The sequence below is a fragment of the Bacteroidia bacterium genome (assembly GCA_037045145.1).
Taxonomy (GTDB): Bacteria; Bacteroidota; Bacteroidia; order AKYH767-A; family OLB10; genus OLB10.
Window position 1 is genome coordinate 1 of sequence record JBAOIA010000010.1, and the last position, 57,671, is coordinate 57,671.

Annotated in this window: 53 protein-coding genes (1 of these 53 running past the window's edge); 24 read left to right on the plus strand and 29 right to left on the minus strand. The window is 37.6% G+C overall.

The features are described from left to right. Positions 1 to 669: 669 nt before the first annotated feature. From V9G42_00615 to aspS, 19 genes are all read right to left on the minus strand, one after another. Positions 670 to 2,046: an NADH-quinone oxidoreductase subunit N gene (locus V9G42_00615; GenBank protein MEI2757912.1), complete on the minus strand. Its 1,377-nt coding sequence runs from the start codon at positions 2,044 to 2,046 to the stop codon at positions 670 to 672. A 25-nt stretch (positions 2,047 to 2,071) separates the two neighbouring features. Further along, positions 2,072 to 3,529: an NADH-quinone oxidoreductase subunit M gene (locus V9G42_00620; GenBank protein ID MEI2757913.1), complete on the minus strand. Its 1,458-nt coding sequence runs from the start codon at positions 3,527 to 3,529 to the stop codon at positions 2,072 to 2,074. Continuing rightward, the gene (gene nuoL, locus V9G42_00625; protein ID MEI2757914.1) at positions 3,530 to 5,431 is read right to left on the minus strand and encodes an NADH-quinone oxidoreductase subunit L; all 1,902 of its coding nucleotides are present in this window, start codon (positions 5,429 to 5,431) and stop codon (positions 3,530 to 3,532) included. 3 nt (positions 5,432 to 5,434) lie between these two features. Further along, positions 5,435 to 5,743 carry an NADH-quinone oxidoreductase subunit NuoK gene (nuoK, locus tag V9G42_00630; protein MEI2757915.1) on the minus strand — a complete coding sequence of 103 codons (309 nt, stop codon included), beginning with the start codon at positions 5,741 to 5,743 and terminating at the stop codon, positions 5,435 to 5,437. Position 5,744: 1 nt separating this feature from the next. After that, positions 5,745 to 6,242, minus strand: a complete 498-nt coding sequence (locus tag V9G42_00635) for an NADH-quinone oxidoreductase subunit J (GenBank protein MEI2757916.1) — start codon at positions 6,240 to 6,242, stop codon at positions 5,745 to 5,747. Positions 6,243 to 6,305: 63 nt separating this feature from the next. After that, positions 6,306 to 6,569 (minus strand): hypothetical protein, encoded by a 264-nt coding sequence (locus V9G42_00640; GenBank protein MEI2757917.1) that lies wholly within the window; start codon positions 6,567 to 6,569, stop codon positions 6,306 to 6,308. A 56-nt stretch (positions 6,570 to 6,625) separates the two neighbouring features. Beyond that, positions 6,626 to 7,171: an NADH-quinone oxidoreductase subunit I gene (locus V9G42_00645; GenBank protein MEI2757918.1), complete on the minus strand. Its 546-nt coding sequence runs from the start codon at positions 7,169 to 7,171 to the stop codon at positions 6,626 to 6,628. 25 nt (positions 7,172 to 7,196) lie between these two features. Then, entirely contained in the window at positions 7,197 to 7,415 is a 219-nt protein-coding gene (locus tag V9G42_00650; GenBank protein ID MEI2757919.1) for a hypothetical protein, read from the minus strand. Continuing rightward, the gene (locus tag V9G42_00655) at positions 7,412 to 7,981 is read right to left on the minus strand and encodes an AAA family ATPase (protein MEI2757920.1); all 570 of its coding nucleotides are present in this window, start codon (positions 7,979 to 7,981) and stop codon (positions 7,412 to 7,414) included. The genes V9G42_00650 and V9G42_00655 overlap by 4 nt, the downstream gene beginning before the upstream one ends. Before the next feature lie 16 nt (positions 7,982 to 7,997). After that, positions 7,998 to 9,038 carry an NADH-quinone oxidoreductase subunit NuoH gene (nuoH, locus tag V9G42_00660; GenBank protein ID MEI2757921.1) on the minus strand — a complete coding sequence of 347 codons (1,041 nt, stop codon included), beginning with the start codon at positions 9,036 to 9,038 and terminating at the stop codon, positions 7,998 to 8,000. A gap of 9 nt (positions 9,039 to 9,047) precedes the next feature. Beyond that, positions 9,048 to 10,022 (minus strand): 2Fe-2S iron-sulfur cluster-binding protein, encoded by a 975-nt coding sequence (locus tag V9G42_00665; protein MEI2757922.1) that lies wholly within the window; start codon positions 10,020 to 10,022, stop codon positions 9,048 to 9,050. Beyond that, entirely contained in the window at positions 10,022 to 11,359 is a 1,338-nt protein-coding gene (gene nuoF / locus V9G42_00670; GenBank protein MEI2757923.1) for an NADH-quinone oxidoreductase subunit NuoF, read from the minus strand. The genes V9G42_00665 and nuoF overlap by 1 nt, the downstream gene beginning before the upstream one ends. Positions 11,360 to 11,369: 10 nt before the next feature. Next, on the minus strand, positions 11,370 to 11,912 hold the full coding sequence (gene nuoE, locus V9G42_00675; protein MEI2757924.1) for an NADH-quinone oxidoreductase subunit NuoE: 543 nt from the start codon (positions 11,910 to 11,912) through the stop codon (positions 11,370 to 11,372). Between the two features lie 13 nt (positions 11,913 to 11,925). Continuing rightward, complete coding sequence (locus V9G42_00680) at positions 11,926 to 13,134, minus strand: NADH-quinone oxidoreductase subunit D (protein MEI2757925.1); 1,209 nt, start codon at positions 13,132 to 13,134, stop codon at positions 11,926 to 11,928. A gap of 15 nt (positions 13,135 to 13,149) precedes the next feature. Then, positions 13,150 to 13,647 carry an NADH-quinone oxidoreductase subunit C gene (locus V9G42_00685; GenBank protein MEI2757926.1) on the minus strand — a complete coding sequence of 166 codons (498 nt, stop codon included), beginning with the start codon at positions 13,645 to 13,647 and terminating at the stop codon, positions 13,150 to 13,152. An 18-nt stretch (positions 13,648 to 13,665) separates the two neighbouring features. Beyond that, positions 13,666 to 14,226: an NADH-quinone oxidoreductase subunit B gene (locus V9G42_00690; GenBank protein ID MEI2757927.1), complete on the minus strand. Its 561-nt coding sequence runs from the start codon at positions 14,224 to 14,226 to the stop codon at positions 13,666 to 13,668. A 10-nt stretch (positions 14,227 to 14,236) separates the two neighbouring features. Next, the gene (ndhC, locus tag V9G42_00695) at positions 14,237 to 14,608 is read right to left on the minus strand and encodes an NADH-quinone oxidoreductase subunit A (protein ID MEI2757928.1); all 372 of its coding nucleotides are present in this window, start codon (positions 14,606 to 14,608) and stop codon (positions 14,237 to 14,239) included. Positions 14,609 to 14,742: 134 nt separating this feature from the next. Beyond that, complete coding sequence (locus V9G42_00700) at positions 14,743 to 19,323, minus strand: T9SS type A sorting domain-containing protein (GenBank protein ID MEI2757929.1); 4,581 nt, start codon at positions 19,321 to 19,323, stop codon at positions 14,743 to 14,745. A gap of 243 nt (positions 19,324 to 19,566) precedes the next feature. After that, entirely contained in the window at positions 19,567 to 21,321 is a 1,755-nt protein-coding gene (gene aspS, locus V9G42_00705; protein MEI2757930.1) for an aspartate--tRNA ligase, read from the minus strand. Between the two features lie 225 nt (positions 21,322 to 21,546). On the opposite strand from aspS, the gene V9G42_00710 reads away from it, so the two are divergent. From V9G42_00710 to V9G42_00730, 5 genes are all read left to right on the plus strand, one after another. Next, positions 21,547 to 21,855: an HU family DNA-binding protein gene (locus tag V9G42_00710; protein MEI2757931.1), complete on the plus strand. Its 309-nt coding sequence runs from the start codon at positions 21,547 to 21,549 to the stop codon at positions 21,853 to 21,855. 8 nt (positions 21,856 to 21,863) lie between these two features. Then, on the plus strand, positions 21,864 to 22,679 hold the full coding sequence (locus V9G42_00715; GenBank protein ID MEI2757932.1) for a tetratricopeptide repeat protein: 816 nt from the start codon (positions 21,864 to 21,866) through the stop codon (positions 22,677 to 22,679). Between the two features lie 255 nt (positions 22,680 to 22,934). After that, entirely contained in the window at positions 22,935 to 24,488 is a 1,554-nt protein-coding gene (locus V9G42_00720) for an Rne/Rng family ribonuclease (protein MEI2757933.1), read from the plus strand. A 99-nt stretch (positions 24,489 to 24,587) separates the two neighbouring features. Further along, positions 24,588 to 26,333, plus strand: a complete 1,746-nt coding sequence (locus V9G42_00725; GenBank protein MEI2757934.1) for a DUF885 domain-containing protein — start codon at positions 24,588 to 24,590, stop codon at positions 26,331 to 26,333. 1 nt (position 26,334) lies between these two features. Continuing rightward, positions 26,335 to 28,353 carry an LTA synthase family protein gene (locus V9G42_00730; GenBank protein MEI2757935.1) on the plus strand — a complete coding sequence of 673 codons (2,019 nt, stop codon included), beginning with the start codon at positions 26,335 to 26,337 and terminating at the stop codon, positions 28,351 to 28,353. Between the two features lie 14 nt (positions 28,354 to 28,367). Here V9G42_00730 and V9G42_00735 read toward each other — a convergent pair whose 3' ends face one another. Then, complete coding sequence (locus V9G42_00735; protein ID MEI2757936.1) at positions 28,368 to 28,604, minus strand: hypothetical protein; 237 nt, start codon at positions 28,602 to 28,604, stop codon at positions 28,368 to 28,370. 76 nt (positions 28,605 to 28,680) lie between these two features. Here V9G42_00735 and V9G42_00740 point away from each other — a divergent pair, with 76 nt between their 5' ends. The 3 genes from V9G42_00740 (at position 28,681) to V9G42_00750 (ending at position 32,478) form a co-directional block, all read left to right on the plus strand. Continuing rightward, positions 28,681 to 29,820, plus strand: coding sequence for a cystathionine gamma-synthase (locus V9G42_00740; protein ID MEI2757937.1), 1,140 nt, complete (start codon positions 28,681 to 28,683; stop codon positions 29,818 to 29,820). An 85-nt stretch (positions 29,821 to 29,905) separates the two neighbouring features. Continuing rightward, complete coding sequence (locus tag V9G42_00745) at positions 29,906 to 31,999, plus strand: M43 family zinc metalloprotease (protein MEI2757938.1); 2,094 nt, start codon at positions 29,906 to 29,908, stop codon at positions 31,997 to 31,999. Positions 32,000 to 32,070: 71 nt separating this feature from the next. Next, complete coding sequence (locus V9G42_00750; GenBank protein MEI2757939.1) at positions 32,071 to 32,478, plus strand: SRPBCC domain-containing protein; 408 nt, start codon at positions 32,071 to 32,073, stop codon at positions 32,476 to 32,478. Between the two features lie 277 nt (positions 32,479 to 32,755). On the opposite strand, the gene V9G42_00755 is transcribed toward V9G42_00750, so the two are convergent. The 6 genes from V9G42_00755 to V9G42_00780 all read right to left on the minus strand — a co-directional run bounded on the left by V9G42_00755 (position 32,756) and on the right by V9G42_00780 (position 36,889). Beyond that, complete coding sequence (locus V9G42_00755) at positions 32,756 to 33,406, minus strand: hypothetical protein (protein ID MEI2757940.1); 651 nt, start codon at positions 33,404 to 33,406, stop codon at positions 32,756 to 32,758. Positions 33,407 to 33,605: 199 nt separating this feature from the next. Further along, a complete protein-coding gene (locus V9G42_00760; GenBank protein ID MEI2757941.1) occupies positions 33,606 to 34,376 on the minus strand; it encodes an ion channel in 771 nt (256 codons plus the stop codon). Then, the gene (locus V9G42_00765) at positions 34,292 to 34,615 is read right to left on the minus strand and encodes a hypothetical protein (GenBank protein MEI2757942.1); all 324 of its coding nucleotides are present in this window, start codon (positions 34,613 to 34,615) and stop codon (positions 34,292 to 34,294) included. The genes V9G42_00760 and V9G42_00765 overlap by 85 nt, the downstream gene beginning before the upstream one ends. 103 nt (positions 34,616 to 34,718) lie before the next feature. Beyond that, a complete protein-coding gene (locus tag V9G42_00770; GenBank protein ID MEI2757943.1) occupies positions 34,719 to 35,069 on the minus strand; it encodes a DoxX family protein in 351 nt (116 codons plus the stop codon). Between the two features lie 44 nt (positions 35,070 to 35,113). After that, positions 35,114 to 35,485, minus strand: a complete 372-nt coding sequence (locus V9G42_00775; protein MEI2757944.1) for a helix-turn-helix domain-containing protein — start codon at positions 35,483 to 35,485, stop codon at positions 35,114 to 35,116. Positions 35,486 to 35,836: 351 nt separating this feature from the next. After that, positions 35,837 to 36,889 (minus strand): T9SS type A sorting domain-containing protein, encoded by a 1,053-nt coding sequence (locus V9G42_00780; GenBank protein ID MEI2757945.1) that lies wholly within the window; start codon positions 36,887 to 36,889, stop codon positions 35,837 to 35,839. 152 nt (positions 36,890 to 37,041) lie between these two features. On the opposite strand from V9G42_00780, the gene V9G42_00785 reads away from it, so the two are divergent. The 3 genes from V9G42_00785 to V9G42_00795 are packed head-to-tail and all read left to right on the plus strand — an operon-like array spanning position 37,042 to position 38,911. Further along, on the plus strand, positions 37,042 to 38,268 hold the full coding sequence (locus V9G42_00785; protein MEI2757946.1) for a peptidase U32 family protein: 1,227 nt from the start codon (positions 37,042 to 37,044) through the stop codon (positions 38,266 to 38,268). Further along, on the plus strand, positions 38,261 to 38,488 hold the full coding sequence (locus tag V9G42_00790) for a ferredoxin (GenBank protein ID MEI2757947.1): 228 nt from the start codon (positions 38,261 to 38,263) through the stop codon (positions 38,486 to 38,488). Before V9G42_00785 ends, V9G42_00790 begins: the two co-directional genes overlap by 8 nt. Further along, positions 38,489 to 38,911 carry a hypothetical protein gene (locus V9G42_00795; GenBank protein ID MEI2757948.1) on the plus strand — a complete coding sequence of 141 codons (423 nt, stop codon included), beginning with the start codon at positions 38,489 to 38,491 and terminating at the stop codon, positions 38,909 to 38,911. A gap of 13 nt (positions 38,912 to 38,924) precedes the next feature. Here V9G42_00795 and gcvP read toward each other — a convergent pair whose 3' ends face one another. Continuing rightward, entirely contained in the window at positions 38,925 to 41,789 is a 2,865-nt protein-coding gene (gene gcvP / locus V9G42_00800) for an aminomethyl-transferring glycine dehydrogenase (GenBank protein ID MEI2757949.1), read from the minus strand. Between the two features lie 370 nt (positions 41,790 to 42,159). On the opposite strand from gcvP, the gene V9G42_00805 reads away from it, so the two are divergent. The 9 genes from V9G42_00805 to V9G42_00845 all read left to right on the plus strand — a co-directional run bounded on the left by V9G42_00805 (position 42,160) and on the right by V9G42_00845 (position 52,512). Beyond that, the gene (locus tag V9G42_00805; GenBank protein MEI2757950.1) at positions 42,160 to 42,804 is read left to right on the plus strand and encodes a hypothetical protein; all 645 of its coding nucleotides are present in this window, start codon (positions 42,160 to 42,162) and stop codon (positions 42,802 to 42,804) included. After that, positions 42,805 to 43,614, plus strand: a complete 810-nt coding sequence (locus tag V9G42_00810) for a UbiA family prenyltransferase (protein ID MEI2757951.1) — start codon at positions 42,805 to 42,807, stop codon at positions 43,612 to 43,614. 105 nt (positions 43,615 to 43,719) lie between these two features. Then, entirely contained in the window at positions 43,720 to 45,192 is a 1,473-nt protein-coding gene (locus tag V9G42_00815) for an amino acid permease (protein ID MEI2757952.1), read from the plus strand. A gap of 21 nt (positions 45,193 to 45,213) precedes the next feature. Further along, positions 45,214 to 46,668, plus strand: coding sequence for an amino acid permease (locus V9G42_00820; GenBank protein ID MEI2757953.1), 1,455 nt, complete (start codon positions 45,214 to 45,216; stop codon positions 46,666 to 46,668). 63 nt (positions 46,669 to 46,731) lie between these two features. Beyond that, positions 46,732 to 48,600, plus strand: coding sequence for a T9SS type A sorting domain-containing protein (locus V9G42_00825; GenBank protein ID MEI2757954.1), 1,869 nt, complete (start codon positions 46,732 to 46,734; stop codon positions 48,598 to 48,600). A gap of 167 nt (positions 48,601 to 48,767) precedes the next feature. Next, positions 48,768 to 49,742 (plus strand): deoxyhypusine synthase family protein, encoded by a 975-nt coding sequence (locus tag V9G42_00830; GenBank protein ID MEI2757955.1) that lies wholly within the window; start codon positions 48,768 to 48,770, stop codon positions 49,740 to 49,742. 9 nt (positions 49,743 to 49,751) lie between these two features. Then, entirely contained in the window at positions 49,752 to 50,270 is a 519-nt protein-coding gene (locus V9G42_00835; protein ID MEI2757956.1) for an SRPBCC family protein, read from the plus strand. A 74-nt stretch (positions 50,271 to 50,344) separates the two neighbouring features. After that, entirely contained in the window at positions 50,345 to 52,012 is a 1,668-nt protein-coding gene (locus V9G42_00840; GenBank protein MEI2757957.1) for a M28 family peptidase, read from the plus strand. Between the two features lie 14 nt (positions 52,013 to 52,026). Then, positions 52,027 to 52,512 (plus strand): hypothetical protein, encoded by a 486-nt coding sequence (locus tag V9G42_00845; protein MEI2757958.1) that lies wholly within the window; start codon positions 52,027 to 52,029, stop codon positions 52,510 to 52,512. 56 nt (positions 52,513 to 52,568) lie between these two features. On the opposite strand, the gene V9G42_00850 is transcribed toward V9G42_00845, so the two are convergent. Then, complete coding sequence (locus V9G42_00850) at positions 52,569 to 52,853, minus strand: hypothetical protein (protein ID MEI2757959.1); 285 nt, start codon at positions 52,851 to 52,853, stop codon at positions 52,569 to 52,571. 57 nt (positions 52,854 to 52,910) lie between these two features. Next, entirely contained in the window at positions 52,911 to 54,176 is a 1,266-nt protein-coding gene (locus V9G42_00855) for an ABC transporter permease (GenBank protein MEI2757960.1), read from the minus strand. A gap of 119 nt (positions 54,177 to 54,295) precedes the next feature. Here V9G42_00855 and purH point away from each other — a divergent pair, with 119 nt between their 5' ends. The 4 genes from purH to V9G42_00875 all read left to right on the plus strand — a co-directional run. Further along, the gene (purH, locus tag V9G42_00860) at positions 54,296 to 55,825 is read left to right on the plus strand and encodes a bifunctional phosphoribosylaminoimidazolecarboxamide formyltransferase/IMP cyclohydrolase (protein ID MEI2757961.1); all 1,530 of its coding nucleotides are present in this window, start codon (positions 54,296 to 54,298) and stop codon (positions 55,823 to 55,825) included. 122 nt (positions 55,826 to 55,947) lie between these two features. Continuing rightward, positions 55,948 to 56,970, plus strand: coding sequence for a rod shape-determining protein (locus V9G42_00865; GenBank protein ID MEI2757962.1), 1,023 nt, complete (start codon positions 55,948 to 55,950; stop codon positions 56,968 to 56,970). Between the two features lie 355 nt (positions 56,971 to 57,325). Further along, positions 57,326 to 57,505, plus strand: a complete 180-nt coding sequence (locus tag V9G42_00870) for a hypothetical protein (protein MEI2757963.1) — start codon at positions 57,326 to 57,328, stop codon at positions 57,503 to 57,505. 20 nt (positions 57,506 to 57,525) lie between these two features. Then, positions 57,526 to 57,671 carry the beginning of a c-type cytochrome gene (locus tag V9G42_00875; protein ID MEI2757964.1) on the plus strand. Its footprint extends 784 nt past the window's final position, so the window shows 146 of its 930 coding nt (coding positions 1-146); its start codon is at positions 57,526 to 57,528; the stop codon falls past the right edge of the window.

Sequence of the window (57,671 nt, forward strand, 5' to 3'; positions counted from 1 at the left end):
ATTATGCCGAATAGAAAAAAGCCCTAATGCAAAAAAGCCCTGAGAGTAGAAAACACTTCAGGGCTTTTTGCTATTCGGTGTTCAGCGACACCGGTATTTTTTGTGTAGGAGGTTTTGTAGCTTTGGTTCTTTGTGATTTAGTGCTTTTTATAGTTACCGGTTGTAGTATTTCGCATGTTTGCGGATGATTGGGTTTGCTTAAACACACAACTTCCCCTACCCAAGATACTTAGGATTTTAGATGCTGTCATTATGTTTGTTGTTGTCATCGCATTTGTTTAACAGGTTTTTGTATCTTTTGTGGAGAGCCTTTGTTGTGCAACAGCGCTACATTTACTAACTGTACACCCTGCCGTGCTATGTTGATATAGGTTGCCTGTAATTCTAAGGTTCCAGTTTTACAAACACTACACTGCGTAATATCCACTCTCGTAGGCACGAGTGTTTTTTCCGCTCGTTGCCATTTTATTTTTATAGCTTGCAGCTATCATCATAATTCTTACCTCACCTATCATGTCGCGCCCCTTTGCGCTTCTGACAGGTCAAACTCTTTAGCATTGATGGCAACACATTAAAGCAAACTTTAGTTCTACTTAATGGTATCAAGTATAATTGGAAGAAAAAATAAATACTATTTGGTAGCTGTTGCTCTGTAAGCAAAATAAATTATCAGAGCAATCCGGAAATTAATTGTGGGGCAATACCAAGCAACAATGATAACACTGCGCAAATGCCCAACACGGCAAGGTCAGATGGTTTTTCGCAGTAGCCTGTATTTTCTGTTTCGGGATGTTGAAAGGCTGCAATGATAACTTTAAAGTAATAATAAATTCCAATAAGCGAGCTTAACACTGCAATGAGCACCAGCCACAAGAGGTTTTCTTTTAGTGCAGCTGTAAACAAGTAATATTTTCCGAAAAATCCTGCCACCGGTGGAATACCTGCCATACTGAGCATACAAATAGTCAGCATGATTGCTGATACGGGGTGTTTATAAAACAAACCTTTCACGGCTTTAATACCTTCGTTTCCGGTAACTTTATGCACAGAGTAAAGAAGATTAAAAGCACCTAATGCAGAAAGCGAATAGGCAGCCAGATAAAACAACAGTGCATTTTTTGAAGCAATGCCGGGTGCTGCCAATGCCATCAGCATATAGCCCGCATGTGCAACACTCGAATAAGCAAGCATACGTTTCAGACTTGTTTGGTAAACCGCTGTAATGTTTCCTGCCAGCATTGTGATGGCTGATAAAACAGCAAATACAGGAGTCCAAAAATCATAAATAGAGATGAAGCACGAAACAAACAATCTGTAGATTACAGCAAAGGCTGCAGTCTTTACAACAGATGCCATAAAAGCTGTCACTAATGTTGGTGCACCATCATACACATCTGGAGTCCAGAAATGAAAAGGGGCTGCAGCAATTTTAAAGGATAACCCAATCAACATCATAAGCACACCAACTTTAAAAAATGCAGGCAGTGCATCTTTGTTTTGTTGTGTATAGTTTGCAATTTCCTGAATGTTGAACGAAGATGTTGCACCATAAACCAATGTAATACCAAAAAGTAAGAAGCCTGTTGCAAACGAACCCATGATAAAATATTTCATCGCAGCTTCGTTACTCTTAATATTGGTTTTGTCACTGCCGGCCATTATATAAAGTGCAAACGAAAGTATTTCCAACCCAATAAACAATATTGACATATTGGAAAAAGAAGTCATCATTACGCCACCGGTCAGTGCAAAAACGATGAGTGCAAAATGTTCGCTCATGCTACTCTCACTGCTGAAGTAATTGCGCGACATGAGCATCCATAGCAATGTGGTAACAATCATGAGTGATGAAAAAACTACAGAAAAACTGTCAACCATTACCATCTGATTGAAATACGAACCATAATTATTCCAATCGTTTATTGAAAAACCCAATGCAACAACTAAACCGGCAATTACCAGCGTGTACATAATGCGCTTCAGTTTAAAAACTTCTGAAAGCATGGCTGCAATGCCAACTATTGAAAGTGTAACGATGGTATTCACAATTCGATTAATTTATTTTTAAACATTATCCTGCATTAATAATCATTAAAAGCGATTTTATACTTGGCGCTGCCGCATTCATCAAAAACGATGGATACACACCTAATAAAATAACCAAGAATGCTATTGTTCCTAAAACTGTTTTTTCGCTTAATGTCATTGGATGAAACTCTCCTTCATTCAGATGACGGCTTCCCAGCATGATAGCCTGATAGCTTCTGAACATATAAACAGCACCGAGTATGATGGTCAATCCACCAAATATTGCCATCCACGATTTAAACTGATAAATGCCTGTAAGCAACAGAAACTCTCCAACAAAACCATTCGTTAGCGGAAGTGCTACCGTACCCAATAATACTATCATAAACAGCACTGCAAACAGAGAATTATTATTGGCAATACCACCCATTTCATTCATGTTATGAGTTTTTAACCTGCTCATCAGCATGTCGGCAATAAAGAATAAACCAACAGCATTAATACCGTGACTGAGCATTTGAAATACGGCCCCTTCAAGAGCTTCAACTTTTAAGGTGAATAATCCGGCAGTAATTAAGCCTACGTGTGCAATGGATGCATAGGCAATCATCCGTTTAAAATCCTTTTGAACTATGGCAATACACGATGCATAAACAACACCTATGATGCCAAGCAACATTACAATAAAAGCATTATCTGCAGATGCTCCCGGAACAATAGGTAGTAACCATCTAAGCACACCATATAGACCCATTTTTAACATAATACCGGAAAGCAACATGGTGCCTTGCGTTGGTGCATCTGTATAGGTGTCCGGTTGCCAGCTGTGTAGTGGAAATACCGGAATCTTTATTGCAAAAGCTACAAAAATCAACCAGAAAACTAATGACTGTTGTTGTGATGAAAGTGTTAAATCATAAAATGCCTGTATGTCGAAAGTGTGGCTTCCCGGAGTTTGCAGATAAAGATAAATTAACCCCAACAGCATTAATAAACTTCCGCTAATGGTATAGATGAAAAATTTTAATGTGATTCGTATTCTGTCTTTGCCACCCCACAGCAGGCAGATGAAATAAATCGGTAATAGTGCAAGTTCCCAGAAAATGTAAAATAAAAATGCATCGAGCGAAATAAATACACCAATCAATGCAAATTGCATCAACTGAATGAGCGCATATAGACCTTTAGGATTGTCTATTCTTCGACCAAAAGATGATAGAATAATCAATGATGTAAGCACGTTAGTCAGCAATATCATCATTAACGAAATGCCATCAACTCCTATTTTGAAATTTATTCCTAAGTCCGGCACCCAAGCATAATTCATTACTTGTTGCATTCCACCATTTGGGTCAAATTGAATAAACAAGCACACTGAAAGTAATAGACTGATGAGCGAAAATACAAATGCCGCTTTTCCTGTTGCTTCACGCGAAGGCAGCAGCGACAATGCCATGCCGGCAAGTGGTAAAAATAAAATTATCAGTAATAAATTATTCATCTACAGCAGCATTTTAAATACAAAAATCAGAATGATTCCTATGACCATACTCACCAAATAAAATCCAACACTTCCGTTTTGTAATAATCTCAACCCGGAAGAAGTCAGGTTTGTGGCTCGTGGAATAAAATTTACGATTCCATCAATAATACTAATGTCAAATATTTTATAGAACAATTCGCCAATCGCTTCCAAGGGTCTTCTGATTACCATGTCGTACAATTCATCAACATAATATTTATTAGCCAGCACTTTTTGGAATGATTTGGTTTGACTATCTTCTTCAGGAACCATTTTATCTCTGACATACATATTATTAGTCATAACATAAATTACAGCCAAGCCGATGATGGTGCCAATAAGTAAAGTAAACTCAAATGTATGCGATAAAATAAATTCCTTTGGGGAATAAATAATTGGATTAAGGAACTGCGAAAATACGTGATGCGTTCCTAATTTTTCATTGATGTATTCAGGCATGCCAATATAACCTCCAATAACAGAGAATACAGCAAGGATAATTAATGGAATAGTCATGCTCGAAGGCGACTCATGTAAATGTTCTTTCTGATGATGTGTGCCACGAAAATCACCGTAAAAAGTTAACCAGTATAAGCGAAACATATAAGTTGCAGTTAGTACTGATGTGATGGCTAATACTGTAAACATCACTGGCGAATAGGTCCAGGTTACAGCAAGTATCTCGTCTTTAGAGAAAAATCCGCTGAACAGTGGAACACCACTGATTGCTAAAACGCCCATCAGGAAAGTAAAATGTGTAATCGGTAAATATTTTTTCAAACTTCCCATGCGTCTGATGTCCTGTTCGCCACTCATTGCATGAATAACACTACCTGCACATAAGAAAAGTAATGCTTTAAAAAATGCATGTGTTACAACATGAAACAGAGCTGTTGTGTAAGCACCCACACCTAAGGCAACAAACATATAGCCTAACTGACTTACGGTAGAGTAGGCAAGAACCTTTTTAATATCATTTTGTTTAAGACCAATTGATGCGGCCATCAATGCTGTTACCAATCCGATTACAGCCACAATTTCACCGGCAAATGGTGCAAGCGTATAAATTACATTGCTTCGTATAATCATATAAATACCGGCAGTCACCATGGTAGCAGCGTGTATCAATGCTGATACAGGTGTAGGTCCTGCCATAGCATCGGGCAGCCAGGTATAGAGTGGTATTTGTGCGCTTTTTCCTACTGCACCAATAAACAGGAATAATGCAATTGCAGTAAGGGTAACATCACCGGAAGGATAGTTGCCGGCAGCAGCAAAAACATCTTTAAATTCTAATGATGAAAAAGTTTGATACATCAGGAACAGACCGATTAAAAATCCTAAATCACCAATTCGGTTCATGATGAATGCTTTGTTTGCAGCTTTATTGTAATCGTTGTTTTTAAACCAGAAACCTATCAACAAATAAGAGCAAAGTCCAACACCTTCCCAACCTGCAAACATTACCACATAGTTGCTGCCCATAATAAGCAGCAGCATGAAAAAGATAAATAAATTCAGATATGACATGAATCTGGAGTAATCCTCATCATGTTTCATATATCCAATAGAATAAACGTGAATCAGAAATCCTACACCGGTAACAACCAAAAGCATGATTACTGAAAGACGGTCAACTAAAAATGAAATACCTAAATTCAAACTTCCAGCATTTATCCAGGAAAACATGGTACTGTAAACTTCCTTAAAAGTGCCATTGCTGATTTGTAAAAAGAGATAGCAGGAAATTAAAAAAGAAAGAAGAACAGAGCCACTTGCAATAATGCCCACAAGAGGTTGTGGCATTTTCTTATTGATTATGCCGTTAAGTAAAAAACCTATAAGCGGAACAAGTGGTATAGCAGCTATTAATAAGTCCATCATCTACCATTTAAGTTTATTTAAAACATCTATATCTGTTGATTTAACATTCCGATAAATCATAACCAGAATAGCTAACCCTATTGCAACTTCAGCTGCGGCTACGGCCATAATAAAAATCACAAACACCTGACCCGATGCATCGTTATGCTGATTGCTGAAAGCTGCCAATAGCAGATTCACAGAGTTAAGCATAAGTTCTATACACATAAAAATAATTATGGCATTGCGTCTGAACAATACTCCTGCTACACCAATACAAAAAAGTATGGCAGAGAACAGCAGGTAGTGATTTATATTAACCGGTTCCATTTTATTTAACTTCTTTTTTTCCAAGCATCACAGCACCAATTAATGCAGTGAGCAGTAATATTGAAACCATTTCAAATGGCAGCATATATTCGTTGTAAAGTACATGTCCAATGGATTCTACCAAACCAATATCAGTATGCTGATTCAGTTTGCTTGCTTGAACATCTGCATGTTTGAGCACACTAACTATTACAATCAACAACAGACCACTGGAAATGACGGCTGCAAATTTTGAAACAATATTTTTATTGGGTTCAATTTCTTTATTGAGATTAAGCATCATAATCACAAACAGAAACAAAACCATAATGGCACCGGCATATACTATTAAATGTACTGCAGCCAAAAATTGCGCATTCAGCAAAATATAATGACCGAATAATGTAAAGAAGAAGAAAATCAGATACAATACACTATAAACCGGTTTTTTGGAAAATACGGTAAACAAGGCACTCATTACCGAAAGTGCTGAAAGTATGTAAAATGCGTATTGGCTCACGTTAGTAATATAGAATGAAAAATTGGTGCGAAATTATTGTTTTAATTGATTATTTGCTAATGATTAATTTGTTTTTTCCGGGCAATGATATAAGTCAGTTACAACTACATGTACATTGTAGTTGGGGTAAAACATACTGGGAGAATCGTACTCGTATTTATCTTCTTGGAATTTATCTTCTTTAAAATCTTTTTCCTTATCGCACTGCTGCTCAGTTTTAACGGTATCACCCGGAATAATGTAGGCCGCCAGTGTAGTGTCTGTATAGGTGCACAACATAGAACGAACCAAATAACAATCCCGACATACATCTTTGTCACACGACATTAATGCAAGTGTTAAAGCGACAATAATTCCGGAAAAAAACTTTTTCAAAGAACCCATCATTCCACTTCTTTTCTATGTGCTCTTGCTCTATAACTTATATCTACACGTTCTTCAGGTGCAATACCTTCAACCAATTTGTCTTTACCATAAATAAAACTATCGCGCAAAGTGTCCGATGGTGTCATGCGATTGGTTAAAAAGATTGCTTCTTTAGGACAGGCTTCTTCGCACAATCCACAAAAAATACAACGTAGCATATTAATTTCATAAACCGCAGCATACTTTTCTTCTCTGTATAAATGCTCTTCTCCTTTTTTACGTTCAGCAGCTGTCATGGTAATTGCTTCTGCAGGACAGGCAACTGCACACAGTCCGCAGGCAGTACAGTTTTCTCTTCCCTGCTCATCGCGTTTTAAAACATGCAGACCACGCCAAACCTCACTGATTGGTTTTTGTTGCTCCGGAAAATTAATGGTTGCTTTTTTCTTGAAAAAATGTTTGATAGTAATCATCAGACCTGCTACAATAGCAGGAATGTATATCTTCTCTGCAAATGTCATTTCTTTATTGACTACTACTTTACTTCTATTGGTTAACATGATAAAATCCGAATAATTACAAATGTACTTATATTTTTTTTCTCTTTTTGAATGGTGATTTGGTAGTTATTGTACCGTCAGGTAGTTTGTAAAAGACCATATCCATAATTCCGAACACGGTTGGAATGTTTCTTTTTTGAGAATCAATCATTGCCAGTTGTACCCCTCTATTACCAATGGCGGCAAACTCCAATGCTTCTTTAAATAGGTTGGTGTTCTTGTATTTTTTAAACTTAATGCTTTTCATTTTTTTATATCTTTTATGAAAAAATCAAACAATGACTGATTTACAATATCAAATTTATTCTTTTCTCCTGCTGCTATTAGCTCAAACCCTGTTTCCGTATTATTAAACAACTTCCAATCTTCAACCATACTTTTATAAATGTTCCAGAAATTATTTTTCCCCCTTATAAATCTTCGTCTCACATCATCATCAGGAACAAAGTGCCCTCCAGTTACTACTCTGTGTTTTATTCTTTCTATACATTGTTCCGGTGCATTTAAAACGACAAAAATAATTTTTACATTATACTCTTTCTTCTTAAATTCTTTAATCAGCTTAATTAGAAACATTCCTGATAAAGTTGATTCCAGAATTATGTTTTTGTTTTTTGTTTTTAATTTTTCAATTCGTTTAAAGTATTCTTTTCCTGCAGAAATATTTCCTGCCTGGTTACCATCTTCTGATAATTCACTAGCAATTTCATCTGCATTTAAAAACTCATAATTATATTCATCTAAAAACGATTTCGAAAAGGTTGTCTTTCCGCTTCCGTTTGGTCCACCTACTATTAACAATTCTTTCGTCACCTTTCATTTTGTTTTTTTAAAAATGAAACAATCCGTTTTTCCATAACAAGAACACTCCGGTCAGCAGAACATTCAGTATAGATAATGGTATGAGCATTTTCCAACCAAGGTTCATCAACTGATCGTATCGGAAACGGGGTATTGTCCACCGAACCCACATAAAGAAAAAGATAAAGAAGAAGATTTTTATAAAATAGAATAACACACCTAACAAGGTCAAAGCATTATGTGACAAACCGAGTTCACTGATAAATGGCATGTTGAATCCGCCAAAATAAAGTGCAGAAATTACAGCAGATGAAATAAACATATTGATATACTCGGCAAACAAATAGAAACCAAGTTTCATCGAAGAATATTCTGTGTGATAGCCGCCAACCAACTCTGTTTCGCACTCGGGCAAATCAAACGGTGTTCTGTTACATTCGGCAAAAGCGCAAACAAGAAAAATCAGAAACCCTAATGGCTGATAAAATACATTCCAGTGAAAGCCTTGTTGCTGTACAACAATTTCGCGAACACTTAGTGTGCCTGTAACCATTATCAATGCTATGATTGACATTCCCATTGCAAGTTCATAACTGATCATTTGTGAAGAGGCACGAACAGACCCAAGTAAAGAGTACTTATTATTTGATGCCCATCCGCCAATCATAATACCGTAAACACCAATTGAAACCACACCGAAAATATAAAGCACACCAATGTTTACATCGGTAATGTGCATAAAGTATTCTTTTCCATTAATGATTAAAGTATCGCCCCATGGAATAACAACACCTGTCATACAAGCTGTTAACATCATCAGGCTTGGGCCTAAAACAAATAATGCTTTATCGGCATGTGATGGAATAATTTCTTCTTTCATAAACATTTTTACACCATCAGCTAATGGCTGAAGAATACCGAATGGCCCTGCACGGTTAGGACCGACTCTGTCTTGTAAAAATGCTGCCACCTTTCTTTCTGCATAGGTCGAATACATGGCTATCAGCAATGAAACCAGAAAGACAGCAATTACAAAAACTGTTTTGAATATTAATACCGAAACTTCCATTTCTAAAATTTAATTATGTGCTTTTTCTCCTAATTTTTTCTGACGCGACAAATCTTGTTTGAGTTTTTTTAATTCTTCGTAATGATTTTGTGAGATTACCGAATGACGGTCAATGTGTCGTGGCCCTTCAATAACCCAGTCACTTGTTTTTTTCTTATCGAACCTGCATTCATTACAAATAAATTCATCCACTTCTCCCCATTGATCTTTTCTTCCTGTAACACGAAGCACTTCTTCTCCCTGATACCACAAAACTACTTTGCCACTGCAGGTTGTACAATTGCGGTGTGCATCTACGGGTTTGGTAAACCAAACACGACTTTTAAATCGGAATGTTTTATCCGTCAATGCGCCAACAGGACAAACATCAATCATATTTCCGCTCCACTCATTGTCAACGGCTTGTTCAATATAGGTTGATATTTCAGAATCCCATCCTCTGTTTAAGACACCGTGTACTCTTTCCGGACAAAGTTGCTCGGCAACTTTCACACAGCGATAGCACATGATACATCGGTTCATGTGCAGTTTTATTTTATCGCCAATATCAATCATTGGGAAAGTTCTTTTTCTGTAATCAAGTCTTGAAGCTTCACTGCCATGCTCGTAGCTCAAATCCTGAAGATTACATTCGCCTGCCTGATCACAAACTGGGCAGTCGAGCGGATGGTTTATCAATAAAAATTCTACTACTCCGGCACGTGCATCTAAAATTTCAGGTGAGGTAATGTTTTGTACTTCCATACCGTCCATCACTGTTTGTCTGCACGAAGCAACAGGTTTTGGCATTGGCCGAGGATCTTTTTCAGAGCCTTTACTTACTTTAACCAAACAGGTGCGGCAATAGCCACCTGACGTTTTCAATTTGGAATAATAGCACATGGTTGGTGGCACAATATCACCACCTATTTTTCGGGCTGCTTCCAGTATGGTTGTTCCTTCAGGAACTTCGATGGTGTGACCATCTATGGTAACTTTTGGCATTATGCTTCTTGTAAATTATTTAATCTGTAATAATGTTTCACGTCTTTCATTCCGTGATTGTTGATATATGCTTCAAACTCACTTCTGAAATGTCTGATAGATGATGCAACCGGCCATGCTGCTGCATCGCCTAATGGACAAATTGTTTTTCCTTCAATATTTCCTTGAATGTTCCACAACAGATCAATGTCTTTCATTTCACCTTTGCCGTTGAGAATTTTATTTAATATTCTATACATCCATCCTGTTCCTTCACGGCATGGCGAACATTGTCCGCAACTTTCGTGATGATAGAAATGGGCAAAGGTCCATAGGTTTTTCACAACACTTGTATCTTCGTCCATCACAATAAATCCACCTGAACCAAGCATTGTACCTGTTGCAAATCCTCCATCTGCAAGACTTTCATAAGTCATCAGCCTTGGTTCACCGGCAGCAGTTTTTAATATCAGGTGTGCAGGTAATACCGGAACAGAAGAGCCCCCTGCAACTACGGCTTTCAGTTGTTTTCCGTTTTTTATTCCACCACAATAGGTATCGCTGTATATAAATTCTTCAACAGAAACACCCAATTCAATTTCATACACACCCGGTTTATTAATGTGCCCTGATGCTGATATTAATTTTGTACCAGTGCTTTTTCCAACACCGATTTTTGCATACTCTTCACCGGTTATTTTTATGATTGGTACTACTGCGGCAATGGTCTCTACGTTATTCACAACTGTTGGACATCCCCACAAACCTTTCACTGCAGGAAATGGTGGTTTAATCCTTGGATTGCCTCTTTTTCCTTCTAGTGATTCAATCAATGCTGTTTCTTCACCACAGATATAGGCTCCTGCACCACAGTGTACATGCAAGTCAAGATTAAAACCGCTTCCTAAAATATTTTTTCCAAGAAATCCTGCTTCATAAGCTTCGTCAATAGCTTTTTGGAGTATGTGAAAGACATACATCATTTCACCTCTGATATAGATGTAAGACGTGTTTGCGCCTAAGGCAAAGCTTGAAATAATCATCCCCTCAATTAAAATATGAGGTTTGTGTTCCATCAAATACCTGTCTTTAAATGTTCCGGGCTCACTTTCATCGGCATTACAAACCAAATAACGCGGCACACCTTCAGGTTTGGCAATAAAACTCCACTTCATGCCTGTAGGAAAACCTGCACCACCTCGTCCACGCAATCCTGATTTTTGTACTTCACTTACTATTTCTTCAGGCTTCATTTGTAATGCTTTGCGCAAAGCCTCATATCCGCCATTGTTGTTGTAGCCGGCCAATGACTGAATGCCCGGCTTGTCTAAGTTATCTAAAAGTAATTTACGTGACATAATTTTTCTTTCAGGGTTTTACTTTATCTTTTTCCCAGTGCGTTCTTCTGTTGCCCCGGTTCTTATGATCATTTAAAATATCATCCACTTTTTCTAAAGTCAGATTTTCGTGATAGGTTTCTCCGATTTGCATCATTGGTGCTGTACCACAACTTGCCAAACATTCAACGGTCTTTAAAGTAAACATACCATCGGCAGTTGTTTCGCCTGCTTTGATACCTAATTTTTTTTCAATGTAACGAACAACATCTTCTGCGCCCATCAGCCAGCATGGCCCTGTTCTGCAAACTTCAATCAGGCACTTACCTACAGGCTTCATGTTGAACATAGAGTAAAATGTAGCCACCTCATAGACTTCTATAGGCTGTATTTTCAACAATGATGCTACATAATCCATAACTTCAGGACTTAACCATCCGTCAAATTCTGCCTGTGCAATGTGTAGTATTGGCAGTAATGCAGATTTTTGTTTTCCTTCCGGATATCTGTTAATTATTTTCTGAACCAATGCCATTGCATCGTCCGAAAAATGTATGTTTTTATTTGTGCTCATGTTCGTCATAAATTTAAGCATCCAGTTCTCCGGCAATTACATTCATTGAACTCATCGTTAATATTGCATCACTTAGATATGCTCCTTTTATCATTTCGGGATATGCCTGATAGTAAATAAAACAAGGTCGTCTGATATGTAAACGATATGGAGTACGACCGCCATCACTGATTAGATAATATCCTAATTCACCGTTTGCGCCTTCAACACAATGATACACTTCACCTTTTGGTACAGCAGTTTCTGCCATGATTATTTTAAAGTGCCATATTAATGCTTCCATTTCATTATATACTTCGTTTTTAGGAGGTAAATAAAATTCAGGCACTTCGGCATTGAAGGAGGTTTTATCTTCTAGTTTATCTAATTTTTGCATGGCTTGTTTTATAATGCTCATGCTTTCTTTCATCTCTTGCTCGCGAACCATAAAACGATCGTAGGTGTCGCCATTAGTTCCTAAGGGAATCATAAAATCAAACTCTTCGTATGATGAGTATGGATTCATGACACGAACATCATAATCTATTCCGGCAGCTCTAAGATTGGGTCCGGTGAAAGAGTATGCTAAAGCCATTTCAGCCGAAATGGGTCCGCAGTTGATTGTGCGATCCATAAAAATACGGTTACGTATCAACAGGTCTTCAAACTCTTTTAATCCTCTTGGAAGCTCCTTCAACAGCTTTTCAATTTTCAACCAGGCAGTCTGTGAAAAATCTCTTTCTAATCCACCAATTCTTCCAATGTTTGTTGTTATTCTGGCTCCGCAAATTTCTTCGTAAATTTCATATATATGTTCACGAAACTGAAAGACATATAAGAAACCTGTCATGGCGCCACTGTCAACACCAATAACAGAGTTGCAGATAATATGATCTGCAATACGTGCAAGCTCCATGATGATGACACGTAAATATTCAACACGCTTTGGAAGTTTTATCCCTGCCAGTTTTTCTACCGTCATGTGCCATCCCATATTGTTGATAGGCGAGGAGCAATAGTTCAAACGATCGGTAATGGTTGTAACCTGTCCATAAGGTCTTCGCTCTGCGAGTTTTTCAAATGCACGATGAATATATCCGATAGTTGGTGTTGACTCAATAATTATTTCACCATCCATTTTAAGCACATTCTGAAAAATTCCATGTGTTGCAGGATGCGTTGGACCAAGATTTAGAGTAGTATATTCTCTGCCGATAAGCTCTTGTTTGATTTCTTCTTTCATTTTTAAATTGTTAGTTTATCTTCCAAACATCCTATCGTCTTTATCAAATCGTGCCTGGTCTTCAAGCGGATATTCTTTACGTAACGGCCATCCCTCCATACTGTCTTCGTTTAAAATTCTGCGAAGGTTTGGGTGACCATCAAAACGAAACCCAAAAAAATCATAAGCTTCACGCTCCATCCAGTTAGCGGCAGGAAAAATATCTGTCATTGTTGGAAAATGTGGAGGATCGTTATGGGTAAATGTTTTAATTCTGATACGGAGGTTGCGTTTAAAATCGTGCAGATGATAAATCATTCCGAATTTTTTTTCTGCAGCAGGAAGATGTAGGCCATTGCAGGAAGTCAAAAACTGAAAACCTTGCTCCTTAAAAAATACAATTACATTTTTTATCACATCGTGTGATACTTCGGCAACTGTAACATCGTAATGCTTTTCAACTAATAAAATTTTTTCTGCAAACTGTGCTGTAAGTTGCTCGCGTAATGCTTCTGGTTCAATCGTGTTAAACATCAGTACAAATATTATTCACTATTTAATTCCGTAACTTGCCATAAGCTCTGCATATTCTGGAGAGTTTCTTCTGCGTAATGATTCGTTGTGCACCAATTCCTGAATTTTCATTACACCTTCCAGAATTTGTTCAGGGCGTGGTGGGCATCCCGGCACATAAACATCAACAGGAATAATTCTGTCAATACCCTGTAAAACGCTGTAGGTGTCAAATATTCCACCGGAACTTGCACATGCGCCAACAGAAAGCACCCATTTGGGTTCGGCCATTTGTTCGTAAACCTGTCGTAATACAGGTCCCATTTTTTTTGCAATGGTTCCCATTACCATCAACATATCTGCCTGGCGCGGAGAAAAACTTAAACGCTCTGAACCAAATCTTGCCAGATCATAGTGCGATGCCATGGTAGCCATAAACTCAATACCACAACATGATGTTGCAAAAGGTAGTGGCCACAGCGAATTTTTGCGTGCCAGACCAACGGCTTTATCTAATGTGGTAGCTAAAAATCCAGGTCCTTCATAGCCTTCTAAACGTTCTACCTTTTGGTTTATATTGGTTAAATTTTTTTCGCTCATAACAATTTCTTTATTCCCATTTAAGTGCGCCTTTGCGGATTATGTAAATAAATCCAACTAGCAACAGTGATAGAAAGAGTAACATTTCAAGAAAGCCTACCATTCCTAATTTTAAAAAACTTACTGCCCACGGGTACATAAAAATCACCTCTATGTCAAACAACACAAATAAAATAGCTATTAAGAAATATTTGATGGAGAATGGCAAGCGTGCATTGTCTTTCGATTCAATACCACATTCAAATGTGTCGAGTTTGATTTCTGATTTTCTTTTTGGACCCAACAAATGAGTAACAAAGATGGTGGTGAGTACAAATCCCATTGCTACAATAAACATGATGGCAATTGGCAGATAATCTACGGGTGTGCTTAAAAGTACCATAAAAATATTTATTCTTTGGCAAAATTAACCTTTATATGACACAATAGCAAAGCAACAGGTTTTGTTTTGTAATGCTGTATAAATCAATAAGGAGGCTTTTGGCCTCCTTATTGATTTGTGTGTAATCTTAAAAACTAGTTGTTTTCAAAAAGCAACCTTGTGAAAATTTGACTGTTAATGGTCATCTTTACTGTATAAACACCTGCAGAAAAACCATATTGCTTAGCGTTGAAAGGATACTGGTATGTACCGGGTTCCTGAACTCCTTTATGTAGTGTGGTTACCTTCTGTCCGAGTTTATTAAAAACTTCAAGAGTTACTTCAGAGGTCTGATCTAATTGATACACTACATTAGTCTGTTCTGTATAAGGATTAGGACTAACATTAAAAGATAAATTGTTATCGCTAATTGATGCAGCAACTTTCTTACTGATATCAAACATGCCATCAAAATCAATTTGTTTCAGACGATAGAAATAGTTGATTCCTTTTGAAACATTAATATCAGTATATTGATACATATTCATCAAGTTAGTAGTACCATGACCATTTACCCAGCCGATTACTTCAAACAATTGTCCATCAGTACTTCGTTGCACTTCATAACCTTTGTTATTCTTCTCGCTGGCAGTTGACCACTCTACTTTAATAGTGTTTTGTACACCTTTAGCTGTAAGCGCAAGATATTCTACCGGTAAAGGCGAAGGAGCCTGTGCAGTACCAAACATGAGGGGAGTTGTTAGGGAAGCCGGCTTTATTACGTTCCATTGCATGTTTGTTCTTGAAACAGGACCGGGAAGTGCTGTCCCGCTGATACAAGCATTTGCCGGAAATGGATTTAATAACCAATCTGCAGCAGTTGCAGGATTGCCTAATTTGTTAAACATTACAGTTTGCCCGGTTACATTATTACTATACCCATTTTCTGTTAGTGACACATCTAAAATGCCTCCAGTTCCTGCAGCAGCGGTTCCTGTGATAATTCTCCATAAACCATTGTTCAAGGCTGTAGCTCCTGCAGAATGGTATTTAACAGTGCACTCATCTGTAGCGCTGCCTGTAAAAGCAGTATTGGAGGCAGGCACTGTATTGTCAAAACCAACAAGGAAATATAAAGGGTTGGGTGCTAACGCTGTTTTTACATCAAGGTTAATGTTGGAATATTTAGCTATTGTACCCACAGGTAAATCATAGATACCAACAGCACCTGTTGTTGCCTTTTTAAGTGTATAAATTACTGGAGAAGTTCCGGTTCCTGAAATATAGCTGGTATTATTCATACCTGTAATTGTTCCTGGCAATGGATTTAGCATTTCCACATAGCCTTTATTATTGGTGGGGACACCGGCATTATTGATGGAACCATTGACTACAATTTTACCTGAACCAAAAGTTAATGTTCCGGTTGCGTTTAAAGTCATGTGACCAAAAGCTGTTCCTCCATGGGGCTGAACGGTAATAGTTGATGGAGTAGATTGGTTAACAAAAACACTACCGAGGTTATTTCTGTTCATATAATCTTGATTGGCTGCCCCTGTAAACTCTAATACAGAACCACCTCCTGTAACAAATGCTGCTGTACCACCGGCATCCTGATATACAAGAAAATTGCCTCCAACTTTTACATATTTTCCATTGCCACCAGGTTGTGTTAAGAAATTTGTCAACCGGTTAGTAGCTGATGTGCCGGAATTATATCCAACTTTTAAATTACCAAGTACATCAAAATCCTGATTTGCCAGAACCTGATTAGCCATAGATGCTTTAAAAATATCCAGATGGTAGAAAGCATTCGTACCGGTCAGGTTACCATCAATATTCTGATTACCTGTATAAGTGCCTGTTGCCGGACCATCAAAAATCACTCTTGAGCCTGGCTGAGCAACGAAATTTCCATTGTTTTTATAGTCTTTACATATTTCTAGCACCCCTGTTCCGGCTATTGTTAAAGTAGCTCCCGGATTAATAGTTAAATTACGACAATTAACAGTTCCTGTAATTATAGGAGGGTTGACATATAATGCAGGAATTAATGCATCCGTTTCACCTGTTGCACCGCTACAACTTGGTATGGCACATCCGCCCCAGTTGTTTGGATCTGTCCATGATGTGCTTACCGTTCCTGACCAAATTATTGTTCCTCCATTAGAAACACTGGAGGATATTACTGTTCCCGGACTTGGTGAAGTATAAGTAAAGTTTAATGAAAATCCAGCAGTACTGTTACTATAATTACTTACAAAAATGTAATAGGTTTCACCTGCTGCAACCGGAATGCCTGTTTCATAAGCACCATTAAACCCAGGGTAAATAGCTGGTGAATTACCAACGTTATAACATCCGGTGACACCTAATGCACTATAATTACATCTTACTAAACCTTGTGTTTGAGTTCCTGAATTAGCAATAGATGCACAAGTCGCTAATGTTCCACTACCTGCAGTTTTCCAAACAGCAAAATCATAGTCAGTTGCAGTAGAGCCGTTAAAATCATTTGGTACAATATCGAAATTTAGTGTACCTGCGGCTATGATATTAACCTGATACCAGGCACCACCTCTATCACCGGAAAGCAAGCAATTACCGCTACCGCCAACAAAGTCACATAAAGAACCATATCCCTGATAACCCGGGTTTGGAACAGAAATAGTTGATCCACAAACAATATTTGGTGATGAGCAATCGGCACCGGGCGTTGGCGGATAATTATTACCACAACCGGCACCGCCATCCATAATAAACAATGTAAATGTTCCAACATCACCATTTTTACCGTCAACAGCTATGTAATAATCAAATCCCGGTACTAATCCGGATTGTGATATTTCTGAGTTAAGATAATTAGAAACACCGCAACCTGCACGATTGTCATTACAATTTACATAGGTTAGTGTATTTCCTGATCCACAAGGAACAATCCCCGTTAAAGGATGTCTTGTATATAGTGCAATTTGTGTATCATATAATGAGCCTCTTTCAGTACGGATTTTTACGCATCCACTGCTTGGTGCTCTAAAACGATACCAAACAGTGTTGATTTGGCTGGCACCGCCCGTGTTAGTCCAACATCCGGGTGCACTTGGCTCATCTGTATTACTTCCACATATATTACTTCCGGGAAGATATAAACCTGCAGGAGATAATGGAGGAATAAATGTTGCTGTGCAAGGTGCATCATTTACAGGGCCGCTTGTTGATGTAATGCTGATATTATCCACTGCTGCAGGAGGTTGTGTTCCAACAGAGCCATCATTTCTCCAGCTAAACACCAATCGGAATTGCCTTCCTGTCAATGCATTGAGTGAGGCTGTAAAAGTAGTATAACTTGATTGTCCGTTTATTGGTCCTGCAATTCGAACTGGGTTAGCTAAGTTTGGTAATACGCCACCAACTACACCACCGGGGATTCCTACACCGGCAGTAGGAACATAAGCTACAGGCACTGCAAATACATCTAACCAATCATAACCATTTTCTCCGGCACAGCGGTAAGAAAATGCCAAGTTGATACAAGCACCACCACCAGTGAGGTCAATAATGGTGTTGCTCATGGCATGGACAGTAGAACTATTAGTTACAGTATAAGTATTGGTAGCTCCACCATTATTCGAAACATACATACCTCTGTTGCCACCGGCACTGGTTCCATTACCTATATGCCATTGGTTGGTAAGTCCTCCGTTATACATCGTCCAGTTTACACATCCTTCAAAATCTTCAAAGTAAGGTGGGACACCGCTGACTACAGGGTTTGTTCCTGTGGTAAATGAATAACGAAATAAGTTACATCCTGCAGTATTTGCACCAAAAGAGTTTACCGGAATGATGTACCAGTAATATGTAGTATTGGCTAATAATCCGGTTAGATTGTATGAGCCGGCAGAAGTAGTTCCCTGCATGGTATAAGGTCCGCCAAAAGCCGTTGCTGTCCATACCTGATAGCTTGTGGCACCATTGCATCCAAGAGAATGATTCCATGTTAATGCAACATTACAAGGTGAAAGTCCGGTTGCTCCATTTGATGGTGCTGTATAAGTTACACAAGAAGGCAAAGCTGTTGGCGCCTGACGAGTAAGTAATACATCATCAATGGCTGCCGGAGGTTGTGTTCCAAGCGAGCCATTTGAAGAAAATACAAAAGCCAAAGTATAATTTACACCACTACCGGCAAATTTCGGATCGAGGTTGATTGTTTCAGCATTCCAAACGTTAGAGCCATTATACCAAATAGAACCTACCTGATATTGCGACTGTATATCGTTGGTGGTGATGGGTCCGGCTTTAGGAATAAAATAAACTTTAAAGTTATCTAAGTCACTGTTGCTTACATCATTTTCGCCCATACACTTCCACTGAAAACTCAAAGTGATACATGATTGGCCTACCGGTATATTAACTGGTAAAGTACGAGCCAAAATTAAAGTATCAACATTTGCTAATGTGTAGTTATATGGTGGTACTCCGGCAGCCGGATTTGATGATACATAGGCAGCTTGCGTACCTGATGTTGCACCTGCAGCGGTACTGATAACCCAATCATCATTTACAGTAGGGCTGATATTGTTAGTGGCTGCCCAGCTATTTCCGGCCCAACCGCCAGCTAAATCAAAGTTGCCACCGTTGGCAGCACCAATCATAGTGGTGACTTGCGAAAAGGCAAAACTTGTTATACAGAGGCAACATGCAAGTAGAAAGGAGCGTAGAATACATTTCATGTTAATTGGTTTTTGTAGATAAAAATCATTAAGATTTATTTATTATTTTATTGAAGCCTTCAAATTTACAATATAGATTTCAAATTCGTATTTTTTCTAAAAAAAATTATAGCAAAAATTTTACCAGAAATCTTACTTTTTTCCGGTAGAGCCCAATTTTCGGATTTTAGAGGTGTAAAAATTCGAAAAACAGGTCTAACGACCCTATTTATCGGGTAAATGGTGTGAAAAAGGATGTATATGTCAGATATGCTTGATGCCCAATTCTTTTAGTTGAACCTCATCAATGGCTGATGGGGCATCAATCATGACGTCTCTTGCAGCATTGTTTTTTGGGAATGCAATAAAATCTCGGATAGAATCGGAGCCGCCAAACAAAGAGCAGAGCCTGTCAAAGCCAAAGGCAATTCCACCATGCGGTGGGGCACCATATTGAAAAGCATTCATCAGAAAGCCGAATTGCTCCTGTGCTTTTTCCTTTGTAAATCCTAGCACTTCAAACATTTGTGCCTGAAGTTTTTTATCAAAAATTCTTATGGATCCACCACCTATTTCAACACCATTGATAACCAAATCATAGGCATTGGCACGTACTTTTCCCGGATTGTTTTCAAGCAATGAAATATCTTCAGGTTTTGGCGAGGTAAAAGGATGGTGCATGGCATGGAATCTTTGTGATTCTTCGTTCCATTCAAGCAGCGGAAAGTCATATACCCACAGACATGAATAGTTGTTTTTATCTCGGAGCCCTAAGCGGTTTCCCATTTCAAGACGAAGTTCGCTCAGTGCTTTTCGGCTTTTACTTTCAGCACCTGTGAGCATCAGTAGCAAGTCTCCGGGCCGCGCATCTGCATATTCAAGAAGAGTTTTTAATTCTTCTTGAGTATAGAATTTATCAATACTCGATTTAATACTTCCATCAGTATTGTAGCGAATATAAACTAAACCTCCTGCACCTATCTGCGGTCGCTTAACCCAATCAGTCAATTCATCAACCTGCTTGCGTGTATATTCTGAACATCCTTTACACACAAGGCCTCCAACAAATTCTGCCTCATCAACAACTTTAAATTTTCCGGGTACAATATGCTGGCTGTTATCATCTTTAAAGGTAACAATTTTCATGTCAAAACGCATATCCGGTTTATCATTACCATAGTATTTCATCGCATCTGCATAACTCATTCTATGTAGTGGAGGTATAGTAATATTTTTTACCTCTTTGAACAGATGAATAACTAATCCTTCAAACATAGCTAAAATGTCTTCCTGTTCAATAAAACTCATCTCACAATCTATCTGTGTAAACTCAGGTTGTCTATCGGCTCTGAGGTCCTCATCACGAAAACATTTTACTATTTGATAATACCGATCAAACCCTGCTACCATCAGTAATTGTTTAAATGTTTGTGGAGATTGTGGCAGTGCATAAAACTGTCCGTTATGCACTCTGGAAGGCACTATAAAATCACGCGCACCTTCGGGTGTAGACTTTATAAGAACAGGTGTTTCTACTTCAATAAAATTCTGACTGTCTAAATAATTTCGCACTGCGGAAGCCATTCGATGTCGCAATTCAAAATTAGCCTTTACATTAGATCTGCGTAGGTCTAGATAGCGATACTTCATTCGTAATTCGTCACCACCATCGGTGTTTTCTTCTATTGTAAATGGAGGAGTTTCCGAAGTGTTGAGAATTACTATTTTATCAACTATGATTTCAATTTCACCGGTTGTAAGTTTGTTGTTTTTACTACTTCTTTCAGCAACAACACCGTGACATTGTATAACAAATTCGCGTCCGAGCGTTCGAGCCTGCTGACATAATTCAGCGTTACTTTCCATATCAAATACTAATTGCGTTATTCCATACCTGTCTCTAAGGTCAATGAAGGTCATTCCACCAAGGTCACGCGAACGCTGAACCCAACCACTGAGTGAAACCTGTTGTCCTTTGTGAGTAATATTTAACTCACCGCAAGTATGTGTACGTAGCATAATGTCCTGAAATTAAAAGAGTGCCGAAATTAGAGAATTTAGTGCCTTCTGAATTATGGAACAGCATAATATTTCCAAGCCCATTTCTAACGCAGGTATTCCAATACTTTTAATAGTTAGGAGATAAGTGACTCATTATTGACATAATATTTTCATTTTCACCAAATAAAGTTTACTTTTGCAGTCCCAAAAACAAATTGATATTAACTTTAAATTTTATATAAAATGACAAAAGCAGAGTTGGTTAACGAAATTTCTATTAAAACCGGTATTGAGAAAATGGTGGTTCAGAATGTAGTTGAGTCCATGATGAAAGTAGTGAAAAACTCCTTAGTACAGCAAGACAATGTGTATTTGAGGGGTTTTGGTAGTTTTATTGTTAAAAAAAGAGCGCAGAAAACAGGTCGTATCATTACCAAAAATACTGCAATTATTATCCCTGAGCATTTTATTCCTGCATTTAAGCCTGCAAAAACTTTTACTGATAAAGTAAAAAACGCTTATAAGAAAAAAGAGTCGCAGCCACAGCTGTAATTTAACCGATGAGTTCATTTTCAAAAAGTACACTCATTGGTGTTTCCGCTGTAGTGTTGGTGGGCTTATTGTTTCTTCTGCCAAGACATAAAAAAAGTGAAAAGGCGGTAGAAATTCCTATCACTAGCGGATTTAATATTGATCAGTTTGAACAACAGGCAAAGCTTTCACTCGATTCAACTCAACATCATTTATATGATGCATTGAATGGTTTAAAAGAACCTGAACGATTTGACTCAGTTTCAGCATTTTGGGATAGAAATGGGGTGCCCGGATTGGCTGCGCATTATATGGAGCTAATTGCAAAAGGAACACCTACAGAAAAGGCAAATATCAATGCAGCATATCGCTATTTTGACGCCTGGAAACAGGCACAGGATTCTTTAAGCCGAGAATATTTTGTTGGCAAGGCCATTGCAAGCTACTCTGAAGTGTTGAAGATTAATCCGGAAAACCTGAATGCAAAAACCGATTTAGGTATTTGCTATGCTGAAGGAACAAATAACCCAATGCAGGGAATAACAATGCTGAAAGCAGTAGTTGAAAAAGACCCAAATCATGAAAATGCATTACTCAATTTAGGGTTCTTGTCGGTAAAGTCAGGGCAGTTTGATAAAGCTTTAGAACGATTTAATAAAGTGCTGCAAATCAACCCATCACGAATTGACATGTATGTTTTTATTGGTCAAACCTATGTTCAGATGGATAAAAAAGACGAAGCTATAAAGAGTTTCGAGACCTATAAATCGCTTTCTAACAACACCAAGGCAATTGCAGAAATAGATTCTTATATAAAAGAGTTGCAAACAAAACCTGTTAAATAAAAAGAATATATTACTTTTGCACTCCTTAAAAAACACGATAACAATAATTTAAATAAAAAACATTAATATAACATGCCAAGCGGTAAGAAAAGAAAACGTCATAAAATGGCGACACACAAGCGCAAGAAGAGATTGAGAAAAAACAGACATAAGAAAAAATAATCAAGTGTTTGTAGATGTTGCAGGAATCTTTTATTTCGGCTAACATCTGTTTTTGGGGTTATTTTACCTCGCTAATCAATTAAAATTTGCGTCTTGAGCAATGATTTAGTTATAGACTCAAGTCCATCGGAAGTACGTATTGCCCTCCTTGAAGAAAAAAAGCTGGTTGAATTAAACAGCGAAAAGAAGGACAGAAGTTTTGCCGTTGGCGATATTTACCTGGGTAAGGTAAAAAAGCTCATGCCCTCACTCAACGCTGCATTTGTTGATATAGGCTATGAGAAAGATGCCTTTTTGCATTATCTGGATTTAGGCCCGCAGTTTCAGTCACTTTTAAAATTTGTAAAAGACACACAAAGCGGAAGACAGAACAATGCCACGCTGAACAACTTTGAACTGGAAAAAGATATCATAAAGACCGGCAAAATAACACAGGTTATGAGCACCGGTTTGTGGCTGCCGGTTCAAATTGCTAAAGAGCCAATCTCTACTAAAGGTCCAAGAATAACAACGGAAATATCTATTGCAGGAAGATACTTTGTGGTTTCACCTTACTACAATCATGTATCAGTTTCATCAAAAATAAAAAGTCCCGAAGAGCGTAACCGTCTGAAGAGACTTGCCCTTAGCATTAAGCCAAAAAATTTCGGCATCATTGTCAGAACTGTTGCAGAAGGAAAAAAGGTTGCAGAATTAGATAAAGATATTCAGGATGTGCTGATGCGTTGGAATTTATTTTACGACACATTAAAGGTGGCACAACCGGGACAAAAAGTATTGGGAGAGATTGATCGCACTTCATCTATCCTGCGCGATATGCTTAATCCTAACTTTAATCATATTCATGTTAACGACAACCTTCTTTATGATGAGATAAAGTCTTACCTGAGAAGTATTGCCCCCGAGCAGGAAGAAATTGTTAAATTATTTAAGAATAAGCAACCCATCTTTGAGCATTTCGGAATTGACAAGCAGATAAAATCTGACTTTGGCAAAACCGTAGCTATGCAAAACAGTGCGTACTTAGTGATTGAGCATACGGAGGCTATGCATGTTATTGATGTTAACAGCGGAGGTCGTAACAGAGGTGATAGCGACAGTCAGGAAAAAAATGCTTTTGAGACCAACTGTATGGCAGCCAAGGAAATTGCCAGACAACTCAGGTTGCGTGATATGGGCGGAATTATTGTGATTGACTTTATAGACATGATAAATATTGAACATAAACGTCAGTTACATGAAGTGCTTAAAGAAGAGATGAGAAAGGATCCTGCACGACATACCGTTTTGCCTCCAAGTAAGTTTGGATTAATTCAGCTGACACGTGAGCGTGTGCGACCTGAAATGAAAATTTCTACAGCTGAAAAATGTCCTTCATGTAACGGTACAGGTGAAATAAAAGCCAGTATTTTACTTATTGATGAAATAGAAAATAATGTTCGCTATTTTGCACACGAACAAAACGAGAAGAAAATTATATTGCACGTACATCCATACATTGAAGCCTATCTGAAAAATGGGTTTATTTCAATAAAATGGAAATGGTATTTGAAGCATAAAATAAAAGTTAGTATTGAGTCAGTAAGTTCGTTTGCTGTAACACAGTTTGCTTTCTATAATACCAAGGGCGAAGAGATAAAGATATAGTATGATTTGAATGTTCGGCATTCATAAAATCTTACAAAGTATATCAAGGATAGATTTTAAATACACTACCTTAGCATTCCTTAAAAACCATTCGAAGTAATGAGAAAATATTTCATTTTACTAGTTGTTATTTGCTGTATGGGCAACACAAATTTATTTGCCGGCAAAGCGTCATTTACCACAGACAAACGCTTTGATAATTTTAAAGAAAGATTTATAAACGAACTATGGAAGCATAATCCAATGTGGGCAACTGAAATTGGTTATCATGCATACGACTCTGTTCTTGAAGTTAATAATGAACAATATCGTAAGAGTCAGGTAACTTTTTCAAAATCATATCTCGATTCTCTAAAGACGTATGATAAGGCAACGCTAAACAGTTTAAACAGGATGGATTATAATCTGATTGAAAATTATCTCAACAGCAATATTTTTTATATCACTGAAATGAAGTCATGGCAGTGGAATCCATCATCATACAATGCAACCGGAAATGTAGCATTTATGTTATCTGAAAATTATGAGCCCCTCAATAAACGTCTTGTAAATATTGGTAAAAAACTCTCGCAATTTAAAGCTTATTACGAGGCAGCAAAAAAGAACATTGCAAATCCAACCAATGAGCATCTCAATTTGGCAATGGAGCAGAACGCAGGTGGCATTGCCGCACTTGAGAATGATTTATTAGACTCTCTAAAACAATCCACACTCAAAGCAGGTGTTAAGTTAAGCATTACGCAATCACTTACTGATGCAAAAAAGGCAGTTGAAGATTATATAACATTTCTTAAAGACTTTAAGAATGATAGCCCAAGAAGTTTCAGATTAGGTAAGGACTTGTATGCAAAAAAGTTTGAATATGATATACAAAGTCAGTACTCCTATCAGCAGATTTATGATTCTGCAATACAGCGAAAAACCTTCTTGCATAATGAAATGTATAAAATCGCTGACAAGTTATGGCCAAAGTATTTTGGTACAAAAGATAAACCTGCTGATAGTTTAGCTCTGATTAGAATGATGATAGATACAATTTCTGTGTATCATGTAAAACCTGACGAATTTCAATCGGCAATAGAAAAGCAACTCCCTGAACTTGTTAAATTTATCAATGAAAAAAAATTGATTTATATTGATCCTTCCAAACCATTAAAAGTAAGGAAAGAGCCAGCGTATATGGCAGGTGTTGCAGGTGCATCCATCAGTTCACCCGGACCCTATGATAAGGGAGGCAATACATACTATAATGTAGGTTCGCTATCAGGCTGGACTTCTGAACGTGCAGAAAGTTATTTAAGGGAATACAATCATTACATTTTGCAGATTTTAAATATTCACGAAGCAATACCCGGACATTATACACAATTGGTCTATAGCAACAATGCACCAAGTATAATTAAAGCTGTTTTTGGTAATGGAGCCATGATTGAAGGTTGGGCAGTTTATGGCGAGTTAATGATGCTTGAAAATGGATATGGTAACAATGAGCCAGAAATGTGGTTGATGTATTACAAATGGAATTTGAGAACTGTTTGCAATACTATTTTAGATATTTCAGTTCATACTATGGACATGACAGAAGAACAGGCATTAAAATTATTGAAGAATGAAGCATTTCAGCAGAAAGCAGAGGCACAGGGAAAATGGAAAAGAGTGAACGTAACCAATGTGCAGCTTACAAGCTACTATACCGGGTTTAAAGAAATATGTGACCTGCGCGAAGATTTAAAGAAAAAACAAGGAAATAAATTCAACCTCAAAGTATTTCACGAAAAGTTTTTGAGTTATGGTAGTGCGCCTGTTAAGATGATTCGTCAGGAGATGCTATCGGAGATTAAGTAACATGATTCGTTTCGAACAATTTTTAACTTTACTTAAACGACAGTTTTTAATTTATCTGGGTGGACTGTTTCTGCTGCTGTCTATCCGTTTATTTTTTCTTTTTAGATTATTAAGCATCGCTGATATAAAGTTAAATATTGCAGATGTATTTCATGCTTTGGTTGTAGGTTTCAGATTCGATACCATGGTGTTAATGTATGGAATGGCATTACCTGTATTGTTAAGTATTCTTTGCTTAATTGTAGGTACTGTAAAGTGCAATGATGTTGTGATGCGATTTAACAGAGTATATGCAATTGTCATGTTAGTGCTGTTTATGGTTGTTGGAATTGTAGATGTTTATTATTACAATTATTTTCAATCGCACATCAATGTGTTGGCCTTTGGTTTGTTTGATGATGATACGGCAGCTGTGTTAAAATCTGTTTGGACAGACTACCCTATCACAAGTGTATTAATTTCATGGATAATTGTTTTTTTTCTGATTCGATTTTTTGTGAATTATGTTTTTAGTGAAAAGGTAAAGTCTGTAATAATTAAAAAAGTCTGGCAGGGAGTTGTATTTAGTTTGTGTGCTTTAGGTATGTTTTTTCTGGGAATGCGAGGCTCATTAGGAACATTTCCATTGCAGATTGATGACTCTACAGTTTGTAATAATAGTACAATAAATCTGATACCTATTAATGGAATGTTTGCCATAAAGGAAGCATTTCTGATGCGTAACAAGCAGATGAGTATAGAAGGCAATATAACCTTTTTGAAAAAATTGGGTTATGACAATGAACTAAAAGCAATTGAAGATTACTATGGTTATGCTCCTGAAAAAGATTTAAGTAAATCATACTTTACAAAAACAGATAGTAAAGCTTCGGGTTTTAAATATCCGCATGTGGTTTTTTTTCTGATGGAAAGTATGAGTAATAATAATTTGTTTTATCATTCATCAACATTAAATCTTTATGGTGCTTTGGAGAAACATATTAAAGAGGACTATTTTTTAAGAAATTTTCTGCCTTCTGGCAATGGTACTATCAATAGCCTTGAAGGTATCATGGTTAATACACCTGTAACGTCATTGGCGCAGTCTGAAAATAATTCAGTTTCATATTCCAGTTCTGTAGCATTGCCATTTAGCAACTCCGGTTATGAAACAACATTTATCACAGGAGGTAAATTTGGCTGGCGAAATATCAATGAATTTATTCCACATCAGTATTTTCAACATGTGGAAAGTAAAGATAATGTACTAAAAGCAATAGTGGGCTCAACAGAGTGTGAATGGGGTGTCTATGATGAATATCTTTTTGACTATGTTTTTAAAAAGTTAGAAAATGCAACTAAGCCACAGATGATTTTTGTACTCACTACAACAAATCACACACCTTTTCATTTGCCCGAAACCTATAAACCATATCCGGTTAAGCTTACTGATAATGTAAAATCAAAATTACTTACAGATGAAAAACTTGCAGTAAAGAATCTTACCAATTTGCAATACTCCAACGATTGTTTAGGTAAATTTATGGATAAAATTAAACAATCCAATTTCAGTCAAAATACAATCGTTTCAGCAACCGGTGATCATAATAATTTAATGTTGTTTGATTTTAATGAAAGCCAGATGTACTATCAGCGCAGTGTCCCACTGTATATGTATGTGCCGGCAACAATTCATCCTCATATTACAATCAATAAATGGGGCTCACATAAAGATATTTTTCCAACTTTAATAAATCTTGCATTACCACAGTCCACCTATTTTAATGCAGGTGATTTTTTATTTGACTCGCTTCAGACTGATAAAGAAATTTTTGCAACAGACTGGATGAGTATGGAGGCCATGAACCGCTATGGTGCTGTAAAATTTGGAGAAAACCCTAAGTATTTCACATGGGATGACAAGCAGTTGTTAAAAGCTACCAACCATCCTTCGGAAGAATTGCAACATCTGTTGCAACGCTCACGTGCACATTATGCAGCAATGGCATATTTTATACGCAACGAAACAAAAAAGAAGTAATAGTTTAAAAGAGATTATTGTGGTTTCAACATCAATTTAAAAATGGAAATCAGCGATACCAATGCCCATAGTGCCTCCAGAATGATAAAAGGAGTATAGTGGATGAGCACCGAGGCCAGGCAGGCTAAGGCAGCACCAATAAAGTTAAGAGACAAGTAAAGAAGCTTATCTGGCTTAATGATTTTGAAGAGGTGTAAAAAATAAGCAACCAAAAGAATAAAAACACCTGTAAATCCTACAATATCGTTCATATTTGATGAATTTAATGCCATTCAAAGGTAGGGCAATGATTGTAAATTTTATCTTCGCATTCTTAAATTTAATAACATGAAATTTGCTACCAAAGCACTCCATGCAGGCGTTGAGCCTGATCCTACTACAGGAGCTATCATGACTCCGATTTATCAAACCTCAACCTATGTTCAGGCTTCACCGGGACAACATAAAGGTTATGCCTATGCAAGAGGTAAAAATCCAACACGTTCGCAGTTGGAGAAAAATATTGCAGCACTGGAAAATGCAAAGTATGCTTTGTGTTTCAGTAGTGGTATGGGAGCAACGGATGCTGTAGTAAAAATGCTGAAACCGGGAGATGAAGTAATTACCGGTGATGATTTATATGGCGGCACCTACAGGATGTTTACCAAAGTATTTGCCAACTATGGAATAAAATTTCATTTCATTAACCTGACTGATGCCAACAATATCAGCAATTATGTAAATGCCAATACCAAACTAATCTGGATAGAGACACCTACCAATCCAACTATGCAGATTGTAGATATAAAAGCGTGTAGCGTTATTGCTAAAAAGAACAATTGTGTTTTGGCTGTTGACAATACTTTTGCTTCGCCATACCTGCAAAACCCTATGGATTTGGGTGCTGATATTGTGATGCATTCTGTTACAAAGTATCTGGGCGGACATAGTGATGTTGTGATGGGTGCATTGTGCATGAGTGACGATTCGCTCTATGAAAAATTGGCTTTTATACATAACTCCTGTGGCGCCACTCCCGGTCCTATGGATAGTTTTCTGGTGTTACGTGGTATAAAGACATTACATCTTAGAATGGAGCGTCACTGTTTCAATGGAAGACAGGTAGCAACCTTTCTTAGAAGTCATCCAAAAGTTGAAAAAGTTTATTGGCCGGGTTTTGAAGATCATCCAAACCATAGTATTGCAAAAACACAGATGCGCGACTTTGGTGGAATGATTTCTTTTGACCTTAAAAGCCATTCGCAGGAAGAGGCATTTAAGTTAGCATCATCGGTAAAAGTTTTTTCATTGGCTGAATCATTGGGTGGAGTAGAATCATTAATTAACCATCCTGCATCAATGACACATGCCAGTGTGCCGGCTGCAGAGAGAGCCCGTGTAGGTGTAACTGATTCTTTATTGAGATTAAGTGTTGGTGTTGAAGATATAGATGATTTAATTGCAGATTTAAAGCAGGCGTTAGGATAGAACCTTCACAAAAAAATTACATTGAACGTACGTTCAAAAACACACGATTTTATTACTTTTGAATCATTATAAATAAATTAAAACAATGCTAAAAAAATCTACTAATTTTTTATTGCTGATGGTGGTCATGATAACAACCATAAATGTCAGTGCACAAAACACACATTGGTGCGCTACTGATGAAGTTACCAATGCTGCACTTCAGAATAGCGCTGCTGCCCGAACTGAACAAAACCAGTTAGAAGCGTTTACACAACAGTACGTACAAAACTTTCAACCAAGTTATTTCAGAAGTACCGGTACTGCTGTGTATGTTATTCCGGTTGTATTTCACATCATTCATAATTGGGGCCCTGAGAATATTTCAGATGCACAGGTGTATGATGCCATTAGAATATTAAATCGCGACTATAACGGACAGCGTACCGATACAGCCAACATCATCCCTGATTTTAAAGCGTTGAATGCCGATGTTCAGATTGAATTTCGTTTGGCACATAAAGACCCTAATGGAAATTGCACTAATGGCATTGACAGACAACAATCTTTATTGACTTATGATGCCGGTGATGCCTCTAAACTTAATCCATGGCCGTACAATAAATATTTAAATATCTGGACTGTTTCATATTTCGGATCTTCGCATGCAAGTGCAGCAGCCTATGCTTATAAACCCGGTACAGCACCTCCCGGCAAAGATGGTATCATTGCTTTACACAATTATGTAGGAAGCATCGGAACAGGAAGCTCAACAGGACAATATACACTTACACATGAAATCGGACACTGGCTTAACTTAAATCATACATGGGGAGGCACTAATCAACCCGGTGTTGCCTGCGGTGACGATAATGTGACCGACACTCCGGTAACTAAGGGATATACTAATTGTCCTTCGCCATCCAATGCAGATGTGTGTACGCCAGGTATAATTGAGAACTATCAAAATTACATGGACTACAGCTATTGCTACTACATGTTTACTTTAGGACAGAAAGCTCGCATGTGGGCTGCATTAAATTCAGGTGCAGGTTTGCGCAATCAGGTTCATACAGCCACTAACTTAGCTAACACAGGTACCGATGGTGGCACTTATATTTGTTCTCCTTCTGCAAGTTTTTCTCCTATACAAAAAGTAATTTGCGAAGGTGGTACGGTTAGCTTTATAGACGCAAGTTTAAATACTGATACAGTAGGTACAACTTATCTGTGGACTTTTAATGGCGGAACACCATCTACCTCAACAGATAAAGATCCAGCAGGCATAGTTTACAATACAGCAGGCATTTATGACGTAACATTAACGGTTACTACTTCAGCAGGTTTTGATACATATACAGGTATTGAGAGCGTAGTGGTAAGACCACTACAGGTTTCTAATTTTGTTCCTTACTCTGAAGGGTTTGAGAATGTGACTTTCCCTTCTGTGGATTGGATAGTTGACAATGAAAATGGCAATGCATGGGAATTGAATTCTGTTGCTGCACATTCAGGTTTTAATTCTATAAGGATAAACAACTTTAGCGGTAATGTTGCCGGAACCAGAGATGTATTTATCACACCGGGCTTCAATCTAACCAACACAACACAAACACAGTTTACTTATTGGCTTGCCTTTGCCATGAAAAGCAATGGCAGTTCAGATGTGTTGAAAGTGTATGCTTCTAACAATTGCGGGCAATTGTGGAATTTGCGTACCACAAAAACAGGTTCACAGTTAGCTACAGTAGCTAATGCTGTTATGTCAGACTTTATTCCAAATGCATCACAATGGCGTCAGGAAACGGTGAGTCTTACCTCCGGACAATATTCAACAAAACCTAACGTATCATTAAAGTTTGAATATACGCATGATTTGGGTAACAACATTTATATTGATGACATAAATCTTACAGGTGTAGTTGGCATCAGCGACTATGCAGTATCAGCAAGTGATGTTAACATTGTTCCAAATCCTGCTTCAGAAAAGTCAAGCATTAATTTTGAACTTCTTCAACCTGAGAAAGTACTCATAACCGTTACAGATATGTTGGGTAAAGAAGTACATCGTATTGTAGAAAATCGTTTAGATGCTGGAGAATATCAATATGATGTAAACACCAAATGGGCAAAAGGTGTTTATACTGTTCGTATTGCTGCCGGAAGTCAGATTATCAGTAAGAAATTAGTAGTAGAGTAAAATAAATAAATATTAAATAAGCCTGAAGCTGAATTTGGTTTCAGGCTTTTCTTTTTTTTTAAATTATAGACATGAGTAATTTTTCAATAGAGATGAACTATGTGGTTTATGCAAAACCTGAAGATGTTTTTGAGGCATTGACCAATCCTGCTGTCATGAAAAAGTGGATTGAAGGAAGCTTTGTGTTTGAATTAAAAAATCAGGGCAATGTGGAGTTGTTTGACGGATGGGTAAAAGGAGAAGTACTTTCATTTGTCAACAATGAATCATTGAGCTATAGCTGGAAACCCAACACTTGGGATAAAAAATCTAAACCTACGTTAGTGGAAATAGCGTTGAAGCCTGATGCAGCGGGTACAAGAGTGTTTATACATCATAGTTTATTCCCGGGTAATGATGAAGCAGATAAACATAGACACGGTTGGATAAACTTTGTTCTCGATCCATTGAATGATTATTTTATTAGGCTGATGAAGTGATAGATCATAGTTTGATAATCAAACATCAAAGGTTTCACTTCCTCTGCCAGATGGCACGCCTATTATCGTTATAGATTAAATTAATTTCTGTCTTTTTTACGTATTTAATTTCTGTTTGTGATGTCATTTAAAATTACCGCTAACGTCCGGCATATTTGCGAAGGCACGGCATTTGAAAATCGTCTGCCGATTATTTGCACAAAAGTTGATAGTAGCACAAATGTTCACTTACTTCCGTCTGCCGTGCTTTTTCAAATATGTTTGTAATGTGTAGTACTCATTTTGATTGCATATATGCAATTTCATTAATAAAGTTTTTAGTAAAAGATATCTTATCTTTACTATCATCAACTGTTTTAAGCCCCTCTTGCAAAATACTTCGCCAACCAATATCACACCATCTTGGTCCAGGTATATTGCGGTATATTAAATTTTGTTGAACCGAAACATACACGAAAACTAAACCGGCTTGTAAATTTTCTTCTTCATTCAGTCTTCGAAAGTTTGGAATACAGATATACTTCTTAAAATAATTTAATTCTTTTTTGCTTATCCTGCTTGAGTCCGGATTTTCTAAAAAATTATCTGGATATATTTCTAAAAGATCTGCATTGTCAAAAAAATATTCCATAGATATCCCGGCATTGGCAAGCATATATGCATTGGATATTTCTTTTCTTCTTTTTAACCTCTTAATAATGGGTTTTTGATATTCTGCAACAGGTATTTGATTATTTGTCAAATAATCAGTCAGCCAAATACAATAATGTTTAAACCCTTTATCAGTATCAGGAATATAATTCCCATCTTTGGTTAAAGGTCTTAAAATGTCGCTATAATCCGGTAGCCAAAAGTGGAAATCTCTGGCAAGGACTGAATATACTTTATCGAGAGAAATCATTTTTCCGGGTTGTAGTTTATTACGCATAACGGCAGTCTGTGAAAAAATATTTTTTCAGCATTTACAAATGTAAAATAATTTCAATAATTTTAAGGGGAAATAAATATAAAAAATGCCTCAAATACAAGGTATCAACCGAGAACAAATAACTTTTTCAAACCTTGAAAGTCAGATAGCAAAAGACAATGAAATTCGTTTTAAAGATGCTTTTGTTGAAGAGTTTGTTTCACCTGTCAGAAGCGCAAAGGGGCGCGGCATGAGAGGTGAGGTAAGAATTATGATGATAGCTGCAAGCTATAAAGATAAAATGGCACGAGCGGAAAAAACACTCGCGCCTACGAGTGTAATGAATATTTGGAGTTATGTCGCCAAAACCAATACTGGTAAGTGTTATAGAGCTAAAATACACCAAATCCATATAGGTATTGGCTGGACTTGACAAATCAATTCCTTTGAAAGATTGTGGATTTTGATACACAAAAAATTGCAACAAGAAAGTACATATTTCAATGAGTAAAAAGTAGCCACAAGCCGAGGCCGAAATAATATCTGTGTTGATATAACTTGGTTTAAGTAAATATTTCAGTACTTCCCAAAGGATGAAGAGAAAAAACACAACATACAAAATATTTAAAAAGAGAAAGTATGAAAGGGTTTTGCTAAAAAAAGTTAATCCGATTGGCAAAGCCAACACAATTAGGAATAATATTTTTTGCATTAGATTTTTCCAATGCCCTTTTTCAATAAAAACGCCAACACTTGCAACTCCCAAAATGAGCATATTTATAGGCCAAATTAGTTTGGTGTAAAAAGATAAATCGCTCACAAAGATGCCAATAAACAGATGTTGAATTAAAGCAAAAAGCAATAATTCATATTTTCGTTTGTGAATGTAGTTTAAAAATTTCTTCATTAATGTGCTTGTCCAATATCCAAACGATTTATTTTTCCTTCGGTATTGATGTGAAATTTGAAATACACTTTGAACGTTCCCCATTGCCCTGCATAAAAATTCCCGTAAATGTCTTTCCCTTCATTGGTCACCGTATCAATACTTAAGAATTTTTCTTTTTTGTCAAAAGCATTGTCGAAAAACGATTTGAAACCAAGCGTTCTGCCGTCATCTGTAAATACGGCATCGTTTGTAAAGTAAGTGTACCAAGTGTTTTTGTCATTGGTTTGCAATGCTTCAATTGCATTCTTTACAGTTTCGTTTGTTAGTTTAGAAATATCCATTTTGTTATTTGTAATTTTTGAATTTTGTTTTGATTTTGACTGTCCACAAGCTGTAAAACTTAAAGTAGACAAGATGCAAAAAGCGTAAAATATTTTGTGCATATCAATTGGTTTTTGAAAGTGGATGTTTCAAATAAATAATTACCAAATTGAGCAACAAGAATGGCAGTTCAATGGCTACGCCTTTTAAATCTTTATCGAGAAGATGAAAGCAAATAATCAGTAAAATGCCTGCACTCATTAGAAAATTGCCCCAAACAAAAGTCTTTGGAAAAAGAATAAACAAAGCACTCAACATTGTGATTGCTCCGTTTATCATTACGGCTGTTTTGCTAAAATTCCATTTGCCGAACATTTCAAGCATTTCTGTTTTTGCTGTTAGCATTGCATAACCCTGTTTCAGTCCCATAAAGACTGCTACAAGCATTAGAATTGAATTTAAGATTTTTATCATTTTATGAAATGTTTAGACAATGTAAAATTACTCCAAACATTCATTTAAGAAAAGGTGTTATTTTCAGTTTTTTGCTTTCTGTATTGTCGAGGCGTAATGCCTTCCATTGCCTTGAAGAATTTTGTAAAGTTAGTTGGCTCTTGGTAGGTCAGTTTGTGGCAAATTTCTTTGATGGTTAGGGTTTCATCGTCAAGCATTTTTTTTGCTTCAACGATAATTCGTTCTTCAACGTGGTCGCAAGGCGATTTGCCTGTGGTGAGTTTTATAGTGTTGCTAAAATGTGTCGGGTGAATAAAAAGCAACGAAGCAAAATCTTTGATGTGATACATAAAATTGATTTTGCCTATAAGTATGTCGTTAATGTGTTTGTCTAAAATGTAAAGAAACTCATTTGTTATCTCGTCTTTTCGCGTCAATATTTTGTCAGGTATTTTCAAATGTTAGTTCTATTTATTCGTCTGTTGAATGTTTGTACTGTGGTTCGGTAGGGTTGCACATAACGGCAGTCTGTGAAAAAATATTTTTTCAGCATTTACAAATGTAAAATAATTTCAATAATTTTAAGGGGAAATAAATATAAAAAATGCCTCAAATACAAGGTATCAACCGAGAACAAATAACTTTTTCAAACCTTGAAAGTCAGATAGCAAAAGACAATGAGATTCGATTTATAGATGCTCTTAGTCATTCATTTCACCTGCCAAGAGCGCAAAGGGGCGCGACATGACAGGTGAGGTAAAAAGCTTATAACTCTCTAATTTTTGAAATTAAAATTCAACGATAACTTTATGTGTAGAAGAAGTTCGTCCGTCAGTTACTTTAATAAAATATACGCCTTTAGTTAAATTGCTTAAATCAACTTCCAAAGATTGTCCTTTGTTTTTTTGTTGAAAATTAACTTTCTGTCCAAGTGTATTAACTACTTCTAACAAAGCATTGGTACTGCCAATATTACTAAGTAAAAATTTACCTGAAGAAGGATTAGGCACGATGGTTATTTTTGATTGCGTTGCTACCTGACTTAAACCTGTTGTTCCTGAAATTGGTTGATAGCGCAATACAGGTGTTTGTGCAGTTCCATCAACAGTTGTAATACCATAAACCAATATAGGTTGTTTGATGGTATCATGAAACCAATAATAATAGTCATCAGAAACCAAATAATCTATAACAGGCACACCCATCATATAGATTTTGATATGAAAAGTTTCCACCACATGTGTTCGCAATACATTACTGAATGTTCCGGTTGGCAACATTAATGTTCCTTGCTGATCTGCATTCATGGATAGGCTACCACTTTCTAAGGTACATGAATCTTCGCCAAGGCCAAAAGGTGCATACCTTCCGTTATAGGTAGAACTGAATGCTTGTCCGGCTGTTATCGGAAAATGAAATTCTGTTGCAAAAGTACCATTGGTGTAAACACCATAGTTGCTGCTGCTGCTATACCATCCGATACGGTTAATGTCGTTAGCAGTGTTCTGGTAATAAAAATATCCGGGTGCGCCACTTTCTCCACGAGCAATTGTTGCTGTAGGAAAAGAATCCACACCATTACCTGTTATTGTTGCAGGATCATGATAGGTAAAACTATAGTTTGTACCGGCATTCATCAGCAAAGAATTGTCCCAGAGTACATTTGTAACCGGGCCGGTTCCGTTTTGGTTGAATCCAAATGTATTGGCATCAACATAGTTAATGGTATCGCCAACGGCAGGAAGCTGATGTGTAGCTGAAATGGTTATCAACTGGGCTTGGCTATTTATAGCGGCAGCTAAAAATACAGAAGCAATTAGAGTAGAGATTTTATTCATCATCAATTTTTATATGGCAATAATAAAAAAAGATTTTAAACCATAAAAACTTCCTGAGGGTTTTGAAGCGTCTTTTCCTACAGGTTTTCTGATTCATGTCATTTTTTCATTCCATTCCTTTGGCCATCTTGCAACGTTTTTTAAAAGCTATTTAAATGGTAGAGTTAATGTCGCCTGCAGGGTCGTTTGAGTCGCTGCAAGCAGCTATACAAGGCGGTGCCGATGCAGTATATTTTGGTATAGAACAACTGAACATGCGTGCACGTGCAGCAAATAATTTTACACTCGGTGACCTTGCTGAAATTAAAAAAATATGCAGTGCAAAAAATGTTAAAACCTATCTTACATTAAACACAGTAATGTATGATCACGACATTATGCTGATGAAAAAAATTATTGATGCAGCCAAGAAAAATAACATTGATGCAGTTATAGCATCGGACCATGCCGCTTTGATGCATGCCAGAAAAATTGGTATTCCGGTACACATTTCAACTCAGGCCAATGTCAGCAATATTGAAAGTGTACGCTTTTTTGCAGATTATGCAGACACTATTGTTTTGGCCCGCGAACTAACATTGAATCAGGTTGCCGATGTTGTGAAACAAATTAAACGTCAAAAAATAAAAGGGCCTTCGGGCGAACTGATAAAAATAGAAGTATTTGCACATGGTGCTTTATGTATGGCCGTTTCCGGAAAATGTTATATCAGTCTTCACTCTCATAATGCCTCGGCAAACCGTGGTGCATGTATTCAAAATTGCAGAAGAGAATATATTGTGAAAGATAAAGAGGGAGAATTTGAACTTGAAATTGACAATGAATATATCATGTCGTCAAAAGATTTATGCACTATTGATTTCCTTGACAAACTCATTGAAACGGGTATAAGTATTTTGAAAATTGAAGGCAGAGGTCGTGCTGCCGATTATGTTTATACAACCACAAAATGCTATAAAGAAGCCATTACAGCATGTAACGAAGGAAGCTATACAAAGGATAAAATAACAAGATGGAAAAATGAGCTGGCAACAGTTTTTAATCGTGGTTTTTGGGGAGGCTACTTTCTCGGAAAAACAATGGGTGAATGGAGTAATACAGGAGGTTCGCAGGCAACAACTAAAAAAATTTATATCGGCAAAGGGGTTAAATATTTTCCAAAAAGTAAGGTAGGAGAGTTTAAACTGGAATCGGGAACTCTTTCCGTTGACACTGATATTATGATTACCGGTTCAACAACGGGAATTATTCTAACCAAGGTGCAGGAACTGCGAATGGATGATTTGCCGGTCACAACCGTAAAAAAAGGCGATGTATTTTCAATGCCAATAGCTGAAAAAATAAAACCTTCTGATAAATTATATAAAATCATTAATGATTGAAATAGTACAATACAGGAGCAGATGTATTGGATGCAATGCCTGTGTTGAAGCTTCGGCAACACGCTGGCGTATGTCGCGCAAAGATGGAAAATGTACATTGGTTGGTGGAAAAAATAATAAAGGTATCTACATCGCTATAGTAAATGATGATGAATATGAACAAGCATTACAGGCAGCAAAAAACTGCCCTGTAAACATTATTAAAGTAAAAAAGAAATAAATGGATTCGTTTATAGAAAACTTTATTGTTTCACAGAAGAATATGACACTGTGCACTTCGGTTAACAACATACCTGAATGTGCAAGTTGTTTCTATACGTTCATGCCGGAGGGTGCATATTTGATTTTTAAATCGAAAAACACTACAGGTCATGTTTGTCGTGCACTTGCAAATAATAAAGTGGCCGGTACAATTTTGCCGGACATAAGTAAAATTGGAAACATCAGGGGCATACAGTTTTCAGGAGTTTTTCTGGAGCCACAGGAAGACTTATTGGAGAAAGCGAAGAAAATATATTACAGCAAATTTCCTTTGGCATTAGGAATATCGGGCGAATTGTGGCTGATAAAATTAACCTACATCAAAATGACCGACAATACTCTTGGTTTTGGAAAAAAGCTGATATGGGAAAATAGTTACTGATTTAAAAAATCAATTATACAGCTTCGGCACTTTCATAGGAAGCAACATCCGGACAAGTACAAACTAAATTCCTATCGCCATAGGCATTATCAACCCTCTTAACAGATGGCCAGAATTTATTTCCATCAACCCATGGTGCCGGGAAGGCGGCCTGCTGCCGTGAGTAGGAATGTTTCCATTCATCAGCAGTTACTTCTTTAGCGGTATGCGGTGCATTCACCAACATGTTATCATCTTTGGGATATTCGCCATTCATTACTTCCATAATCTCCTGTCTGATGGCAATCATGGCATCACAGAAACGATCTATTTCTTCCAGAGATTCACTCTCTGTTGGTTCAACCATTAGCGTTCCTGCCACAGGAAAAGCTACTGTAGGTGCATGAAATCCGTAATCCATTAATCTTTTTGCAATGTCTGTTACGTCCACATCTACCACGGCTTTAAATGCACGACAATCCAAAATCATTTCATGTGCACAGAAACCATTTTTGCCTTTATATAAAACAGGATAATGTTTTTCTAATCGTGCTTTTATATAGTTGGCATTGAGCATAGCTATTTCTGTTGCACGTTGTACACCTGTCTTACCTAGCATTTTTATATATCCATAACTAATCAACAATATTAATGCACTGCCCCAAGGAGCTGCGGCAACGGCATTTACGCCCTTGCGTCCACCGGTAGGCACAACAGTATGCGAAGGCAAAAATGGTGCAAGATGTTCTGCAACACCAATAGGTCCCATTCCGGGGCCACCTCCACCATGTGGTATGGCAAATGTTTTATGTAAGTTAAGATGGCAAACATCTGCACCTATCAATGCAGGGCATGTTAAACCTACCTGTGCATTCATGTTGGCACCGTCCATATAAACCTGTCCGCCATTGGCATGTATTGCTGAGGTAATTTGTTTAATATTTTCCTCATATACACCATGTGTGGATGGGTAAGTAACCATCAGACAGGATAAATTTTCCTGGTGTTGTTCTGCTTTCAGTCTCAAATCGCTAAGGTCAATATTTCCATCATCATCACATTTAACAACAACAACTTTTAATCCGGCAAGTACAGCACTGGCAGGGTTGGTGCCATGTGCAGACTGTGGTATCAATACTACATTACGATGATTCTGCCCTCTGTCGCTATGATATTTCTGAATAACAACCAACCCGGCATATTCTCCTTGCGCACCACTGTTTGGTTGCAACGACACTGCTGCAAAACCTGTAATCTCTTTAAGAAAATTTTCAAGTTCAGTAATAATATGTGCATAACCCTGTGCCTGCTCAACCGGTGCAAAAGGATGCATGTTGGCAAACTCCGGCCAGCTTAGTGGCTCCATTTCACTGGTAGCATTCAGTTTCATGGTGCAAGAACCTAATGAAATCATTGAATGATTCAATGCAAGATCTTTATTCTCGAGACGCTTGATGTAGCGTAGCATCTCTGTTTCGCTATGGTGTGTATTAAATACTGCATGGTTCAGAAATGCCGAACTGCGTAATAGCGCAGCAGGTATGGCACTACCATTCTGACTAACAGCAGAAATTGATTTTTTACCAATGCTGGCAGCAAACACACGCAATATGTCTTTCAAATCTTCGTCAGAAGTTGTTTCATCAATACTTACACCAACTGAATTTCCATTGTAACGAAAATTTATAAGATTGGCTTCAGCCATATCACGAACACTATCTGCATCTTCCACCTCAATAGTCAATGTATCGAACCAGGTATTATTAATTAATTTGAAGCCGGCCTTCTTAAGGCTTTCGGCTAAGGCTGTGGTACGTTTGTGGACAGTTGATGCAATAGCCTTTAAACCTTGCTGTCCATGATATACAGCATACATTGATGCCATCACCGCTAACAGCACTTGTGCAGTACAAATATTACTCGATGCTTTATCACGTCTGATGTGTTGCTCGCGGGTTTGCAATGCCATTCGCAAGGCAGGGCTGCCGGCAGTATCAACACTCATTCCTATAATTCTTCCCGGAATGTTGCGTTTATAGCTATCATGTGTTGCAAAATACGCAGCATGAGGGCCACCATAACCCATAGGTACACCAAACCTTTGTGTAGAGCCAACTACACAGTCAGCACCCCACTCACCGGGTGGTGTTAACAATACTAAGCTTAATATATCTGCTGCCACACAAACACGCACCTCATGACGATGACACATGTTAACAATGTTTTTATAGTCCAACACATTACCAACTGCATCAGGATATTGAAGTAATGCACCAAAGAAACTGTCATCAGGCGAAAACAATTGTTCATCGCCAACAACCAATTCAATACCCAAAGGTTTGCTGCGTGTATGTAACACATCAATTGTTTGTGGAAAGCAATTTTCAGAAACAAAAAATTTAACTACATTATTTTTTTCTGCTTCCTTGGAGCGGGTATAAAAAAACATCACCATAGCTTCGGCAGCAGCAGTGGCTTCGTCTAATAAAGAGGCATTGGCTATTTCCATACCTGTTAAATCACAAACCATAGTCTGAAAATTCAACAGCGCCTCCATACGGCCTTGTGCAATCTCTGCCTGATATGGGGTGTAGGCTGTGTACCAACCCGGATTTTCAAAAATGTTTCTTTTTATTACGCCAGGCACGATGGTATTGTAATATCCCATGCCGATAAAATTTTTGAAAAGTTGATTTTCCGATGCTACTGCTTTCAACTCATTTAAATATTCAAATTCGCTCATTGCCTCCGGAAGGTTTAATGGTTTTTGCAAGCGAATCAGTTCAGGGATAATTTTAGCAATAAGTTCGTTTACGGATTTTACGCCAATGGTGGCAAGCATGTGTTTAACCTGCTTATCATCAGGGCCAATGTGCCTGTCGGCAAAAGAATAGTACATGTACTCTGGATTTTGGCGCAAAAGTAAATAATTAGAACATGAAAAAATGTGTTTTTGATTGCATTCATCATGATTTACATCAAGCTTTTACCTCTTTTTGGAACAAAAATTATTAACACATGTTGATATATCCATGTTTTTAAAACCTGGGCGTGTCACCGCCTTTGGCGCTGTCGGGCTATTTGCTCCAAGTACGCTACTGCCTGCTGCAGTATGCGGGCTTTACGCTACTATCCCTCACGCAAAATCATTTCCTAAACAAAAACTTTTCTCCTCCTATTCGATTATTTAAATAATAACACATTATCAAATTTTTAACAAATGCTATATATTACATACATTTTTTATAGTTTTGAATCAAATAACTGATATGACCTTACGTCTCTTTATAACATCCCTTATTTTTCTTTTCAGCGCTACAACATTAAGCGCACAAGACACCCTGTTACTCCTCAATGGAAAAACCAAACCCGTAAAACTATTTAACCTCAACGACCCCGACTGGGTGCGATATGTAAAACAGCAAGGTAGTTCGCGTGTCAAAAAAGTTGATATTTATAAAGTGTTTTCCATAAAAAAAGCCGATGGTACAGAGCAAGTACTTTATAAACCAGACAGCACCTCTGACGACCCTGATGTTCCGTGGGTACGAGATTTTATTGCAGGACAACAATATGGCATACTGCATAAAAGAGAGCGATTTAACAAACACAATAATCAATGGCAGCGCAGACTAAATTTTACTGAAGTAGGTGGAATAGCGGCTGGCGGTGCCGGAAGTCTTTTAACTTTTTATGGAATCCCTGTGCCAGCAATATATGCCATAGCTGTAGGGCGGCATAGTCCTGCACTACCAAATGCTCCGGATATTGCACCGGAATTAAAAAACAGCGAAGGCTTTATTTCAGGTTATCAAAAACAAAGAAGAAATCAGCGTATCAGACAAGGATTTGTTTCCGGCATGATAGGTTTTGCTGTTGGCATTGTTACTTTCACCCTAATAGCTCGGAATTGATTGTTCAGGAAGATTGCTCATAAAACTGTCTCCTATAATTTTCTCATTGCACTGGCAGCAAGTGCAGCAAGTCATTTAACTATTCTCAGAATAAATGAACAAAACAATTTAGTTCTTATTGCCATAATCTTCTTTGCTACCCTATCCATTTATAATTTTCCAAGATTACCCCTACAGAAGCCACTTACTACACGCACATGGATTTGCTTTTCATCAATTCTTGTGGCAGCATTATTAATATTTAATTATAATTTTATTTCTATCAATCTTTTTTTGACAGCTATTCTTTTTTGTCTTATTTATATGATGCCTTTTAATTACAAAGGCAAACGCATTAAAGGTATTCGCAACATTTTTCTGCTTAAAAATATTTTTCTTGCTGCCAGCTGGGCATTAATTACTGTGCTTTTGCCAATGGCTGCGCTAGGACATGAATCACCTATTATTCCTGAGGTATTTTTACTCCGTTTTATTTACGTATTCGGCATTTCTTTATTGTTTGACATCCGTGACACAGAAAGGGACAAAACACGCAATCACCTGACGCTACCTGTGGTTTTAGGAATCACCGTAACACGCTATATTGTTATTGCCTCAGCAGCATTATTTATTTTGATTCTTACTGTTCTTTATCGTCATCAACATTTTACAGAAGCAATGGCATTTGCATTTATGATTAGTGCTTTGCTGTTGGTTGTTGCAGCAATTACTGCACCGCCTGTTTCAAACTTCAGATTCTATCAGATTGGGGTTGACAGTTTGCTGATTGTACAATGGTTGTTGGTTGTAGTTGCCGTAAAATTTTATTAAATTCATTCTATACTTGCATCGTTCTAAAAATCCTGTTTTATTTTTTTTGGTAATTTAATCTTAATCATGTAGGTTTGAACTCCTCTAAATCTCAAAATCTGAAGTATGTCCAAAGGAATACATGTTAAAAAACCTCTCGATAGTTTATTAGCCGAAGCCGAAAACAGCGAAAAAGGTTTAAAAAGAACACTCACTGCCAATAGTCTGATTGCACTCGGCATTGGTGCTATTATTGGTGCAGGACTATTTGTGCGCACTGCTGCTGCTGCTGCAAACAATGCAGGACCTGCTGTTACATTAGCCTTTGTTATTGCAGGTTTGGGTTGTGCTTTTGCAGGATTGTGTTATGCAGAATTTGCCAGTATGATTCCAATTGCCGGCAGTGCCTATACCTATAGTTACACAACCATGGGCGAATTTATTGCATGGATTATTGGTTGGGATCTGGTGCTTGAATACGCACTTGGTGCAGCAACAGTGAGTATTGCATGGAGCGAATACCTGAACAAATTATTGAATTATCTGGGTATGCACATTCCTTATGAATGGTGCCACTCCCCTTTTGAACATAGTTTGGATGGCGTTTACGGCATCATGAACGTTCCTGCGCTTTTAATTTTGGTTCTTCTTTCCTTGTTATTAATCAGAGGTACTCAAGAAAGTGCTTTTGTAAATAATATTATTGTTGTTACCAAAGTTGCTATTGTTGTTCTCTTTATAGTTTTTGGCTGGCAGTTTATTAACCCGGCTAATCACACTCCATATATCCCTGCTGCAAGCACTTTTACCGACCACATGGGTGTGCCGCATCACTATGGTGGCATACTTGGAATTCTTGGTGCTGCCGGAGTAGTGTTTTTTGCATTTATTGGTTTTGATGCAGTGAGCACTGCTGCACAGGAAGCAAAAAATCCCGGACGTGATATGCCAAAAGGAATTTTAGGTTCTTTGATTATCTGTACTATTCTTTATATTCTCTTTGCTCATGTATTAACAGGTGTTGCCTCAGTAGATGATTTCAGAACACAAGGCAGAGAAGCTTCTGTAACTTATGCCATTCAAACCTATATGCACGGATATGACTGGCTGGCCAAATTAGTGACTGTTGCTATTCTTGCCGGATTTTCTTCTGTAATATTAGTTATGCTATTAGGACAATCACGTGTATTTTATTCTATGAGTAAAGATGGATTGTTACCAAAAGTATTTTCAGAACTGCATCCTGTTTACCGCACACCTTATAAATCAAATTTAATTCTATTTGTTTTTGTCGGCCTTTTTGCAGCATTTGTACCCGGTGATATTGTAGGTGATATGACAAGCATCGGAACACTGTTTGCATTTATGCTTGTTGCAGCCGGTGTAATCATTATGCGCAAAACGAATCCCGATGCTAAACGTACATTCCGAACACCGCTGGTTCCATTGGTTCCCATCTTAGGAATTATTGTTTGTGGAGCCATGATTTTTGGTTTGGGTTGGCCAAATTGGTCACGCCTATTAATGTGGCTGGCATTAGGCTTTGTTATTTATTTTGGATACAGTGCAAAGCACAGTAAGTTACGCAATCCGAAATAGAAAAACTTTGTTGAAATATATATGCACAACGACAAACCACAGCTGCACCGCTCATTAGGACTGTGGGATGCTACCATGCTGGTTGCCGGATCAATGATTGGCTCCGGAATTTTTATTGTCAGTGCCGACATGTCTCGGCATACCGGTTCTGCCGGATGGTTACTTTTTTTATGGTTGCTTAGTGGTGTTATTACGCTTATAGCTGCGCTCTGTTATGGCGAACTTGCAGGTATGATGCCACAAGCGGGTGGTCAGTTTGTCTATATCAGACGTGCATGGGGAAACTGCCTGGCATTTTTATATGGGTGGACAGTCTTTATGGTCATTCAAACAGGTGTTATAGCAGCTGTAGCTGTAGCATTTGCAAAATTCACTGCTGTATTCTTCCCTTATTTTAATACAGGGAATATTTTATTTCAATTGGGTGGAATAAGTATATCTGCTGCCCAAATGCTGGCCATATTACTCATTGTTCTGTTAACCTGGTTTAACAGTCGTGGTATTGAAGGTGGTAAAACCATTCAAAACATATTTACTTCTGCAAAGTTACTTGCCTTATTTATTCTCATTGCTGCCGGGCTTTGGGTTGGATTAAAAACCAACATCCTTACTTCGAACTTCGACAATGCCTGGAGCGTTAATTCAATGATTAAAACCGATTCGGGATGGATAGAACAACACATCAGCGGTTTTGCAATTATACTCATGCTTGGCACTGCCATTATTGGCTCATTATTCAGCAGCGATGCATGGAACAACGTTACATTTATTGCCGGTGAAATAAAAGACCCAAGCCGCAATATTCCGCGTAGCCTGATGTTAGGTACAGCAATGGTAACTTTACTCTACTGTTTAGCCAACATTGCATATCTTGCATTATTACCTTTAAAAGGAAGCATTGATGCTGCAACGGTTGCAGGGCAAGGCATTCAGTTTGCCGGTGGCGACACCGATCGTGTAGGGACAGCCGCAGCCTCTATGATTTTTGGCGACTCAAGTGTATATATCATGGCAGCACTCATCATGATTTCTACTTTCGGATGCAACAACGGTATTATACTTAGTGGTGCCAGAGTTTATTATGCAATGGCCTTGGAAAAACTTTTTTTTAAGCAGGCAAAAAAACTCAACTCAAAAGGTGTACCTTCAATTGCCTTATGGGTACAGGCAATATGGGCAAGTCTGTTATGCCTAAGTGGCACTTATGGTGATTTACTTGACTACACTGTTTTTGCCTCACTCCTGTTTTATGTAATAACAATTTCAGGTATTTTCATTTTACGTAAACGCGAACCGGATACAGAAAGACCTTACAAAGTATTTGGTTATCCGTTTTTGCCTGCACTCTATATCGTTTTGGCACTATCAATTTGCTCCATCTTACTTTATACCAAAACTGCCGTTGCCGGTAAGGGCTTACTTATTGTGCTGCTGGGCTTACCCATCTATTATATATTTAAAAAACGCAGTAGTTAACTAATTGGTTTACCTATTCAAAAACTGCGTACATTCGTAGTTCAGAATTAAATATCAAATCAAATGCAAAAAATCTATACGCTTATTACTGCATTAAGTATATCTGTTGCAGTTAATGCCCAAACACAACGTTTGGTGCTTTTTGAAGAATTTACCGGTGAAACCTGCCCGCCTTGTGCACAGATTAATCCCGGTCTCAATCAGATGCTCAATAATGAGAGCGCAAAAATTGTTTCCATCAAATATCAAAACAATATACCTTCAGCAGGTCCACGTTTTTGGCCTTATGCCCAAACTGATATCACGGCTCGTCAGAATTATTACAGTAACAATTATTCTCCGCAAGGCATCATGGATGGAAATCAGTTCAATGATAATGCAGGTGCATTGGATCAAAACATCATTGACACCCGCTACGCCATAGCATCTCCGTTTGAAGTGAGAGTGTCGCATACATTTAATGCGGCAAACGACACCATTTATGCATCAGTAGTAGTAAAAGCCATGCAAAGCTACAGTGGCAACAATCTGGTAGCTCAAATAGGTGTTACCGAGCGTGATATTTTTGGATATACATCCCCCAATGGCGAATCGCATTATGAAGGTGTACTTCGCAAACTTTTACCCTCTGCTGCCGGAACAGCATTGCCTGCATCATGGAACACCGGTGACTCTGTAATTCTCAACTACTCTTGGTACATTACTCCGGCTGCATTATCATCTCCCGTTTATTATCAATTATCAGTTGTGGCATTTGTGCAAAACAACACCAACAAAGAAGTGCTGCAAGCAGGTTATAGCCGCGCACAAGTACCTATGGATCCAAAAGCAGTAGCAATTTCTGCTGTTCCAGATGTCACTTGTACAGGAATGCTTACACCAACATTTACTATTGAAAACAATGGAATTACTGATATCAGTTCTCTGATAATTCAATATCAAGTTGACAATACACCGCCACAAACCACAAACTGGTCAGGTTTGCTTCAAAGTTTCACATCAACTAACTTTACATTGCCGCCCATTCCAGTAACTGGCGCAGGCAACCATTCACTCACACTTTCTGTAATTGTTCCTACCGGTGGCCTCACAGATAACAACATGCTCAACAATAGCAAAAAAGTGTTTTTCGGTGTTCCTGGCACATCTGTTGCCGGCAATGTTACAGAAGATTTTACTACAACCTCCTTTCCACCTGCAAACTGGATGCGTGTTGATCAATCAGGAGACAACACCGGTTGGCTGCGATCTACAGCAAGTGCTACGGGTTCTGGTTCTGCAAAAATTGATTTTTACTCCAGCATACCCGGAAGCATTGACAACCTTTATATCTACCCTGTTGACATGAGTAATGCTACCGGTGCCACTATGACCTTTGATGTAGCACATCGTCAATACAGTGCTGCATACATTGATGCCATCAATGTACAGGTATCAACAGATTGTGGTCTGACATGGAATACCGACTGGGCAAAATCAGGTGCAGCATTGGCTACTGTTACAGGCGGACAAACAGGGGCATTTACACCTACTACCAGCCAGTGGCGCAACGAAACAGTGAGTTTAAATCAATATGCCGGTAACAACAATGTACTTATTCGTTTCAATGCTGTGAGTGGCTATGGTAATAATGCCTATGTTGACAATGTGAATGTTTCTATGTCAACAGGCATCAACGAAGTTTCTAATACTACTTTTGAATTGTATCCAAACCCAACAACAGGAATTGTAACTATCAGAACTAAGACTCAATATTCTGATTATAAAATTCATTTCACTGACATCTCAGGCAAAGAGGTTTTTGTAAACACAATTGTAGAAGGTAATATTATAAAAGCTGATTTCAGCACTTGCAGCAATGGAACATACTTTACCGAAATACAAACACCAAACAGCACCGAACGCAGTAAATTCATTTTGCTTAAAGATTAATCATTCAGTAATAAAATTGTAATAAATACATCAAAGCCATCAGTATGCTGAAATACTGATGGCTTTTTGATTTATAGAGCTAAGAAACAAAACAACGTTTTGAGTTTCTTTAGCTTATCTTTTTACCTTTGCACTCTCAAAAAAATAATTTAAAATCAAACTTAGTTATGTCAAAAGGACCCATATCGCAATTTATGCAGCATCACTACCGTCATTTTAATGCTGCTGCTATGATGGATGCTTCAAAAGCTTATGTTACACACCTTGCCGAAGGTGGAAAAATGATGGTAACACTAGCAGGTGCCATGAGTACGGCTGAACTCGGAATTTCACTGGCAGAAATGATTCGTCAGGATAAGGTGCATATTATATCCTGCACCGGAGCAAATCTTGAAGAAGATATAATGAACCTTGTAGCACATAACAGCTATAAAAGAGTGCCTAACTATCGCGACCTTACTCCAGAACAAGAGCGCGATTTACTTGACAATCATTATAACCGTGTTACAGACACATGTATTCCCGAAGAAGAAGCTTTCAGAAGATTACAAAAACATATTCATCAAATATGGAATGAAGCCGACAGTAAAGGCGAGCGTTATTTTCCGCATGAGTACATGTACAAAATGCTTTTAAGTGGCGTATTGGAACAATACTATGAAATTGATCCAAAAAACTCATGGATGCTAGCGGCAGCACAAAAAAATATTCCAATTGTAGTTCCCGGTTGGGAAGACAGTACTATGGGAAATATTTTTGCATCGTATGTCATTAAAAATGAAATGAAAGCTACAACCATAAAAAGTGGAATTGAATATATGGTGTGGTTGAGCGAGTGGTATCGTAATAATTCCGGAGGAAAGGGCGTTGGCTTCTTTCAGATTGGTGGTGGCATTGCCGGTGATTTCCCCATTTGTGTCGTGCCCATGATGTATCAGGATTTAGAATGGCATGATGTACCGTTCTGGAGTTATTTTTGTCAAATCAGTGACAGTACAACAAGTTATGGCTCCTATAGCGGAGCTGTGCCAAACGAAAAAATCACCTGGGGCAAATTAGACATTGACACACCAAAATTTATTGTAGAAAGTGATGCATCTATTGTAGCGCCACTGATGTTTGCCTGGATATTAGACTGGTAAAAATGTGTTATGAATACAGCCGTTAAATACACCCTGGCAGGCATAGCCGCAGTTATATTAGGATTTGTAAGCTTAGGCATTATTCATCCCGAAATTGAATATGAGTCGCGAGTGGAGATTAACGCGCCAGTAGCAAAAGCATTTGATGTTTTTATTGACACTGCAATGATGAAACACTGGATGCCCGGGTTTGTATCATTCAAACCCTTAGAAGGTAAAATACACACAAAAGGCTCTACACAATTGTTAGTGTTAAACCTCAACAATGAACAGTTTGAGATTACTGAAACTCTTGAAGATTACAGCTATCCGAAATTGTATAAGTTTCATGCACAAAACACGTTGCTAAATTCAACCAACACATTGATTTTTGAAGGGGATTCTCTTCGTAGCAGCCTGACCATAAAAACAAAAGCCAGTGGCAATAACTTTATGCTACGTTCTATGTTTGTATTTACCAAACCTATCTTTAAACAACAGCAGGACAGCACCTATTTATTACTAAAAAAAACAATCGAATCACATTGAGTTAAACAAAAAATCAAACAATATTAATTGTCATTAAATTATATTTTTATCAATCTATAAATTATTAGTCAGACATGTTTAGTAGAATTGCAACCTTTCTCTTTTTATTCTTGATTTCAACCTCTGTAAATGCACAATTAGATGCCGTATTGAAATCAAACCTAAAACAACATATCAGCATATTGGCCAGTGATAAGTTTGAAGGGCGCGAACCTGGAACCAAAGGTGAGCGTTTATCTTATGAATACATAACACAACAATTTAAAAATATTGGACTTCTTCCTAAAGGCAATAAGGGTTATTTACAGTCATTTGAATTTTCTGCCGGAACAAAAAATGGTGTTAAAAATAAATTGACAATAGCAGGAAATAATTTAAAATCAGATTCTGAATATTATGTGCTACCTTATTCTGCACATAAGTCAACTGCAGAGGGTAAATCAATAAAAATTGGAAGCGGGCTGTTATCAAAAGAGCTTGGCAGAAATGATTATGAAGGGATGACAGATTTGAAAGGCAGAATAGCAGTGATGGATTATGCTACTCCTGAGGCTGATAATCCACACAGTAAATGGGCTGAGGCATCAGACTTACGTAAACGAATAGAAATTGCCGTATCAAAAGGCATTAGTGGATTGATTATTTATAACTCGAATGATTCCATTAATAATCCGAATAAAAATTCAGAGATAAAAATCACTCCTTTTGCAATTCCTGTTGTATTTGTAAAATCAAATGATGTAACATTGCTAAAAAACGATCAGCAGGTAGTCATAGAAACGGATATTGAAAAAATAATGCACTCCGGTCATAATGTAATCGGATACATTGATAACCATGCAGAAAATATTATTGTAATAGGAGCACATTATGATCACTTGGGTTATGGTGGACATGAATCGCTCTACAGAGGAGAACGTGCCATTCATAATGGTGCTGATGACAATGCAAGCGGAACATCAGCATTAATTGAGCTGGCCAGAAAATTAAAAGGATCATCATTAAACAAATACAATTACATGTTTATTGCATTTTCAGGAGAAGAAAAAGGACTTTTGGGTTCAAACTATTTTGTTAAACACCCAACCATTGATTTGAAAAAAGTAAACTATATGTTGAATATGGATATGGTAGGCCGCTTGAAGCCCACAGACCATGTTTTACTAATTAATGGTGCCGGCACCTCTCCATCATGGGATAGTTTATTAAACAATATCAAAGTAGATTCTCTCAGAATAAAAACAACCGCATCCGGTGTAGGTCCTAGTGATCACACTTCATTTTATCTGGAAGGAATTCCTGTACTGCATTTTTTCAGTGGCACACATAGTGATTATCATAAACCCAGTGATGACGAGCCCCTGATTAATTATAATGGTATGGTTTCAATTTTTCACTTTATGAATGACCTGATTGAACAAACCAACAATTTACCGAAGCTTGCATTTACTAAAACCAACGATTCAAATAACGAAGATGCACCACGGTTTAAAGTAACTTTAGGTGTTGTTCCTGACTATGCTTTTGAAGGTAGCGGTATGCGCATTGACGGAGTAACAGAAGGAAGACCTGCTGCTGCTGCCGGACTATTGAAAGGTGATGTGGTGATTCAGATGGGTGAAGAAAAAGTTACTGATATGATGAGCTATATGAAGGCACTAAGTAAATTCAAAAAGGGCGATACCATAAAAGTTAAAGTGGATAGAGCTAAAGAAATAGTTGAAAAAGAAGTTACCTTTTAATGATTTAAAAAAGTATGACACAGCGTACCATTCACTTTGAAGAAAAACAATATCTGGGATTGAATCACTACAGTCTGCTCAGAAGTATGGTGTTGGCGCTTTTTTGCTTTGTAGCATACTATGTGACAGAAAACCGTGAAAATAATGCAGAGTTACTCTTCTTTGGTGGTGTAGCGTTTATGGTAATTTCATTGCTTTCTATGTTTATCAAACACCTGCACACACGGGTTTTTGATACTTGCATTGAGTTGGATGGGCTATGGACAATGCGCAAAGTAAAAATTGACCTAAGCACAATTGTTGAAGTTCAAAATATTCCATATAGTAATTACATCATGAATACGCCTGTTTATAATCTGCATCGAAATGGTAGTATTTACTTTTATACTTCCGGTCGTGCTGCAATTAAAATAACTGATAAAGATGGAATGAACTATATTATCGGTACACAAAAACAGGAAGAGTTTTTAAGAATCCTGAATAGTCTTATTCAAAAATAAAGAGGCTGCCTCAAATATTGAAACAACCTCTTTCATCAACAATGTTTTGTTGTTTTTTACTCTTTAGGAGTATCTTTTGGCTTCTCCATTTCAGTAGCCTTGTGAGAATCTTTTTGAGGTGACTCTTTCTTTACTGCTTTATCAGCTGGTTGCGCTGCCGGTTCAGCTTCATGTTTTGCAGGTGCAGCCTGTATTGTTGCTGGTGCATCTTGCTTTACCTCCTTCTGAGGGGTTGTGGCTTGCTCACTTTTTACAGGTTGCTCTTGTGCCTTTTTTTCGGTTTGGGCATTGGCGCAGTATGCTGCAGCCACTACCGCTAATGTAAGAACTGTCTTTTTCATTGTAATTTGATTTTGAAGAATTTAAGACAAATATAAATGAAATTCTGATTATTCCTATTAACCATTTGCACGAATGGCTTCCACCGGGTCGAGTTGTGATGCTGAATAGGCAGGGATGAATCCGGAAACCAACCCTATTAGAGCTGAGATAAACAACCCAAGCATAATGTTATGCCCTGTAAGGCTCAATGGATAATCAAAGGCATGAGAAACAAAAATCGCTAAAAAATATATAATACTTAAACCTATCACTCCCCCAATAAGGCAAAGTACAATGGCTTCAAACAAAAACTGCATCAGAATAAAATAATTCTTTGCACCAAGTGATTTCTGAATACCTATTTGGCTGGTACGTTCTTTTACAGAAACAAACATAATGTTAGCAATACCAAATCCACCCACTAAAATTGAAAAGCCTCCGATTATAGCCCCTGCCACATTCAGCGAACTGAAAATATTGGAAATGTTATTACTCAATAAACTTGATTGGTTGAGCGCAAAATTATCGTCCTCCACGGGGCGTAGTCTTCTGATGCTTCGCATGATGGATTTCAATTCATCATTGGCAAACTGAATGGAAACTCCTTCTTTAACTTTCGCTTTTATGAAAGGGTCTATTCTGTCACTGCGAATATTAACGAAATTGCGACCAAAATTCAAAGGTAAGACTACTGTATTATCCATCTCTGTCTCGAGCAGACTTTTACCCTCTTCCTTAAAAACACCTATTACTTCTACTTTGCGTCCCATAACTTCAAATACCTTACCTAAAGCATTGTTTGCATTTCCAAAAAGGCCGTTTGCAACATTACTGCCTATAATGCCAACAGCCCTTCCGGAGTTAGATTCTATTTCAGTAAGATAACGCCCGGCTGATAGCTCGAACGATTTTACCTTATCAAAATCGTGAGAGACCAAGGCCACAGTTACATTTTCTGCACTATTGTTCAAATACTTAACGGTTTTCCCATTCAAATATGCCTCGAAGGTAAAAACCTCAATACTCTTTGAACGTGCAGCCAACTGATGCATTTCTTTTACAGAAGGTAACGGACGCTGCCAGTACTTCCACCATGGATAATCACCCCCAAAGGCCCAAGGCCATTTCTGAACGTAAATAGTTTTATCTCCCAACGATTCTACACTGGTGCGCACATTTTTTTCCATGGCATCAACCACTGTAAAAACACTGATAATGGCAAAAATACCAATGGAGATTCCCAACAAGGATAAAACTGTTCTGAGCATATTTGCCCGCAATGCATGCAAAGCAAATGCTATGCTTTCGCCAGACAATTTTAGAAAAATCCGTAATCGGTTCATAGCAACAAAAGTATAGAGTTGCTTTGATTTGCTCTGAATTTATTTTCAGTTTAACAAATTTTAATTGATTCACTTACCTATTTTTGCCAACTCTCCATCAATTTAAAGAATTCCGGGAAGTGAAGATTAAAAGTGCACTTATTTCTGTCTATAATAAAAATGGCTTTGAACCACTTATTAAGGCCTTACATCAACAACAAGTAACTTTGTTTGCAACAGGAGGAACTTTTGATTTTATACAATCACTGAATATTCCTGTTACTGCTGTTGAAAAGGTGACTGATTATCCTTCCATTTTGGGTGGAAGGGTTAAAACATTACACCCTAAAATTTTTGGCGGCATCTTAAACCGTAGAAATGATGCTAATGATGTGATGGAAGTTGAAAAATACAACCTCCCTTGTATTGATTTGGTTGTGGTGGACTTATATCCTTTTGAAGCCACCGTTGCATCAGGTGCGGATGAAAGTAACATTATTGAAAAAATTGACATTGGTGGAGTGTCCCTGATTCGTGCTGCTGCAAAAAATTTTAATGATGTTGCTATCATTGCTGCTGCAAATGATGTAACAGAATTTCTGCACAAATACAATCAGGGAAATGGCGAAATAGATTTGACATTCAGAAAAAAACTGGCAGAGAAAGCTTTTGCAAACACCAGTCACTACGATTCTGCCATTTTTAATTATTTCAACAGTAAGAATGAAGCTTCAGAGCCTTGTTTGAATCTGCATTTCAACAATCCGGTTACCCTACGTTATGGCGAAAATCCGCATCAACGCGGTTTTTATTTTGGTAATCTGAAAGATACATTTGAGCAATTGGGAGGAAAAGAGCTTTCCTATAACAACATGCTTGATTGTGATTCTGCAATTAATCTTATTGCCGAATTCAGCAATGAAAAAGGTGTTACTGCTGCCATTATCAAACACAACAATGCCTGCGGTATTGCAACAAGAGAAAATGCAACAGATGCATGGCAGGCAGCATTAGCCGGTGACCCTGTTTCTGCATTTGGCGGAATAATTGTTTTAAATCAGCATATAGACGAATCGCTTGCTAAGGAAATCAATGCAATTTTCTTTGAAGTTATCATTGCACCATCATTTGCAAAAGAAGCAGTAAAAGTTTTTTCAGAAAAGAAAAACAGAATTATACTTCAACTAAAAAATCAGCTAGTTGCAAAGCAAAGTATTAAGTCTGCTTTAGGCGGATATTTAATGCAGGAAACCGACAGTGAAACATTGAACACAGAAGGATGGAACAACATTACTTTGCGAAAGCCAACAACTTCTGAAACCGAGGACATGCTTTTTGCTGTTAGAGTTATTCGTAATTTAAAAAGCAATGCTATTACCTTGGTTAAAGACAAGCAGTTGATTGGAAGTGGTGCAGGGCAAACATCTCGTGTTGATGCATTGAAGCAAGCCATTGCAAAAGCTGTTAATTTTGGATTTAATCTGAAAAACAGTGTAATGGCAAGTGATGCATTCTTTCCGTTTCCGGATTGTGTGGAAATTGCTAAATCTGCTGGTATTGAAGCTGTTGTACAGCCCGGTGGAAGTATTAAAGATAAAGATTCTATTGAATATTGTAACAAAAATAACATGACTATGGTATTAACAGGAAAAAGGCATTTCAAACATTGAGTCTGTTGGCAGACAAAGTGTTAAAAATGTCTGCTACAACAGAAAAAATGAAAAAAAAGCCTACGCCTGAAGTTCTCATAGTCGAAGAAACTATAAAGGAAAACATTAACAATAAAAGAAAAATGGGACTATTTGATTTTCTGACCCAGGAGATAGCCATAGACCTTGGCACGGCTAACACACTCATCATTCATAACGATAAAGTGGTGGTTGATGAGCCAAGTATAGTTGCTATTGACCGCATGACAGGTAAAGTACTTGCTGTTGGAAAACAGGCAATGATGATGCATGGAAAAACACATGAAAATATTAAAACCATCCGTCCATTAAAAGATGGCGTAATTGCCGATTTTGATGCTGCAGAAAATATGATTCGTGGAATGATAAAAATGATCAACCCGGGAAGAAGATTTTTTCAGCCATCATTGAAAATGGTTATCTGTATTCCATCGGGAATAACAGAAGTAGAGAAACGTGCAGTTCGCGACAGTGCAGAACATGCAGGAGCAAAAGAAGTTTATCTCATTCATGAACCTATGGCAGCAGCTATTGGTATTGGCATTGATGTAGAAGAACCCATGGGAAATATGATTATTGACATTGGCGGTGGTACCAGCGAAATTGCCGTTATTGCTCTGGGAGGAATTGTTTGCGACCAATCTATTCGTGTTGCCGGTGATGGCTTCACCATGGACATTTGGGATTATATGCGCAGACAACACAACATACTTATTGGTGAGCGTAGTGCTGAAATGATAAAAATTGAAGTAGGCTCTGCATTACCTGAGTTAGATAACCCTCCACACGACTACGCAGTTCATGGGCGTGACCTGATGACCGGTATTCCAAAAGAAATTACCGTTACTTACTCGGAAATTGCACATGCACTTGATAAAAGTATCAGCAAAATAGAAGAAGCCATATTAAAAGCACTTGAAATGACACCACCGGAATTATCAGCAGATATTTACCGTACAGGGATTTACCTTACAGGTGGTGGTGCTTTGCTTCGGGGATTAGATAAACGAATTGGAATGAAAACAAAACTACCCGTGCACGTTGCCGAAGACCCACTTCGCGCAGTTGTCCGTGGTACAGGAATTGCACTTAAAAATATTGACAGGTATAAATTCCTTATTCCTTAAACAAATTGTAAACTCTTGTAAAGAGGTTAGCTTCAAAAAAGTTAACCTCTTTTTTTTGCGTTTAACTCACATTTTAAAAACTAAGTTCCGGCAATTGAAATGTGTTTTCGGTTTTTCTGAAAAATTTTTTTTAAACACCATCTCATAAATTATTGAACTAAAACGTGTTTGACAAAATTTTTGATTGCCTGATATAGAAAATCGCGTAAGACTTTTTTTAAACTCCTATGGCTATTTGCTTTCAACAATCATTTTCTTTTATGATACAAGTCATATTTAAAAGTGCTTTCCTGAAATAATCTTGTCATCGAAAAGTAAAATTCCGATTAATAAATAATTAAGAACCAAAAATTATATGGAAGAACAAGAGAATAAAAAAAAGGCTTCCGGACTACAGGTAGTCATGGATGACGTAATGCTGCTTCTATTTCTTGGAGTAACAATTTACGCAATCTTTTACATCATTTGGGGAATAATGGAGATTGCCACAGTGCCTAATATTCCTGAATCAGTTAAACAATCTATACTTAAGTAAAATCCTTAAAAAAACTATTTATGACATTAATAGCACCTACCGAAGGGTGGTTTAAAAAGAAGGTCTCAAAAGATGAACGTATGTGGATAATCATATCGTTTGTGGTTTGTATTTTTCTTTTTGCATGGATGGTACTGTGGCACGTTTTCGGTCGCCAAAATCCATC

Excerpts from the sequence above, each read along its gene's own strand:
- V9G42_00640 (MEI2757917.1), bottom strand. The coding sequence starts at position 6,569 with ATGTCGTGTGACAAAGATGTATGTCGGGATTGTTATTTGGTTCGTTCT.
- V9G42_00865 (MEI2757962.1), top strand. The coding sequence starts at position 55,948 with ATGGGACTATTTGATTTTCTGACCCAGGAGATAGCCATAGACCTTGGC.
- V9G42_00680 (MEI2757925.1), bottom strand. The coding sequence starts at position 13,134 with ATGAAAGAAGAAATCAAACAAGAGCTTATCGGCAGAGAATATACTACT.
- V9G42_00845 (MEI2757958.1), top strand. The coding sequence starts at position 52,027 with ATGACACAGCGTACCATTCACTTTGAAGAAAAACAATATCTGGGATTG.
- V9G42_00735 (MEI2757936.1), bottom strand. The coding sequence starts at position 28,604 with ATGAACGATATTGTAGGATTTACAGGTGTTTTTATTCTTTTGGTTGCT.
- V9G42_00855 (MEI2757960.1), bottom strand. The coding sequence starts at position 54,176 with ATGAACCGATTACGGATTTTTCTAAAATTGTCTGGCGAAAGCATAGCA.
- V9G42_00690 (MEI2757927.1), bottom strand. The coding sequence starts at position 14,226 with ATGAGCGAAAAAAATTTAACCAATATAAACCAAAAGGTAGAACGTTTA.
- V9G42_00665 (MEI2757922.1), bottom strand. The coding sequence starts at position 10,022 with ATGCCAAAAGTTACCATAGATGGTCACACCATCGAAGTTCCTGAAGGA.
- gcvP (MEI2757949.1), bottom strand. The coding sequence starts at position 41,789 with ATGTACTATTCTTTTGCCGACAGGCACATTGGCCCTGATGATAAGCAG.
- V9G42_00750 (MEI2757939.1), top strand. The coding sequence starts at position 32,071 with ATGAGTAATTTTTCAATAGAGATGAACTATGTGGTTTATGCAAAACCT.
- V9G42_00765 (MEI2757942.1), bottom strand. The coding sequence starts at position 34,615 with ATGGATATTTCTAAACTAACAAACGAAACTGTAAAGAATGCAATTGAA.
- V9G42_00835 (MEI2757956.1), top strand. The coding sequence starts at position 49,752 with ATGAATACAGCCGTTAAATACACCCTGGCAGGCATAGCCGCAGTTATA.
- V9G42_00740 (MEI2757937.1), top strand. The coding sequence starts at position 28,681 with ATGAAATTTGCTACCAAAGCACTCCATGCAGGCGTTGAGCCTGATCCT.
- V9G42_00815 (MEI2757952.1), top strand. The coding sequence starts at position 43,720 with ATGTCCAAAGGAATACATGTTAAAAAACCTCTCGATAGTTTATTAGCC.
- V9G42_00770 (MEI2757943.1), bottom strand. The coding sequence starts at position 35,069 with ATGATAAAAATCTTAAATTCAATTCTAATGCTTGTAGCAGTCTTTATG.
- V9G42_00785 (MEI2757946.1), top strand. The coding sequence starts at position 37,042 with ATGGTAGAGTTAATGTCGCCTGCAGGGTCGTTTGAGTCGCTGCAAGCA.
- nuoK (MEI2757915.1), bottom strand. The coding sequence starts at position 5,743 with ATGGAACCGGTTAATATAAATCACTACCTGCTGTTCTCTGCCATACTT.
- V9G42_00730 (MEI2757935.1), top strand. The coding sequence starts at position 26,335 with ATGATTCGTTTCGAACAATTTTTAACTTTACTTAAACGACAGTTTTTA.
- V9G42_00755 (MEI2757940.1), bottom strand. The coding sequence starts at position 33,406 with ATGCGTAATAAACTACAACCCGGAAAAATGATTTCTCTCGATAAAGTA.
- V9G42_00710 (MEI2757931.1), top strand. The coding sequence starts at position 21,547 with ATGACAAAAGCAGAGTTGGTTAACGAAATTTCTATTAAAACCGGTATT.
- aspS (MEI2757930.1), bottom strand. The coding sequence starts at position 21,321 with ATGCTACGTACACATACTTGCGGTGAGTTAAATATTACTCACAAAGGA.
- V9G42_00870 (MEI2757963.1), top strand. The coding sequence starts at position 57,326 with ATGGAAGAACAAGAGAATAAAAAAAAGGCTTCCGGACTACAGGTAGTC.
- nuoE (MEI2757924.1), bottom strand. The coding sequence starts at position 11,912 with ATGAGCACAAATAAAAACATACATTTTTCGGACGATGCAATGGCATTG.
- V9G42_00760 (MEI2757941.1), bottom strand. The coding sequence starts at position 34,376 with ATGGGGAACGTTCAAAGTGTATTTCAAATTTCACATCAATACCGAAGG.
- ndhC (MEI2757928.1), bottom strand. The coding sequence starts at position 14,608 with ATGGTACTTTTAAGCACACCCGTAGATTATCTGCCAATTGCCATCATG.
- V9G42_00620 (MEI2757913.1), bottom strand. The coding sequence starts at position 3,529 with ATGAATAATTTATTACTGATAATTTTATTTTTACCACTTGCCGGCATG.
- V9G42_00820 (MEI2757953.1), top strand. The coding sequence starts at position 45,214 with ATGCACAACGACAAACCACAGCTGCACCGCTCATTAGGACTGTGGGAT.
- V9G42_00795 (MEI2757948.1), top strand. The coding sequence starts at position 38,489 with ATGGATTCGTTTATAGAAAACTTTATTGTTTCACAGAAGAATATGACA.
- nuoF (MEI2757923.1), bottom strand. The coding sequence starts at position 11,359 with ATGTCACGTAAATTACTTTTAGATAACTTAGACAAGCCGGGCATTCAG.
- V9G42_00700 (MEI2757929.1), bottom strand. The coding sequence starts at position 19,323 with ATGAAATGTATTCTACGCTCCTTTCTACTTGCATGTTGCCTCTGTATA.
- V9G42_00780 (MEI2757945.1), bottom strand. The coding sequence starts at position 36,889 with ATGATGAATAAAATCTCTACTCTAATTGCTTCTGTATTTTTAGCTGCC.
- V9G42_00725 (MEI2757934.1), top strand. The coding sequence starts at position 24,588 with ATGAGAAAATATTTCATTTTACTAGTTGTTATTTGCTGTATGGGCAAC.
- V9G42_00830 (MEI2757955.1), top strand. The coding sequence starts at position 48,768 with ATGTCAAAAGGACCCATATCGCAATTTATGCAGCATCACTACCGTCAT.
- V9G42_00840 (MEI2757957.1), top strand. The coding sequence starts at position 50,345 with ATGTTTAGTAGAATTGCAACCTTTCTCTTTTTATTCTTGATTTCAACC.
- V9G42_00850 (MEI2757959.1), bottom strand. The coding sequence starts at position 52,853 with ATGAAAAAGACAGTTCTTACATTAGCGGTAGTGGCTGCAGCATACTGC.
- V9G42_00745 (MEI2757938.1), top strand. The coding sequence starts at position 29,906 with ATGCTAAAAAAATCTACTAATTTTTTATTGCTGATGGTGGTCATGATA.
- V9G42_00715 (MEI2757932.1), top strand. The coding sequence starts at position 21,864 with ATGAGTTCATTTTCAAAAAGTACACTCATTGGTGTTTCCGCTGTAGTG.
- nuoL (MEI2757914.1), bottom strand. The coding sequence starts at position 5,431 with ATGGACTTATTAATAGCTGCTATACCACTTGTTCCGCTTATAGGTTTT.
- V9G42_00650 (MEI2757919.1), bottom strand. The coding sequence starts at position 7,415 with ATGAAAAGCATTAAGTTTAAAAAATACAAGAACACCAACCTATTTAAA.
- V9G42_00790 (MEI2757947.1), top strand. The coding sequence starts at position 38,261 with ATGATTGAAATAGTACAATACAGGAGCAGATGTATTGGATGCAATGCC.
- V9G42_00685 (MEI2757926.1), bottom strand. The coding sequence starts at position 13,647 with ATGTTTAACACGATTGAACCAGAAGCATTACGCGAGCAACTTACAGCA.
- V9G42_00825 (MEI2757954.1), top strand. The coding sequence starts at position 46,732 with ATGCAAAAAATCTATACGCTTATTACTGCATTAAGTATATCTGTTGCA.
- V9G42_00805 (MEI2757950.1), top strand. The coding sequence starts at position 42,160 with ATGACCTTACGTCTCTTTATAACATCCCTTATTTTTCTTTTCAGCGCT.
- nuoH (MEI2757921.1), bottom strand. The coding sequence starts at position 9,038 with ATGGAAGTTTCGGTATTAATATTCAAAACAGTTTTTGTAATTGCTGTC.